Annotated in this window: 54 protein-coding genes (2 of these 54 running past the window's edge); 21 read left to right on the top strand and 33 right to left on the bottom strand. The window is 66.6% G+C overall.

Annotated features, from left to right (window positions below; genetic code table 11):
• A protein-coding gene (locus tag ACHQ4I_RS26490; RefSeq protein ID WP_420774554.1) for an MFS transporter crosses the window boundary here: on the bottom strand, window positions 1-983 show its 5' portion. It extends 448 nt beyond the left edge of the window; only the first 983 of its 1,431 coding nucleotides appear in the window; its start codon is at window positions 981-983; its stop codon lies beyond the left edge, outside the window.
• Between the two features lie 15 nt (window positions 984-998).
• Window positions 999-1,802, bottom strand: coding sequence for an acyl-CoA thioesterase (locus ACHQ4I_RS26485; protein ID WP_420774553.1), 804 nt, complete (start codon window positions 1,800-1,802; stop codon window positions 999-1,001).
• A 54-nt stretch (window positions 1,803-1,856) separates the two neighbouring features.
• Here ACHQ4I_RS26485 and ACHQ4I_RS26480 point away from each other — a divergent pair, with 54 nt between their 5' ends.
• From ACHQ4I_RS26480 to ACHQ4I_RS26470, 3 genes are read left to right on the top strand one after another with little or no spacing between them, the layout of a single operon-like run.
• The gene (locus ACHQ4I_RS26480) at window positions 1,857-2,345 is read left to right on the top strand and encodes a winged helix-turn-helix transcriptional regulator (protein WP_420774552.1); all 489 of its coding nucleotides are present in this window, start codon (window positions 1,857-1,859) and stop codon (window positions 2,343-2,345) included.
• A 24-nt stretch (window positions 2,346-2,369) separates the two neighbouring features.
• The gene (locus ACHQ4I_RS26475; RefSeq protein ID WP_420774551.1) at window positions 2,370-2,786 is read left to right on the top strand and encodes an NUDIX hydrolase; all 417 of its coding nucleotides are present in this window, start codon (window positions 2,370-2,372) and stop codon (window positions 2,784-2,786) included.
• A gap of 48 nt (window positions 2,787-2,834) precedes the next feature.
• The gene (locus ACHQ4I_RS26470; protein ID WP_420774550.1) at window positions 2,835-3,332 is read left to right on the top strand and encodes a hypothetical protein; all 498 of its coding nucleotides are present in this window, start codon (window positions 2,835-2,837) and stop codon (window positions 3,330-3,332) included.
• Window positions 3,333-3,376: 44 nt separating this feature from the next.
• Here ACHQ4I_RS26470 and ACHQ4I_RS26465 read toward each other — a convergent pair whose 3' ends face one another.
• The 5 genes from ACHQ4I_RS26465 to ACHQ4I_RS26445 all read right to left on the bottom strand — a co-directional run bounded on the left by ACHQ4I_RS26465 (window position 3,377) and on the right by ACHQ4I_RS26445 (window position 7,752).
• Window positions 3,377-3,985, bottom strand: coding sequence for a GTP-binding protein (locus tag ACHQ4I_RS26465; RefSeq protein ID WP_420774549.1), 609 nt, complete (start codon window positions 3,983-3,985; stop codon window positions 3,377-3,379).
• On the bottom strand, window positions 3,966-4,340 hold the full coding sequence (locus ACHQ4I_RS26460) for a DUF742 domain-containing protein (RefSeq protein WP_420774548.1): 375 nt from the start codon (window positions 4,338-4,340) through the stop codon (window positions 3,966-3,968). Before ACHQ4I_RS26460 ends, ACHQ4I_RS26465 begins: the two co-directional genes overlap by 20 nt.
• A complete protein-coding gene (locus ACHQ4I_RS26455; RefSeq protein WP_354960371.1) occupies window positions 4,337-4,732 on the bottom strand; it encodes a roadblock/LC7 domain-containing protein in 396 nt (131 codons plus the stop codon). The genes ACHQ4I_RS26460 and ACHQ4I_RS26455 overlap by 4 nt, the downstream gene beginning before the upstream one ends.
• Window positions 4,710-7,172, bottom strand: coding sequence for a sensor histidine kinase (locus ACHQ4I_RS26450; protein WP_420774547.1), 2,463 nt, complete (start codon window positions 7,170-7,172; stop codon window positions 4,710-4,712). Before ACHQ4I_RS26450 ends, ACHQ4I_RS26455 begins: the two co-directional genes overlap by 23 nt.
• 211 nt (window positions 7,173-7,383) lie before the next feature.
• Complete coding sequence (locus ACHQ4I_RS26445; RefSeq protein ID WP_420774546.1) at window positions 7,384-7,752, bottom strand: DoxX family protein; 369 nt, start codon at window positions 7,750-7,752, stop codon at window positions 7,384-7,386.
• Between the two features lie 181 nt (window positions 7,753-7,933).
• Here ACHQ4I_RS26445 and ACHQ4I_RS26440 point away from each other — a divergent pair, with 181 nt between their 5' ends.
• Window positions 7,934-9,487 (top strand): succinic semialdehyde dehydrogenase, encoded by a 1,554-nt coding sequence (locus ACHQ4I_RS26440; protein WP_420774545.1) that lies wholly within the window; start codon window positions 7,934-7,936, stop codon window positions 9,485-9,487.
• 158 nt (window positions 9,488-9,645) lie between these two features.
• Here ACHQ4I_RS26440 and ACHQ4I_RS26435 read toward each other — a convergent pair whose 3' ends face one another.
• The 3 genes from ACHQ4I_RS26435 to ACHQ4I_RS26425 form a co-directional block, all read right to left on the bottom strand.
• Window positions 9,646-10,050 (bottom strand): DUF779 domain-containing protein, encoded by a 405-nt coding sequence (locus tag ACHQ4I_RS26435; RefSeq protein WP_420774544.1) that lies wholly within the window; start codon window positions 10,048-10,050, stop codon window positions 9,646-9,648.
• Window positions 10,050-11,567: an acetaldehyde dehydrogenase ExaC gene (exaC, locus tag ACHQ4I_RS26430; protein WP_420774543.1), complete on the bottom strand. Its 1,518-nt coding sequence runs from the start codon at window positions 11,565-11,567 to the stop codon at window positions 10,050-10,052. Before exaC ends, ACHQ4I_RS26435 begins: the two co-directional genes overlap by 1 nt.
• Before the next feature lie 85 nt (window positions 11,568-11,652).
• Window positions 11,653-12,873, bottom strand: a complete 1,221-nt coding sequence (locus ACHQ4I_RS26425) for a transcriptional regulator (protein WP_420774542.1) — start codon at window positions 12,871-12,873, stop codon at window positions 11,653-11,655.
• 141 nt (window positions 12,874-13,014) lie between these two features.
• On the opposite strand from ACHQ4I_RS26425, the gene ACHQ4I_RS26420 reads away from it, so the two are divergent.
• Window positions 13,015-13,440, top strand: coding sequence for an MmcQ/YjbR family DNA-binding protein (locus ACHQ4I_RS26420; RefSeq protein ID WP_420774541.1), 426 nt, complete (start codon window positions 13,015-13,017; stop codon window positions 13,438-13,440).
• Between the two features lie 26 nt (window positions 13,441-13,466).
• On the opposite strand, the gene ACHQ4I_RS26415 is transcribed toward ACHQ4I_RS26420, so the two are convergent.
• The 4 genes from ACHQ4I_RS26415 to ACHQ4I_RS26400 form a co-directional block, all read right to left on the bottom strand.
• Complete coding sequence (locus ACHQ4I_RS26415) at window positions 13,467-13,835, bottom strand: hypothetical protein (protein WP_420774540.1); 369 nt, start codon at window positions 13,833-13,835, stop codon at window positions 13,467-13,469.
• Between the two features lie 70 nt (window positions 13,836-13,905).
• On the bottom strand, window positions 13,906-15,048 hold the full coding sequence (locus ACHQ4I_RS26410) for an alkaline phosphatase family protein (RefSeq protein WP_420774539.1): 1,143 nt from the start codon (window positions 15,046-15,048) through the stop codon (window positions 13,906-13,908).
• Between the two features lie 14 nt (window positions 15,049-15,062).
• Window positions 15,063-15,374 (bottom strand): nuclear transport factor 2 family protein, encoded by a 312-nt coding sequence (locus ACHQ4I_RS26405; RefSeq protein WP_420774538.1) that lies wholly within the window; start codon window positions 15,372-15,374, stop codon window positions 15,063-15,065.
• 88 nt (window positions 15,375-15,462) lie between these two features.
• Window positions 15,463-16,077 carry a TetR/AcrR family transcriptional regulator gene (locus ACHQ4I_RS26400; RefSeq protein WP_420774537.1) on the bottom strand — a complete coding sequence of 205 codons (615 nt, stop codon included), beginning with the start codon at window positions 16,075-16,077 and terminating at the stop codon, window positions 15,463-15,465.
• A 110-nt stretch (window positions 16,078-16,187) separates the two neighbouring features.
• Between ACHQ4I_RS26400 and ACHQ4I_RS26395 the strand changes: the two genes are divergently transcribed.
• The 3 genes from ACHQ4I_RS26395 to ACHQ4I_RS26385 are packed head-to-tail and all read left to right on the top strand — an operon-like array spanning window position 16,188 to window position 18,415.
• A complete protein-coding gene (locus tag ACHQ4I_RS26395) occupies window positions 16,188-17,252 on the top strand; it encodes an SDR family oxidoreductase (protein WP_420774536.1) in 1,065 nt (354 codons plus the stop codon).
• Window positions 17,253-17,263: 11 nt separating this feature from the next.
• On the top strand, window positions 17,264-17,518 hold the full coding sequence (locus ACHQ4I_RS26390) for a hypothetical protein (RefSeq protein WP_420774535.1): 255 nt from the start codon (window positions 17,264-17,266) through the stop codon (window positions 17,516-17,518).
• Window positions 17,519-17,527: 9 nt separating this feature from the next.
• Window positions 17,528-18,415 carry a TIGR03621 family F420-dependent LLM class oxidoreductase gene (locus ACHQ4I_RS26385; protein ID WP_476445408.1) on the top strand — a complete coding sequence of 296 codons (888 nt, stop codon included), beginning with the start codon at window positions 17,528-17,530 and terminating at the stop codon, window positions 18,413-18,415.
• A 78-nt stretch (window positions 18,416-18,493) separates the two neighbouring features.
• On the opposite strand, the gene ACHQ4I_RS26380 is transcribed toward ACHQ4I_RS26385, so the two are convergent.
• Both ACHQ4I_RS26380 and ACHQ4I_RS26375 read right to left on the bottom strand, forming a co-directional pair.
• The gene (locus ACHQ4I_RS26380; RefSeq protein ID WP_420774533.1) at window positions 18,494-18,832 is read right to left on the bottom strand and encodes a hypothetical protein; all 339 of its coding nucleotides are present in this window, start codon (window positions 18,830-18,832) and stop codon (window positions 18,494-18,496) included.
• Complete coding sequence (locus ACHQ4I_RS26375) at window positions 18,829-20,004, bottom strand: hypothetical protein (RefSeq protein ID WP_420774532.1); 1,176 nt, start codon at window positions 20,002-20,004, stop codon at window positions 18,829-18,831. The genes ACHQ4I_RS26380 and ACHQ4I_RS26375 overlap by 4 nt, the downstream gene beginning before the upstream one ends.
• Window positions 20,005-20,392: 388 nt before the next feature.
• Here ACHQ4I_RS26375 and ACHQ4I_RS26370 point away from each other — a divergent pair, with 388 nt between their 5' ends.
• Window positions 20,393-22,675, top strand: coding sequence for an ATP-binding cassette domain-containing protein (locus ACHQ4I_RS26370; RefSeq protein WP_420774531.1), 2,283 nt, complete (start codon window positions 20,393-20,395; stop codon window positions 22,673-22,675).
• 123 nt (window positions 22,676-22,798) lie between these two features.
• Here ACHQ4I_RS26370 and ACHQ4I_RS26365 read toward each other — a convergent pair whose 3' ends face one another.
• Entirely contained in the window at window positions 22,799-24,754 is a 1,956-nt protein-coding gene (locus ACHQ4I_RS26365; RefSeq protein ID WP_420774951.1) for a serine/threonine-protein kinase PknD, read from the bottom strand.
• Between the two features lie 367 nt (window positions 24,755-25,121).
• Here ACHQ4I_RS26365 and ACHQ4I_RS26360 point away from each other — a divergent pair, with 367 nt between their 5' ends.
• Window positions 25,122-25,250: a hypothetical protein gene (locus ACHQ4I_RS26360; RefSeq protein ID WP_420774530.1), complete on the top strand. Its 129-nt coding sequence runs from the start codon at window positions 25,122-25,124 to the stop codon at window positions 25,248-25,250.
• Between the two features lie 70 nt (window positions 25,251-25,320).
• Here the strand turns inward: ACHQ4I_RS26360 and ACHQ4I_RS26355 are convergent, their stop codons facing one another.
• The 3 genes from ACHQ4I_RS26355 to ACHQ4I_RS26345 all read right to left on the bottom strand — a co-directional run bounded on the left by ACHQ4I_RS26355 (window position 25,321) and on the right by ACHQ4I_RS26345 (window position 27,302).
• Complete coding sequence (locus ACHQ4I_RS26355) at window positions 25,321-25,614, bottom strand: hypothetical protein (protein WP_420774529.1); 294 nt, start codon at window positions 25,612-25,614, stop codon at window positions 25,321-25,323.
• 261 nt (window positions 25,615-25,875) lie between these two features.
• A complete protein-coding gene (locus tag ACHQ4I_RS26350; RefSeq protein ID WP_420774528.1) occupies window positions 25,876-26,304 on the bottom strand; it encodes an ester cyclase in 429 nt (142 codons plus the stop codon).
• Between the two features lie 89 nt (window positions 26,305-26,393).
• Complete coding sequence (locus tag ACHQ4I_RS26345; RefSeq protein WP_420774527.1) at window positions 26,394-27,302, bottom strand: NmrA family NAD(P)-binding protein; 909 nt, start codon at window positions 27,300-27,302, stop codon at window positions 26,394-26,396.
• A gap of 81 nt (window positions 27,303-27,383) precedes the next feature.
• On the opposite strand from ACHQ4I_RS26345, the gene ACHQ4I_RS26340 reads away from it, so the two are divergent.
• Entirely contained in the window at window positions 27,384-27,806 is a 423-nt protein-coding gene (locus ACHQ4I_RS26340) for a winged helix-turn-helix transcriptional regulator (RefSeq protein ID WP_420774526.1), read from the top strand.
• A 63-nt stretch (window positions 27,807-27,869) separates the two neighbouring features.
• Window positions 27,870-28,532, top strand: coding sequence for a hypothetical protein (locus ACHQ4I_RS26335; protein ID WP_420774525.1), 663 nt, complete (start codon window positions 27,870-27,872; stop codon window positions 28,530-28,532).
• On the opposite strand, the gene ACHQ4I_RS26330 is transcribed toward ACHQ4I_RS26335, so the two are convergent.
• The 3 genes from ACHQ4I_RS26330 to ACHQ4I_RS26320 form a co-directional block, all read right to left on the bottom strand.
• Window positions 28,529-29,377: a helix-turn-helix transcriptional regulator gene (locus ACHQ4I_RS26330; protein WP_420774524.1), complete on the bottom strand. Its 849-nt coding sequence runs from the start codon at window positions 29,375-29,377 to the stop codon at window positions 28,529-28,531. The two genes, ACHQ4I_RS26335 and ACHQ4I_RS26330, sit on opposite strands and share 4 nt — an antisense overlap.
• A gap of 111 nt (window positions 29,378-29,488) precedes the next feature.
• On the bottom strand, window positions 29,489-30,241 hold the full coding sequence (fabG, locus tag ACHQ4I_RS26325) for a 3-oxoacyl-ACP reductase FabG (protein ID WP_420774523.1): 753 nt from the start codon (window positions 30,239-30,241) through the stop codon (window positions 29,489-29,491).
• Window positions 30,242-30,275: 34 nt separating this feature from the next.
• Window positions 30,276-31,424, bottom strand: a complete 1,149-nt coding sequence (locus ACHQ4I_RS26320; RefSeq protein ID WP_420774522.1) for an acyl-CoA dehydrogenase family protein — start codon at window positions 31,422-31,424, stop codon at window positions 30,276-30,278.
• 130 nt (window positions 31,425-31,554) lie between these two features.
• Here ACHQ4I_RS26320 and ACHQ4I_RS26315 point away from each other — a divergent pair, with 130 nt between their 5' ends.
• Complete coding sequence (locus ACHQ4I_RS26315; RefSeq protein WP_420774521.1) at window positions 31,555-32,202, top strand: TetR/AcrR family transcriptional regulator; 648 nt, start codon at window positions 31,555-31,557, stop codon at window positions 32,200-32,202.
• Here the strand turns inward: ACHQ4I_RS26315 and ACHQ4I_RS26310 are convergent.
• The gene (locus tag ACHQ4I_RS26310; RefSeq protein WP_420774520.1) at window positions 32,199-32,798 is read right to left on the bottom strand and encodes an HAD family hydrolase; all 600 of its coding nucleotides are present in this window, start codon (window positions 32,796-32,798) and stop codon (window positions 32,199-32,201) included. The genes ACHQ4I_RS26315 and ACHQ4I_RS26310 overlap by 4 nt on opposite strands.
• Window positions 32,799-32,984: 186 nt before the next feature.
• On the opposite strand from ACHQ4I_RS26310, the gene ACHQ4I_RS26305 reads away from it, so the two are divergent.
• Window positions 32,985-35,078 carry a serine/threonine-protein kinase gene (locus ACHQ4I_RS26305; protein ID WP_420774519.1) on the top strand — a complete coding sequence of 698 codons (2,094 nt, stop codon included), beginning with the start codon at window positions 32,985-32,987 and terminating at the stop codon, window positions 35,076-35,078.
• Here the strand turns inward: ACHQ4I_RS26305 and ACHQ4I_RS26300 are convergent.
• Window positions 35,075-36,199 (bottom strand): BTAD domain-containing putative transcriptional regulator, encoded by a 1,125-nt coding sequence (locus tag ACHQ4I_RS26300; protein ID WP_420774518.1) that lies wholly within the window; start codon window positions 36,197-36,199, stop codon window positions 35,075-35,077. The genes ACHQ4I_RS26305 and ACHQ4I_RS26300 overlap by 4 nt on opposite strands.
• Window positions 36,200-36,261: 62 nt before the next feature.
• Window positions 36,262-37,836, bottom strand: a complete 1,575-nt coding sequence (locus tag ACHQ4I_RS26295; RefSeq protein ID WP_420774517.1) for an alpha/beta hydrolase — start codon at window positions 37,834-37,836, stop codon at window positions 36,262-36,264.
• A gap of 171 nt (window positions 37,837-38,007) precedes the next feature.
• On the opposite strand from ACHQ4I_RS26295, the gene ACHQ4I_RS26290 reads away from it, so the two are divergent.
• The gene (locus ACHQ4I_RS26290; protein WP_420774516.1) at window positions 38,008-39,396 is read left to right on the top strand and encodes a phenylacetate--CoA ligase family protein; all 1,389 of its coding nucleotides are present in this window, start codon (window positions 38,008-38,010) and stop codon (window positions 39,394-39,396) included.
• Window positions 39,397-39,400: 4 nt separating this feature from the next.
• On the opposite strand, the gene ACHQ4I_RS26285 is transcribed toward ACHQ4I_RS26290, so the two are convergent.
• The 3 genes from ACHQ4I_RS26285 to ACHQ4I_RS26275 form a co-directional block, all read right to left on the bottom strand.
• Complete coding sequence (locus tag ACHQ4I_RS26285; protein ID WP_420774515.1) at window positions 39,401-40,441, bottom strand: crotonase/enoyl-CoA hydratase family protein; 1,041 nt, start codon at window positions 40,439-40,441, stop codon at window positions 39,401-39,403.
• 105 nt (window positions 40,442-40,546) lie between these two features.
• A complete protein-coding gene (locus ACHQ4I_RS26280) occupies window positions 40,547-40,960 on the bottom strand; it encodes a YybH family protein (RefSeq protein WP_420774514.1) in 414 nt (137 codons plus the stop codon).
• Window positions 40,961-41,100: 140 nt separating this feature from the next.
• Complete coding sequence (locus ACHQ4I_RS26275) at window positions 41,101-42,525, bottom strand: APC family permease (protein WP_420774513.1); 1,425 nt, start codon at window positions 42,523-42,525, stop codon at window positions 41,101-41,103.
• Window positions 42,526-42,945: 420 nt separating this feature from the next.
• On the opposite strand from ACHQ4I_RS26275, the gene ACHQ4I_RS26270 reads away from it, so the two are divergent.
• Window positions 42,946-44,454, top strand: a complete 1,509-nt coding sequence (locus ACHQ4I_RS26270; RefSeq protein ID WP_420774512.1) for a flavin-containing monooxygenase — start codon at window positions 42,946-42,948, stop codon at window positions 44,452-44,454.
• 53 nt (window positions 44,455-44,507) lie between these two features.
• Here ACHQ4I_RS26270 and ACHQ4I_RS26265 read toward each other — a convergent pair whose 3' ends face one another.
• On the bottom strand, window positions 44,508-45,353 hold the full coding sequence (locus ACHQ4I_RS26265) for an SDR family NAD(P)-dependent oxidoreductase (RefSeq protein ID WP_420774511.1): 846 nt from the start codon (window positions 45,351-45,353) through the stop codon (window positions 44,508-44,510).
• A 102-nt stretch (window positions 45,354-45,455) separates the two neighbouring features.
• Here ACHQ4I_RS26265 and ACHQ4I_RS26260 point away from each other — a divergent pair, with 102 nt between their 5' ends.
• Entirely contained in the window at window positions 45,456-46,028 is a 573-nt protein-coding gene (locus ACHQ4I_RS26260) for a CGNR zinc finger domain-containing protein (protein ID WP_420774510.1), read from the top strand.
• Between the two features lie 150 nt (window positions 46,029-46,178).
• Here ACHQ4I_RS26260 and ACHQ4I_RS26255 read toward each other — a convergent pair whose 3' ends face one another.
• Complete coding sequence (locus ACHQ4I_RS26255; protein ID WP_420774509.1) at window positions 46,179-46,790, bottom strand: TetR/AcrR family transcriptional regulator; 612 nt, start codon at window positions 46,788-46,790, stop codon at window positions 46,179-46,181.
• Window positions 46,791-46,818: 28 nt separating this feature from the next.
• Here ACHQ4I_RS26255 and ACHQ4I_RS26250 point away from each other — a divergent pair, with 28 nt between their 5' ends.
• Window positions 46,819-50,187: an acetyl-CoA carboxylase family protein gene (locus tag ACHQ4I_RS26250; RefSeq protein WP_420774508.1), complete on the top strand. Its 3,369-nt coding sequence runs from the start codon at window positions 46,819-46,821 to the stop codon at window positions 50,185-50,187.
• 89 nt (window positions 50,188-50,276) lie between these two features.
• Here the strand turns inward: ACHQ4I_RS26250 and rox are convergent, their stop codons facing one another.
• Both rox and ACHQ4I_RS26240 read right to left on the bottom strand, forming a co-directional pair.
• Complete coding sequence (gene rox / locus ACHQ4I_RS26245; protein ID WP_420774507.1) at window positions 50,277-51,704, bottom strand: rifampin monooxygenase; 1,428 nt, start codon at window positions 51,702-51,704, stop codon at window positions 50,277-50,279.
• Window positions 51,705-51,902: 198 nt separating this feature from the next.
• On the bottom strand, window positions 51,903-53,153 hold the full coding sequence (locus tag ACHQ4I_RS26240) for a serine hydrolase domain-containing protein (protein WP_420774506.1): 1,251 nt from the start codon (window positions 53,151-53,153) through the stop codon (window positions 51,903-51,905).
• A gap of 373 nt (window positions 53,154-53,526) precedes the next feature.
• On the opposite strand from ACHQ4I_RS26240, the gene ACHQ4I_RS26235 reads away from it, so the two are divergent.
• The 3 genes in view from ACHQ4I_RS26235 to ACHQ4I_RS26225 are tightly spaced (at most 9 nt apart) and all read left to right on the top strand, a layout consistent with a single transcriptional unit that may run on beyond the window.
• On the top strand, window positions 53,527-53,940 hold the full coding sequence (locus ACHQ4I_RS26235; protein ID WP_420774505.1) for a YciI family protein: 414 nt from the start codon (window positions 53,527-53,529) through the stop codon (window positions 53,938-53,940).
• Window positions 53,941-53,949: 9 nt separating this feature from the next.
• Entirely contained in the window at window positions 53,950-55,209 is a 1,260-nt protein-coding gene (locus ACHQ4I_RS26230; RefSeq protein ID WP_420774504.1) for an RNA polymerase sigma factor, read from the top strand.
• On the top strand, window positions 55,209-55,573 hold the 5' portion of the coding sequence (locus tag ACHQ4I_RS26225; RefSeq protein ID WP_420774503.1) for a hypothetical protein. The gene runs 4 nt beyond the window's last position; 365 of the gene's 369 nt are visible here — the first part of the coding sequence; it begins with the start codon at window positions 55,209-55,211; its stop codon lies off the right edge, out of view. Before ACHQ4I_RS26230 ends, ACHQ4I_RS26225 begins: the two co-directional genes overlap by 1 nt.

Raw genomic sequence — 55,573 nt, 5'->3', positions numbered from 1 at the left:
AACCGGCCGGCGAGCACCGCGACAAACGGCACCACGAGTGGACCTGGCGCGATAGCCAATCCGGTCTTCAACGCCGACCAGCCCCACACATTCTGCGCCCACAGCACGACCGAGAGCAGCATCCCGGCGAACGCGATCTGGAAGAACAGTGAATTGCCTGCCATCAGCGCGAAATTCGACGCACGCAGCAGTGCCGGATCCACCACCGGACTGTGGTGGCGTGCCGACGACACCCCGAACGCGACCCCCAGTACCACCGCGACCGCGAATGCGACCAGCACACCCGCCGACGTCCATCCCCAGTCCTCGCCCTTGACCAACGCCAGGATGAGCGAGCCGATCGCACCGATGAGCATCACCGCACCGAACACATCGGGCAGCGCACCACCATCCCCGCGCACGGCGGGGAGCAACCGCGACCCGACGACCAGCGCGACCAACCCGATCGGCACATTCACCAGAAATACCCAGCGCCAATCGATTTCGACGAGCAAACCACCGATCACCGGACCCAGCGCGGCGCCGAGCCCACCGAAGGCCACCCACAGCCGCACGGCCATCGGACGCCGCTCGGCCGGCGTCGCGGCCAACACCAGACCCAGTGAGGATGGTGTCAGCATCGCCCCACCCACCGCCTGCAATACCCGAAAGGCGACCAGCGACTGCACATTCCAGGCCGCCGAGCACAGACCCGAACCCAGCACGAACACCGCGAGCCCGATCAGAAATGTGACCCGGTTGCTGCCCCGATCGCCGAGCCGCCCGGCGGGCACCAGCAGCGCGGCGAAGACGATCGCGTAGGCATTGAGCACCCACGACAGCCCCGAGAGCTGGGTGTCGCCGAAATCCCGGGCCATATCCGGCAGTGCGACATTGACGATGAACAGATCCAGGCTCGACAGCAGGATGCCGATCGAGACGATGGCCAGCACCACGCGAGGATCGACGGTGGGTCGATCCTGCGGTGCGACAAGGGAACTCACGATTATTTCTCCGATTCAGCCGAGTACTCGGCGGGTTTGGCGGGCCGAGGCGAGCAGTGTGCCGCCGCGGTCCCAGATATCGATGTCGTCCACCGACCAGCCGCCCGCGGTGCTGGCATTGGTCGCGCGGACGAGGACCGGCTGCTGGGTCGGCCGGGTCAGGTCGGTGTGCAGATGCATCGAGAACGCCACCGTCGGCGCGGCGACGGGCAGCGACAGGGTGGGGAAGAAGCCGGGCGGCAGCGCGTCGGCGAGTACGGCAAGAGCCGCGGCATCGGTGGACAGCTCCGGTACCAGCGAGATCCACGCGCACATCCACGCCTCGTCCGCGCCGGTGAGCGGCAGCGGCCCGGCGGCCGGGCGGACGTCGAAATGCGCTGCGGCGGGCACAATTTCGGGTGGAAGCCGGAACGGCAGGCAGTCATAGGGTGCGGGCACCCGCGGCGCGGTGGTCGGCGGGAGATCGGGCACCTGGGTGGGCGTGGTGCGGCCGAAGGTGATCGCGGCGGATGCGACGGATTTGCCCTCCTGTTCGGCCATCACCTCGACCACCGCGGTGCTGCGCCCCACCGGATGCGCACTCGCCTGGAAGGTCAGCACTCCGTCCGCCGGTCGACCGAGGAAGCGCAGATCCACCGCGCGCACCGGAAGACCGTCGCCGCCCGCGCGCCGCGCGACCTCGACCAGCAGTCCGGCGATCACACCACCGTGCGGACCGGTCCAGCCGCGCCAGGACTCGTCGATCTGGGCCCGCCAGATGCGGTGGTCGGTCTCGGCCAGGGCGAACTCGTCACCGAGCCGACTAGTGAGTTGCATCATGAAACGAACCATAGGCTAGTGAGTTCTTTGAAGCAACCGACTATGCTGAGGCTCATGCGCAGGACGAGCTTCGATGAGATGAACTGCTCGGTCGCCCAGTGTCTGGAGGTGGTGGGCGAGTGGTGGACGCTGCTGATCGTGCGCGACGCACTCTTCGGCGTGACCCGCTTCGACGACTTCCGCTCGCGCCTGGGCATCGCCCGCAATGTCCTCACCCAACGCTTGGAGCACCTGGTCGCGCACGACATCTTGGTCAAGGTGCCCTACCAGGACAATCCGGCGCGCTACGACTACCAGCTCACGCCCAAGGGGCGCTCACTGTGGCTCGTCGTCAACGCCATGCGGCAATGGGGTGACGAGTGGGCCGCCCCCGAGGGGCCGCCGGTGCAGGTGGTCCACGAATCCTGCGGGAAGACCACGGTGATCGAACCGGTCTGTGCCGAATGCGGTGAGCGGGTGCGCGGACGCGACCTGCGCCCGGTCGACGGCCCCGGCGCGGGCGCGCGCTCGATCCTGCCCGCCAACCTCCAGCACGCCCACTGAGCGTTACTCCATTAGGCTGCGGCGGTGGCGGATGGGCGAGTGCAGAAGCTGATCGACACGGTCGCGTGGGTGCGCATCGAGGGCGGCCGCATTCTGTGCGCGCGCCCGAAGGGCAAGGACATCTTCTATATTCCGGGCGGTAAACGCGAGGGGACGGAGTCGGATCTGCAGACGCTGCTGCGTGAGATCGAAGAGGAACTGACCGTCGCACTGCTCCCAGAGACGGTGGCCCACGTCGGCACCTACGAGGCCGCGCTGCACGGACCTGTCACCGATGTGGTCGTACGGATGAGCTGCTACACCGCCGACTATCGCGGCACCCTCGCGGCCAGCAGTGAAATCGAAGAGGTGGCCTGGTTCTCCTACGCCGACCGCGCGCTGGTGCCGCCGGTAGATCAGCTGCTGTTCGACGATCTCGTCGACGCGGGCCGATTGGCATGAGGTGCAAGCTCGCCCGCCGAAGACCGCGCGCGAGATACCGTCGATGTCATGACCACGGTTCGCTCACTGCTGCGCTGGGCCGCATACGCGTTGGTTGCGCCGATCATCGGCATCGGCCCCGTCGCGAGCCGGTTGCGTGTCCCGCGCCGGATGCTGGGCATCTTCATCGCGCCGCGAGATGCCTTGGCAGTGCGTGCGATTGTGCATTCGCTGCTGGCCGGTGCGGTCGGCCTGCTGACCTGGTTTCTGGCCTTTCTGGCGACCGTCGCCGCGGTGCGCGGAACCTTCTATCCGCTCATCGCGGCCGACGATCTGGAGCACTCATGGGGTGGTCCGACATTGGCCGGGGCGTGGGCCGTGCACGCCCTGCTCGGCATCGGCCTTTTGCCCGCGTGGGGGCTGCTGCTGGCCGGACTCGGTGCGGTGCAGGTGCGACTGACCCGCCGATTGCTCGGCCGATACGGCCCATGGTGGCCGATCCCGCTTTCGCTGCTGCTGGCCGCCGGCACCGTGCTGCTCTTCATTTCCTGGCTGCACCAGATCTGAGATCCGGATCGCGCGGAATGTGACGAAAACAGGCGCGAGCGTCGCTAGGAGGCAACCGGCGCGCGCCCGGCTCGTTCGATGAGGTGCTGCACCAGATTCAGCAGCACCTCCTTGCACGAGGCGCGATCGCGAGCATCGCACAGCAGCACCGGGATGTGGTCGTCGAGATCGAGGGCGTCGCGGACCTCGTCGACGGTGTAGACCGGCGCGCCGTCGAAACAGTTCACCGCGACCAGGAACGCGAGTCCGCGGCGTTCGAAGAAGTCCACGGCGGCAAAGGAATTGCCGAGTCGCCTGGTATCGGCCAGCACGACCGCGCCGAGTGCTCCGCGCGAGAGCTCATCCCACAGGAACCAGAACCGGTCCTGACCGGGCGTGCCGAATAGGTACAGCACCAGATCGCGGTCGATGGTGATGCGGCCGAAGTCCAGCGCGACCGTGGTCGTGGTCTTGTGCTCGACGCCGGACAGGTCGTCGATGCCGGTGCTGACCTCGGTGATCAATTCCTCGGTGCGCAGCGGCGCTACTTCGCTGATCGCCGACACCATGGTCGTCTTGCCGACGCCGAAGCCACCGGCGATGAGAATCTTGACCGAGGCGGCCAAATGCGGTGTCGCATCGGCTCGGGTCGGGTCAAAGCTTTCGGATGCCATCCAGTACCGCTCGCAATATGTTGAGATCGCCGGGACCCGCGTCCGGCTGCACCGGAGCCCGGAAGATCAAGTGGCCCTCGCCGATCAGGTCGCCGACGAGAATCTTGGTCACCGCCAAGGGAAGTTTCAAGTGGGCCGCCACCTCGGCGACCGACTGGGGCGCGCGGCACAGTCGAACGATGTCCGCGTATTCGGGTTCGGTCCGCCGCAGGGTGGGCGGCGGATCGGCCGTGACGACCACGGTGAGCATGTCCAGGTCGTGCCCGGCTCCCATGACCCGCCCGCGGGTGAGGGCGTAGGGCCGCACCAGCGGACCGGCCTCTTCGTCGAACCATTGCCCACCGCCGCGTGTCATGGCAGTCGCGCTGGGGTCGAGAGGTAGGTGCCGACACGCTGGACGGTGACGTTCATTTCGTAGGCAACCATGCCGAGATTGGCGGTTTCGGCGGCCTGTAGCGCGAGGCAGGCGTTGTCCCCGGCCGAGGTCACGAACAACACCGCGCGATCGAGTTCGATCACGGCCTGGCGGACGCCGCCGCCGTCGAAGCGGCTGCCCGCACTGCGGGCCAGACCGTAGAGCGTGGAGGACATGGCGGCGAAGTGTTCGGCGTCCTCGCGGGTCATCGCGGTGGAGCGCCCGAGCAGCAGGCCGTCGGTGGACAGCACCACCGCATAGCGCACGCCCGCGAGCCGATCGACCAGATCGTCGAGCAGCCAGTTGAGATCACCGGGGCTGGAAGAAGTCACCGTTGCCTTCCTGTTCGTCCGAGGGGTTGTGGGTCGGCGCGGGCGACGCGCCTAAATGCTCGGTGGCCACCACCTCGGGCACCGCGGCATCCGGCACCGCGCGGCGGCCCTGCCTGGTCCCGTTCTCGATGGCGGACATCAGATCTCGGGCCTGCTCGGCCGAGCGCTCCCGCTCCGGTGGCTGCTCGGTGGCGGGTTCGGCCGGGGTCTGCTGCGCCAATTGCGGTGCGATGCTGGCCTGCCGGTTGCGGCGCGGCAGGGCGGGCCTGGTGTCGGTCTCCGTGGGCTGCGGCGCCTCGAACGCGGGCCGTGGCGGATCCGCCGGTGGCTCGGGCTCCACTTCGGGCGCGGCCAACGGCGGCGCGGTGAGCACCGCGGAGTCGGTCTCGACGCCGCCATAGGGCGCGGAGTCGACGAAGGGGACCGGGTGCCGTCGCCTGCGCACCGATTCCAGGGGTTCCGAACCCGCGGTGAGCACAGGGATGTCATTGGCGAGCAGGGCCTTCGGGATGAGCACGATGGCGCGGATACCGCCGTAATCGGACTCGGTCAATCGGACCGAGACACCGTGGCGGGCGGCCAGTTGCGCGACCACGAACAGTCCGAGTCGCGAATCCGAGGACAGTGCCGCGACACCGAAATCCGGTGGCTGGCGCAGCATCTCGTTGACCCTGGCGATCTCGGCCTCGGACATGCCCATGCCCTGATCGCTGATCTCGGCGACCACACCCTTGCCGACCACATTGCCGGTCACCTCGACCCGCGACTGCGGCGGCGAGAACGAGGTCGCATTGTCCACCAGTTCGGCGAGCAGGTGGATGAGGTCGGCCACCACCGCGCCGAGCACATGGGTCTCGGGCAGCCGGGCGACCCGAACCCTTGCGTAGTCGAGGGTTTCGCCGACCGCGCTGCGCACCAGATCGATCAGCGGCACCGGATTGCGCCACTGACGGCCGGGCCGACCGCCGCCGAGAATGATCAGGTTCTCGGCATTGCGGCGTTCGCGGGTGGCGAGGTGGTCGAGCCGGAACAGCGTGTCCAGCAGGGTCGGATCCTCCTGGCGCTCTTCGGCCTTGTCCAGAATCTCCAGCTGACGGTGCACCACGATCTGGCTGCGGTGGGCGATATTGAGGAAGACGGCCTTCACACCCTCGCGGGTGCGCGCCTCGTTCACCGCGCCCGCGACGGCAGCGGCGTGCGCATGCTGGAATGCCTTGGCCACCTGGCCGATTTCGTCGGAACCGTAGTTCAGGTTCGCCGCTTCGGCCTCGGGATCGATGAGCTCGCCCTCGCCCAGCCGCCGCATCAGCTCGGGCAGCCGCTCATCGGCCAGCGCCAGTGTTTCGCCGCGAAGTCGCTTGAGCCTGCGGATGATCCGGTTGGCCAGCAAGATCGCGATGATGAATGCCAGCAGGCTGACCACCACGACGCCGCCGCCCGCCCACGCGGAGTTCGCGGTGGCGTCGGCGGCCTTGTCCTCGGCCAGTTTCTGCGAGTACTTGTTCTGGGCGATCCAGACATCGATCAGTCCGCGGTTCACCTCGGCGGCCGCGCTGTGCCACTCCTGAGGGCTCAACGGCAATGCCGGTGGCGTCGTCTGTTTGCCGGTGCTGCTGCTCGACGAGCTCGTGCCCGACGAGGTGGTACTCGTCGTGGTCGTATTGCGCTGGGCCAGTGCGTTTTCCATGGCGGTCAGCTGCTGCCAGGCCTGACTGGCCATAAGCGTGTGCAGGCTGTCCTGCTGCTTCGGGTCCAGTTCGCCCGCCAGATTGCCGACTTCGGTGTGGTAGAAGCCGGTCTGGCGCAGGAACTCCTCCATCGGAATGGGGGTCGGCCCGTTCGCGTTGACGATCATCGCCGCGAGCGCGTTGCTGCGCGACATCGCCTCGGCCGCCAGGAATATCCGCATACCGTCGGCGATATGCACGCCGATCTCGGCATCCGGCGCGGTCTGCTCGGCGATCTCGGTGCCGAAGGAGATGACGTCGAGCAGCCGGTTGTAGAAGTTGTACGCGTCGGGGGCGGGCAACGCGCCCGCATCGGTCGCGTTGCGCACCTGGGTCATCGACGTCGTGAGCGTCGTGAAGTTCGCGGCGTTATCGCCGATCTTGGAATCGTCCACGGCGCGCAGCCTGTCGCCAGCCTCTAGGAGGCCCTTCAGTGCGCTGTCGAGCCGGATTCGGGCCGCGCCGAGCGCGGGGCCCGCTGTGTCGTCGCCGGTGAGCGCGGCCAGCGTAAGGTGACGTTCGCCCTGGACGGCCTCGAGCAGTTCGCGGGTCGAGGGAATCGCCTGCTGATTCTGCGACGCCCAGTCCTTGGCCTTATTTCCCTCGGCAACCAGATATCCCGCCGTACCCACGCCGACCACGAGCAGAGTCAGGCTCGGGACGAGCGCGATCGCCAGAATCCGCGTTCGGACCCCGAGCCTCGCTCTGAACATCGACACAACCTAAACCAGGTTGTGACCATTTCGTTGCTCGTGTCCCGCTGAGCGGGACCAGATTTGACATTTCGAACGTTGCCGTTATCCGGTTCGCGGTGCACGCACGCTCGGCGCCGAAGGTGATATCGGCCTGCAGCTGGGAGCCGAACTCGAACGCGTCCGGGAAAGACGCAGCGTCGGAACCGAATTCGGTGCGCGCCACCGCAGGTCACAGGTCGGCGAAGCGGCCGATGGCGACCAGGACGGCGATGATCAGAATCGTCGTGGTGATCGCGATATTGCGCGGTTCGTGCAGGCGGATGTGCGAGGTGATCGCACCGATCATCACCACGGCGAAACCGACCGCGGCCAGCGGGGTGAGCACCGGCGCGATACCGGTCCACCACGGCACGATGATGCCGATGGCGCCGAGCAGTTCGCTGTAGGCGGTCAGTCGCAGGACCGTCTTGGGGAACACCGCGACACCGGTCTGGCCCATCTCGATCAGTTTCTCCTTGGACTGTGTGGATTTCGCTAAACCGGATGCGGTGAACACGACGGCCAGCAGGATCTGTCCGATCCATAAGGCGATGTTCATGATTCCTCCCTGAGTTCGTCTGAGACTGGGGTGTCCATGAGACAAATCAGGCCCACGCGACGTGACACTTCGGGCCGAAAAAGCATCGTTCTGCGTCAACAACGGGATAGCGGCTGCTGCGGGCACCTTGGGCGGCGTATGTTGTGTGTATCCAGGGGTTACTGACAAGTAGGAGGCACCGATGCCCGCGCCGAATGCCGAAGTCTTCGAACGTTTGAGTGCGCTCGCCGCGATCGATGATCCGGCCGCCCGTGCGCGCAAGTCAATCGCCGAGACCTTCACCGGCACGCCGCTGGGCAGCGTGCCGGTGGGCGCCGCCGAAGACGTGGCGGTCGCATTCGGCAAGGCCAGGGCGGCACAGGCCCGGTGGGCCGCGCGGTCGGCCAAGGACCGGGCCGCGGTGCTCGAGCGGTATCGCGAACTGGTCATCGAACATCGGGAATTCCTGATGGACGTGATCCAGGCCGAAACCGGCAAGGCGCGCTGGGCTGCCCAGGAAGAGATCCTGGGCCTGATGTTCGCGGCCCGCTACTTCGCCAGGGTCGCGCCCGGCCTGCTCGACGCGCACCGGGTTCCCGGCGCCTTCCCGGTGCTCAACCGGGCGACCGTGCGCCATCAGCCCAAGGGCGTCGTCGGTGTGGTCGCGCCGTGGAACTATCCGATGCTGCTGTCCATCGGCGATTCGATCCCCGCGCTGCTCGCCGGCAATGCGGTGGTCGTCAAACCCGACAGCCAGACGCCGTTCTCCGCACTGGCCAGCGCGGAGCTGCTGTATGAGGCCGGGCTGCCCCGCGACCTGCTCGCCGTCGTCCCCGGCCCGGGCACCGTGGTCGGCACCGCGATCGTCGACAGCTGCGACTACCTGATGTTCACCGGATCCTCCGCGACCGGGCGCACCCTGGCCGAACAGTGCGGGCGCAGGCTCATCGGCTTCTCCGCCGAACTCGGTGGCAAGAATCCGATGATCGTCACCCGCGGCGCGAAACTGGATAAGGCGGCAAAGGCCGCGGTGCGCGCCTGTTTCTCCAACGCCGGACAGCTGTGCATCTCGATCGAGCGTTTGTATGTGGAGAAGGCCGTCGCCGCGGAGTTCACCGAGAAGTTCGTCGCCGCTATCCAGGCCGCGAAACTCGGTGCCACCTACGACTATTCGGCGTCCATCGGCAGCCTGATCTCCGAGGCGCAGTTGGAGACCGTGTCCAAACACGTCGCCGACGCGACCTCCAAGGGCGCGAAGGTGCTCGCGGGCGGTAAGGCGCGCCCGGATCTGGGACCGCTGTTCTTCGAACCCACCGTGCTCGCCGACGTCACCGACGAAATGGAATGCGGCCGCAACGAAACCTTCGGCCCCTTGGTCTCGATCTACCCGGTCGAGAATGTCGAGCAGGCGATCGACCTGGCCAACGACACCGAGTACGGATTGAATGCGAGCGTCTGGGCGCAGAGCAAATCCGCGGGCGAGCGCATCGCCGAGCGGTTGCATGCGGGCACCGTCTGCGTCGACGAGGGGTACGCACCGGCCTGGGGCACCACCGCCGCGCCGATGGGCGGCATGGGCATCTCCGGCGTCGGACGCAGGCACGGCCCGGACGGTCTGTTGAAGTTCACCGAACCGCAGACCGTCGTCGTCACGCGCTTCATGAATCTCGATGCGCCAGCGGTGATTTCGCAGGACAAGTGGCAGCGGCTGCTGATGACCCTCGCGCGCAGCTTCCGATTCCTGCCCGGCCGCTGACCAACCCCCGAACCCCGCCGTCCCGGTCTGCGGCGGGACGGCGGGGCTCTGCGGTGTCGGCCCGGGCTGCGAAACCCCCTGGCCGAGCACCGGATTGCCGCCTGCGGAGACGCACCTACGCAGGCGTGAATCAGGCTCAGGCGACTGCTCGCGGCAAGTCAGTTCATGCGATCGGCGCCCTTCCGCGGCGGCGGCCCGGCCGCCAGCACCGTCGTCTCCTCATCGGTCAGCAGCCGCGATCGGATGATGAAACGCACGCCTTCGGGCGCCTCCAGCGAGAATCCACTGCCGCGCCCGCTCACCACGTCCACGGTGAGATGGGTGTGTTTCCAGCGCTCGTATTGATCGCCGCTGATCCAGAATTCGGTATGCCACGGCAGCCGACCCAGCAGCACATCGGCGCCGCCGATGCGGAACTCGCGCACCCCGAAGCACATCGGTGCACTCCCGTCGCAGCAGCCGCCGGACTGGTGGAACAGCACCGGGCCGTGATGTTCGATCAACTGGCGCAACACTTCTCGCGCCTGTTCGGTTATCGCGACGCGAGCTACTCTGCCCTGCATCAGAAGAATCCGAGTTTTGTCGGTGAGTAACTGACCAGCAGATTCTTGGTCTGCTGGTAGTGCTCGAGCATCATCTTGTGGTTTTCCCGGCCGATGCCGGACTTCTTGTACCCGCCGAAGGCGGCGTGTGCGGGGTATGCGTGGAAACAATTCGTCCATACTCGCCCTGCCTTGATTGCCCGGCCCATCCGGTAGGCCGTGGTGATATCCCTGGTCCAAACGCCCGCGCCGAGTCCGTAGAGGGTGTCGTTGGCGATCCTGACCGCCTCGTCCTCGGTGTCGAATCGGGTCACCGCGACCACGGGGCCGAAGATCTCCTCCTGGAAGATCCGCATGGTGTTGGTGCCTTCGAAAATCGTCGGCTGGATGTAGTAGCCACCCGGTAGTCCGTCCACCTTGCGTGCTTCCCCTCCGGTGAGCACGCGGGCGCCCTCCCGCCTACCGATGTCGATGTAGGACAAGATCTTTTCGTATTGGTCGTTACTGGCTTGGGCTCCGATCATGGTTGTGTCGTCGAGCGGGTTACCGCCCTTGATGGCCTTGGTCCGCTCGATGCAGCGGGCCAGGAATTCGTCATAGATCGATGAGTGGATCAGGGCGCGCGAGGGGCAGGTGCACACCTCGCCCTGGTTGAGTGCGAACATCACGAACCCCTCGACGGCCTTGTCCAGGAATTCGTCATCGGCGGCCATGACATCGGGCAGGAAGATGTTGGGGCTCTTACCGCCCAACTCCAGACTGACCGGAATGATGTTCTCGCTCGCGTACTGCATGATGAGCCTGCCGGTGGTGGTCTCACCGGTGAAGGCGACCTTGGCCACCCGCGGGCTGGCGGCCAGCGGCTTACCCGCCTCGACGCCGAAACCGTTGACCACGTTGAGAACTCCGGGCGGCAGTAGATCCGCGATCAGTTCGATCACGAGCAGAATCGAGGCCGGGGTCTGCTCGGCGGGCTTGAGCACCACGCAGTTGCCCGCCGCCAGGGCGGGGGCCAGCTTCCACGCGGCCATCAGGATCGGGAAGTTCCACGGGATGATCTGGCCGACCACGCCGAGCGGTTCGTGGAAGTGGTAAGCGATCGTATCGACATCGATTTCGGCGATGCTGCCCTCCTGGGCGCGGATGGCGCCCGCGAAGTAGCGGAAGTGGTCGACCGCCAAAGGTAGGTCGGCGGCAAGGGTTTCGCGGACGGGTTTGCCGTTGTCCCACGTTTCGGCGATGGCCAGGGGCTCCAGGCTGCGCTCGATCCGGTCGGCGATCTTGTTGAGGATATTCGCGCGGGTGGTGGGCGAGGTCGCGGCCCACTCGTCGGCGGCGCGATGCGCGGCCTCCAGAGCCATATCGATATCGGATGCGGTCGAGCGCGCGACCGCGCAGAAGATCTCACCGTCGACCGGCGACGGGTTGTCGAAATACCTGCCCTCGATGGGAGCCGCCCAGTCGCCGCCGATGAAGTTGTCGTAGCGAATGGCGTAGTTGACGATGCCGGTGGCCGACCCAGGTTTCGCGTAGATCATGTAAGCCCCCTCCTCGCGAATTCTCTACCGGGCCACTATGTCCCGAGAAGGTTGGTGCGAGGTTGGTGCCGTTGTGGCGCGGAACTCAGGCGCGCAGCGCGGTATGCAACCGGGCCGCGACCACGGCGCGGCGCACATCATTATCGGGCAGCAGCCGCAGCGCGTGCTCGTGCACCTCGATATCGCCGGGGGAGCGCTCGCCGAAGGCGACGGCATGGTCGGCGCGATCGCTGGCCAGCACGGCGGTGCGCACGCCTACGTCCAGATGGTCGCGCCACTGCAGGACACCGGGTGTGTCCGAGGCGGGCAGCAGCGGTCCGCGGTAGAGCCAGACCGCCGAGGTGGTGTCCCCGGCCTGGATCGCGGCCAGCAGGTCGACCGCATCGCAGGAGACCGGCCCGGTGAGCATGTAGCGGCGGTTGCTGATCTCACCGCCGGTGGTGCGGCGCAGATGCGAGACATCGGCCTTGAGGGTGCTGGCGGAGACCGGACGGTCGCCATAGACCGCGGCCTGCAGCTGTTCGGGGGTGAACCCGTCGGGTTCGAGAGCGAGCAGTGCCAGGATCTCCAGATGACGCGGCGGCAGCGGCACCGGCCTGCCGTCACGGACCAGCCTTGCGCCGCCGAGACATTCGAGCCGGACGCCGGGGGCGGGGTTGGGCGCGGCGGCACGCAACATCGTCTCGACCGCGGTGACCAGGGACCGGACCGAGGTCAGCACCATAGGATGCGAGCGCTCCCAGGAACTGGACAGATCCAGGGACCCGATCTGGCGGCCGTCGGGTGCGTGGATCGGCGCGGAGTAGCAGACCCAGCCGTGCAGTGCGGCGACCAGATGTTCGGCGCAGAAGACAGTGCTCGGACGGTCGGTGTGCAGGGCGAGCGTCAATCCGTTGGTGCCCATAATGCTTTCGTCCCAGCAGCCGCCGGGGGCGAAATTCACCGCCTCGGCCTGTCGGCGCACGGCGCGATCGCCACATGACCACAGCACGGTGCCCGTGGCATCGGTGACGACGGCCAGGTATCCGGAGTCCTCGGAGATGGCGCGCAGATCACCGGCGAGTTCGGTGATCGGCTGGCGCAGCGGGGATTCGGCCCAGCGATCGCGGAAATCGTCCAGGCCGGGCGCCTCGGTGCAACTCGGATCCACGGTCGTCAGTGAGCGTTGCCAGGATTGGACCACCTCATCGCGGAGCGAGGTCGTGCCAGCGGGGATGCTTGCTGCGCTGTTGGGATCGGTCGCCCACCGGGCCCATTCCTTTTCCAGTGCCGCACGTTGCCGGGCGAGGGTGCGGAATTGTGCCACCTCGTAAACCCCATCGTTAGTGTGAGCTCACATTCGCTCTCTCATGATGGCGTACGCACGGGGGGTTAGGGGAGCCTTTCATGACAAACCGAACAATCTCCAGTGAGGTTTCGATCCCGTTGTGCGGTCTAGGCTGCTGCTATGGCGACCGTTTCGCGGCGGGCCCGGCTCGCCGACGTACATGAACTGGCCATCGGCATGCCGTTCGTGAATCGAGTGGACGGACCGCGCGGCAATGCGGTGTACCAGGTCGGCGGCAAGTCCTTCGTATTCTTCCGCAACCCGCGCCCGGACGCGTTCGATCCGGTCACGGGCGAGCGCTATGCCGATGTGATCGTGATCTGGGTGCCCTCGGAGTCGGACAAACTCGCGCTCGTGCAGGATCCGGATTCACCGTTCTTCACCACGGCCCACTTCAACGGACATCTGTCGGTCCTGGTGCGCGGCAGCCGAATCGGCGAACTCACCGAACGGGAACTGGCCGAGGTGATCCAGGATGCCTGGCTGTCACGGGCCTCACGCAAGCGGGCAGCCGACTGGCTGGCCGCACACCACGTCGCGGACTGAGGTCAGCGGGATCGCTTGCCCGCGGACTATTTGTTGATGAAAATGCCTGCGATATCGGCCTTTTTGATCGGGGTGTCCTGATTGACCTGGATGCCGCACAGCAGGTCCACCTGAACCATCGTGGCGTCGACCGCCGTTCCCGCGGGCTCGTGATCGTCGTTGGTCTGCTGCTTGATGAATTTGGTGATCGTCATGCGCTTGCCGTCCTGGTCCTGCTTGACGTAGTCGCGGCAGGTGGTGTCGCCACCCTGGTTGAGCGCACGCTGGATATCGGTGCAACCGGCCAGCAATAACGCGACCGCCGCGACCCCGACTCCGGTGCGCAACAGCGCGGCATGCCCACCCGTCGCCCGACCACCACCCGTCATCGAATCGCTTCGCGGTGCTGCACTCATAGATCCTCCTGGCGGCTGGGCGGGCGGCAATGCCCGCGACATCGCGGTCCAGCCTAGGGCAGCGGCGCGATTACGGCCGGAACGTGCGCAGTGGCACATTCAGCTCCGCGGGTGTGAGCGAACCGTGATGGCCGATCAGGATCGATTCCAGCGGTTCGGCGCCGGTGCGCACGACACCGCGCAGGCCACGCGCCGCCACCACCAGATCACCGATCCGCTCGGCGACCCGCGGCGCCACGGTGGGTCCGAACCAGCCGCGCTCGATCGCCTCGGCGCGGGCGATGACCTCGAAGTCGGCGCCGAGGTATGCGCGCCAGGTCGCCGCGACATCGGCGGACGCACCGTCGCGGGTGTAGACGTGGCGGGCGCGCGGTTCGCCGCCGAGCTGGCGGACACCGTCGCGAAGCACCTCGGTGGTGTCGAAGTCGACGCGGTCGGTTAGTTCCACCATGCCGTGGTCCGCGGTGACGATGAGCGCGGCATCCGGCGGCAGATGCTCGGCGATGGTCGCGGCCAGCCTATCGACATGTGCGAGCTCCAAAAGCCAAGCGTACGAGGATGGTCCGCGCACATGGCCGGTGGTGTCGAGGTTGCCGTGATAGGCGTACACCAGTGATCGCGAGCCCGCGCGCAACGCGGTGGCGACGCCGTCGACGAAATCACCGAAGGAGACATAGGGGCGAAACTCGCAGCCGCGCAACACGGCTCGGGTGAGACCGGATCCCGCTTGCAGATTCGGCGCGACGTGCGCCACCGCGATGCCGTCGGCCGCGGCGCGCTCGAATACCGTTGGAGCGGGCTGGAATTGCTCCGGTACCAGCTCGCGCAGCAGGTCGATCTTCGGTCCGGCGCCGTGCAGCCGCCAGGTCAGCGCGTTCATCAGCCGGTCGTAGCCGGGGACGTGCATCAGATATCCGATGATCCCGTGTTCACCGGGCGGCGCGCCCGCGCCGAGGGAACTCAGGCTGACCGTGGTCGTGCTCGGGAATCCCGCCGTCAGCGTCCGCTGCGCCAGCATCGACAGAAACGGCGCCACTTCGGAATTCGCGGTCAGCGCATCCGCGCCGAGGCCGTCGACCAGCAGCACGCAGATCCGGTCGGCGCTCAGGGCGAGTCCGAGTCGGTCGACCTCGCCGGGCACGCCGAGCCCGGCGAGGAGGGAGGGAAACAGATCCGCCAGGGAGCCCGTGCCGTACTGGGGCGTAAGCAACACGAACTCGAGGGTACCTAGGCCTGGCCGGTCTCGAATCGGCTGATTTTGCCGTCGCGCACGGTGAATCGCCATGCGGTGCGCATCGATCCCCAGCGCGAATTGGTGTAGTCGGCGACCAGCGCGGTGCCGCCGTCATCGATGGATTCGACCTGCATGCGTGCGTTGCTGCTGAAGATCTCGGAGTCGGTCCACTGGGCGAGATTGCGTTCCACCCCGTCATCGGACATGGTCGCGTCCTCGGTGAGGACGGCGAATAGTCGATCCTGATCGTTGTCGTTGACTGCGTCGACGAATTCCTGGACCGTGCGATCGAGCTGCTGTGTCATCGGAACATCCCTCTCGAAGAGTGCGGGTGCATCGGACAGCAAACGTTTGGCATTCACTCTAGGTCAAGGATCTGCGCGCGGTTCGATGTCACGCGCCGGGGACGACCAGTGCGGTGAAGGTGCGCATGATGTCGTCGACAAGTGTCGGCGCGGTGGTGCCGAGTTGGACGCTGCGTTTTTCGAGCTGACCGTCCAGCCACAGCGAGGCCATGCCATGGGCGAGGCTCCACCACATGACGGCCAGGGTGTCGGCCTTGTCGGCGGGCAGCATTCCGGCGGCGACGCATTCGGCGATGGTGTGGGCCAGCACGTCGAAGGCGGCGTCGCCCGCGGCCATCGCGTCGGGATGCTTATCGGGTTCGGAGAGTTCCGGACGGAACATGAGCCGGAAGTAGCCGGGATGTTCCTGGGAGAACTGAACGTAGGCCTCGGCCAGTGCGGTCAATGCCGTCAATGGCGTATCGGCGGCCGCGCGGGCGACGGCGAGTTCGCTGGCGAGCCGTTGGAAACCCTGCGTGGACAGGGCGGCGAGCAGGGCCGAGCGATCGGCGAAGTGGTGGTAGGGCGCGCCGGTGCTCACGCCCGCCTCGCGGGCCACCCGGCGCAGGCTCACCGCGCCGATGCCCTCGGTTTCGATCAAGCGCAGGCAGGCGGCGAGGAGCGTATCGCGCAGTGCGCCGTGGTGGTAGCTCGTCCTCGTCACCAGCAGAGCGTATTCGACGCCTGTGGACAACCGAACTATGCAGTGCTTAGATTATCTGAGCGGCGCTCAGATCAATCGGCCGCGATTCCTCCTTCGAAGCGGGTAAGCATATGAGCTCACGGGTACTCGTCACCGGCGCAACAGGATTCGTCGCCGGACACGTCATCGCCGAGCTACTGGAGCACGGGTACGCCGTGCGCGGCACGGTTCGCGATCTCGGACATGCGGATAGACGCGCGCATCTGGTGGAGCTGGCCGATCGAGTCGGCGGTGAACTGGAGTTCGTCGCCGCGGATCTGAATGACGATTCGGGGTGGGCGGCAGCGGTTTCGGGGTGTGCGTATGTCATGCACGTGGCGTCGCCGTTTCCGGCGACGCCGCCGAGCGATGAACGGGAACTGATCGATACCGCGGTCGATGGCACGCTGCGGGTGCTGCGGGCCGGTGCCGATGCCGGGGTGCGCCGGGTGGTGCTCACCTCCTCGATAGCGGCAGTGACGTTTGGCCACGAAACGGATGCGGTGCGCACCGAGACCGATTGGTCGGTGGTCGAACGCAGTGCCGCCTACCAGAAGAGCAAGACGCTGGCCGAGCGGGCGGCGTGGGATTTCGCGGCGAAGTCGAGCCTGGAACTGGTGGTGGTGAATCCCGGAATGGTGTTGGGGCCGTTGCAATCCGCTGCCACCAGCACCTCGCACGAACCGGTGCGCCGATTGCTGGCCCGGGATGCGCCCGGCTCGCCCCGGGTGGGGTGGGCGGTGGTCGACGTGCGGGATCTGGCGGTGGCGCATCGGTTGGCGCTCGAGGCGCCCGATGCGGTCGGGAATCGGTATATCTGTGCGGGCGAGCACATTTGGATGGCGGAGATGGGGCGGCAGCTGGCCGAGGAGTTCGGGCCGCGCGGGTTCCGGGTGCCGACCCGGGTGATCCCGGATGTGGTGGTGCGGGCGATCGCACTGTTCGACAAGGGGATTCGACTGACCTTGCCGATGTTGGGGCGCAGGGAACTGCTCAGCTCCGAGAAGGCGCGACGCGAACTCGGGTGGTCGATGCGCCCGGTCCGGGAGACCGTGCTGGATACGGCGGAGAGTCTGATCCAGTACGACATCGTGCGGGCGCCACGGGGCGGTAGTACGTCGCGGCGGCTCCCAGCGACGAATCCGGTGGGCGCGTAGGGGAGTGGTTCATGCTGATCGCGACACTCATCGTGACCACCATCGGATTGGTGCGGCGCTGGTTGGGTAGGCGGAAGGCTGTGACGGAATCGGGTCCGTCGCGATGGCGCAGCTCGGTTGGGCCGATCATCGCGTGGTCGAAGTTGCGCCGCCCGGGTCCGGTGCTGGCGGCGGGGGTGACCTTGGCCGGGATGGTCTGGGCGGGTTTGGTGCTCGCCCCCGTGCTGATCGCGGTTTCGGGTGCGCACGGTCGGTGCGGTTGGTAGACAGGAATGGTGACGGCCTCGCGACGCAAGTTCCGGTTCGGTGTCACCCTGCTGGCTCCCGCCACGCGGGCCGAGTGGGTCGAAAAGTGTCGCAGAGCCGAGGAACTCGGCTATGACGTGGTCGGTGTGGCCGATCATCTGGGGCTGCCCGCGCCATTTCCGGCAATGATTCTGGCGGCCGAGGCGACCGAACGGGTTCGGCTGACCACCTTCGTATTGAATGTGCCCTTCTACAACCCGGTGCTGTTGGCTCGGGACGTGGCAACGGCGGATCGGTTCACCGACGGGCGGGTGGAATTGGGGCTCGGGGCCGGATACGTGCGGGCGGAGTTCGAGTCGGCCGGAATCGCATTCGAGAGCGGTGGCAAGCGCGTCGAGCAGCTGGCCACGACCGCCGAAACGTTGCGGCGGTTGTTCGCCGATCCCGAGTATCAGCCGCGGCCCGCCCAACCCGCAGGGCCGCCGCTGGCCATCGCGGGATGGGGTGATCGGCTGTTGCGGGTCGCGGCCGAATACGCCGATATCGTCGCGCTGCCCGGCGCCGCTCCGGCGTACAACGGTGGACCATTGCAGTTCGTCGGGCTCGACGCGACCGATGCGCGGGTTGCGTACCTACGGGGGTTGCTCGGAGCACGGGCCGAGGAGGTCGAGCTGAATATCCTGCTGCAGCGGGTAGTTCCACCGGAGGAACGCTCGGCCGCACTGGAACAGTACGGGCCGCATCTGCCCGCCGACGTCGCCGACCGGCCGGAGGAGTTGCCCGCATTGCTGATCGGGACGCCGAAGGAAATGGCGCGGCAGTTGGAAGAGCGCCGGGAACGGTTCGGATTCAGCTATGTCTCGGTGCTCGAGAGCAGCATGGAGCCGATGGGCGCGGTAATCGAACAGCTGCGCTGAGCGCACGACGCGCCACCGCAGCTCACGCAGGCGCTTTCGCCCCTCGCTGCCACGTCCGTCGGGTCCGACGGTGTTCGGTCATGAATTCGAAGCGGCTCGCTCGCGGACATTCGATTCGGCCACGTCACTGGGCAGGGGCGGCGCACCGGCCCGGCGCAGGATGCGCATAGCCAGGTACACCACGACGCGGTAGGCGAGAACAGCCGGCACGACGACCAGCAGCACCACGCGCAGTGCCACCAGCACGACGGCGACGGCCAGGTAGCTCGGGCCCAGGCCGTCGGGCGAACCGAACCCGTGTCGCTGCGACAACGCTGCCAAGACCGGGCACAGGGCGAGGTACAACACGGCCGGGATCAGCGGCATGCGGACGAGTCGCCACCCGGCGAGTAACCACGACGTGCTGGGAAGTCTCATTCGGCCAGCTCCGGTCCGGAGGTGAGGAATGCGAGCAGTAGAGCGTTGCCGATCACCCCACCGGTCGCGAAGCGCAAGCGGGTCCCGCTCCGCAGTGGCACACCGAGCAGGTCGGCGGTGCGAAACAGGCGGGTGAACATGCCGCGGTCACCGAAGGAACGGGCCGGGGCGAGCGCGAAGCCGGTCGCCGAGACCGAAATCCCGAGTATCACGGGACCGCTGTCCATGTCCCCGGCACCGTGATAGCCGCTGCCGTACTCATGGATCGCGGCGAAACCGAGGAAGCTGCGCTCCTGGCGGAACAACGCGGTCGCCAACTCTCGGGCGAGCGCCCGGTCCGCGAATCCAGCGAAGTAGGCTGCCAATCCGGTTCCCGAGGCGCGTGGGGCGTCGTGCGCATGCCCGTCGACACCCATGCGCTGCAGCACGAGGCCGGTGCCTCGATCGATCTGTACCGCGCGCACCTGCTGCGCCCAATGAGCCAGCACCGCAGCGTGGTTGACGCCGGTCGCGCGGCCGTGCACCGCGATCGCGGCGGCGACGGCTGCCACGTCGGTGGGGTAGGCCTCGCCGGGAAAGGTGTCCAGCAGCCCGGTCGGGGAGGCGAGCAGTCGCCGTTCGTAGGAGGCGATCAGCGCGTCGTCTTCGGCTGCGAGGCCGGGCGGGAAGGCCGGATCGACCAGGCGCGCCATCCCGAGCGCGAGGGCAGGATAGGCGAGGTAGGCGTGCCCGTGCGGACTATCCGGATTCGCCAGCCCGTCCTCGCCGTGCCAGGCATCGGTGAACGGGGCGCGCATCTCGGGCAGCAGACTCTTGGCCGCCGCGCGAGTCACGATCGGAGCGTAGCGTTCCCGCCACTCAGGGTGCGCCAGACACACTTGGGCCAGTCCCAGCGCTGTCATCTGGTGCGCGAGCAGCCCCCACATGCCGTCGAGTTCCCCTCCCGAGCGCGTGGCACTGCGCTGATCGTCTTCGACTTCGAAGGCCACCAGCTCCTCGGCGAGCCCACGCACCCGCGCCGGATCCCCGGAGAACCACCCGTCGGCAGCACGACCGCACCACCAGCTCGGCAACAAACCCGCCACCGACACCGCCACCACGACGCCGGCCACGATCGCGATCAGACGGCCAAACCTGTGTGATCGATGCACCGGGCCGGTCGGAGTCCCCATGCCCCGAACGTACATCTCACCCGGCTCAGCACGAGAACCGCTCCCGCCGTGGGTCGGCGCCGATTGCACACGTCAGATGCTTTGCGCAGATGGAGGTTTCACGTCGACCAGGACGAGCCCGTCCCGGAGCAACGGTGATGGGTGCCGACCGCCGCGTTGGCGTTGATCACTAGCGTTTTTCGCCGTTCCTCGGCTCATGAGATGAGACCCGAGGATGGCGAAATTCAAGAGCGCCAACGGAATCCGTCGAGCCGTTCGACTTTCCGACAGCAGTCGAAGAATGCGCTGGTCATGGCGTAATCGCCGCTTCATGCGCATATCGAATTAATGTGATCTGCATCACATCTCCGCGGGCATTTTGTCGGTAGTGCATGGCATGGTTGGCGGCATGCCTTTTGCCGATTCCGTCGTCGCTACAGATGTCATCCGCGTGCTCGGTGCCAGTGAGCACAATCTGCGCAATGTGTCGTTGGAGATCCCCAAGAACAAGATCACCGTCTTTACCGGCGTCTCCGGGTCCGGCAAATCGTCTATCGTCTTCGACACGATTGCCGTGGAATCCCAACGCCAGCTCTATGCGACGTTCCCCGCGTTCATTCTCAACTTCCTGCCGCGCTACGAGCGCCCGCACGCCGAGGCGATGGAGAATCTGACCGCCCCGGTCATCATCGACCAGCAGCCCGTCGGCGGCGGACCGCGCTCGACCGTGGGCACGATGACCGATATCTACTCGATGGTGCGGGCGATGTTCGCTCGATTCGGTTCGCCCTCAGCCGGATTCGTCTACAACTACTCGTTCAACGTGCCGCAGGGCATGTGCCCGGATTGCGACGGACTCGGGGTGACGGTGCGAGCCGATCCGGATCGGCTGCTCGACCGGAGCAAATCGCTCAACGAGGGTGCGATCCTGCTGCCCGGCTATACCGTCGGCGGCGGTGAGTGGCAGATGTACGGCAAATCCGGCCGATTCGATCCCGACAAGAAGCTGGCCGATTACACCGACGAAGAGTTCACCGATCTGCTCTACGGCACCGGCGGCAAGGTGGAGCTGACCTTCAGCAAGGGCACCTGGAAGGCGAATTACGAAGGGCTGGCGGCCAAATTCACCCGTACTCGGTTGCAGCGCGACACCTCCACGCTCAGTGAGAAGACGCGCGAACAGATGCAGAAGTTCCTCACCGAGGGCGTATGCCCGACCTGCGACGGCGCCCGGCTCAATGCCGACGCGCTGGCCACCAAGATCGGCGGTCGCAATATCGCCGATTGGTCCGGACTGCAGATCACCGATCTGATGGCGGTGCTCGACGAGATCACCGATCCGGCCGCGCTCGGACTGACCGCCGCCATCCGGACCGCGCTGGGGCGCGTGACCGATATCGGGCTCGGATATCTGAGCCTCGATCGGCCGACCGCCACGCTGTCCGGCGGTGAGGGGCAGCGGCTGAAGATGATCAAGCACTTGTCCAGCACGTTGATCGGGATGACCTACATCTTCGACGAGCCGAGCGTCGGGCTGCATCCGCGCGATGTCGGGCGGTTGAACAATTTGCTGAAGGCGTTGCGGGACAAGGGCAATACCGTGCTCGTGGTCGAGCACGATCCCGATGTCATCCAGATCGCCGACCATATTGTCGATGTAGGGCCGCGGGCCGGACTGCACGGCGGGCAGGTGGTGTTCGAGGGCAGCTTCGCGCAACTGCGGGCCGCGGATACGCCGACCGGCGCCGGATTGCGCAGGCCGTTCACCGTGAAGGAGACATTCCGGAAGTCCAACGGCGAGTTGCTGATCGAACATGCGAATGTGCACAACCTGAAAGATGTGACGGTCGCGATCCCGACCGGCATCCTGACCTCGATCACCGGAGTCGCCGGATCGGGCAAGAGCAGTCTCATCCGCGATGTGTTCGTGCGCGAGCATCCCGAAGCGATCTTCGTCGACCAGTCGGCGATCGCCGCGTCGTCCCGCTCCACTCCCGCAACCTATCTGGGATTGATGGATCCGATCAGGAAGCTGTTCGCGAAGGCGACGGGCGAGTCCCCCGGTCTGTTCAGTTTCAACTCGACCGGCGCCTGTAAGCAGTGTGAGGGCCGCGGCGTGATCATCACCGAGATCGCCTACATGGACCCGGTGACCACCCACTGCGATGCGTGCGACGGACGACGGTTCTCCGACGAGGTGCTGGCATTGACGTTGCGCGGCAGGTCGATTGCCGACGTGCTGGAGATGTCGGCGGAGCAGGCGCTGAGCTTCTTCACCGAAAAGGCGCTCGCCGCGAAATTGCGCACGATGAACGAAGTAGGTCTGGACTACCTGAGCCTCGGCCAGGCCATGAGCACACTCTCCGGCGGCGAGCGCCAACGCATCAAACTGGCCACCCAACTCCAGAACACCGGCACCACCTACGTCCTCGACGAACCGACCACCGGCCTACACATGTCGGACGTAGACACCCTGCTCGCACTGATGGACGGATTGGTCGACCGCGGCAACACGGTGGTGGTCATCGAACACAACCTCGACGTGGTAGCCCATTCCGACTGGGTCATCGACCTCGGCCCCGACGGCGGCAAGGACGGCGGCGAGGTCGTATTCACCGGCACCCCCGCCGAGCTGCTGACGCACCCGGCGTCACTGACAGGTGAATACCTGCGAAAGTACAAGGCCGCCTAGCCATCCCACGGCGGCATCGCTCAGCCCATGCCGAGCAGCAGGCTGGTAATCAGGGTGATGACCGTTAATGCACAACTCATCGTCGGGTGGCCGGATGGCGTTCTTTTGCCGACATCGGCAAACTCAGTGACCGTCAACAGGTCCGACGGGCAACTTCAACACTCTGTTGTTGTTGGTGTCGGTGATGAAGAGGTTGCCGGCGGTGTCCACTGCGACGCCGGTGGGCACCTCGAGTCCGGTGAAGGGCAGCACAACTTGAGCCTGTGATCCCGCAGGCAGTTTCAGCACCCTGTTGTTGCCTGGATCGGCGATGAAGAGGTTGCCGGCGGTGTCCACTGCCACGCCATTAGGGTGGTTGAGCCCGGTGAAGGGCAGCACGACTTGGGTCTGTGATCCCGCGGGCAGCTTCAACACCCTGTTGTTCTCGTAGTCGGTGATGAAGAGGTTGCCGGCGGTGTCCACTGCCACGCTGGCAGGGTGGTGCAGGTCGGTGAAGGGCAGCACGACTTGGGTCTGGGAGCCCGCGGGCAACTCCAACACCCTGTTGTTGTTGGTGTCGGTGATGAAGAGGTTGCCGGCGGTGTCCACTGCTATGCCGTCAGGGAACTGGAGGCCGGTGAAGGGCAGCTCGACTTGGGTCTGTGACCCCACTGGCAGCTTCAACACCCTGGCGTTCGAAATATCCGCGACGTAGAGATTGTCGGCGGTGTCCACCGCCACGGGCTCAGGGCTAATGAGCCCAGCGAAAGGCAGCACGCCCTGGATCTGTGATACAGCAGGCAGCCCCAAGACCCTGGCGTTCGAAAGGTCGGTGACGAAGAGGTTGCCGGCGGTGTCCACTGCCACGCCATACGGGTGGCTGAGCCCGGTGAACGGCAGTGTCATCTGGCCAGGGCGCGGTTGCGTCCTGTGCGCCTGGTACGCGACCATCGCCGCTGCGGTCAGTGCCAGTACCGACAGAATCGCCACTACCCACCTGGTCGAGGTTCGGCGCCACCAGGGGAGCTTTGCCTGCCGGTCCACTGATCGGGGTCCGGGATGAATTCGTAAGGCTTCCTCCGGTGGGCGCGCGGACAGCGCCGTGGTATCCGCCAGCTGAATGCGTTCCTGCCAGGTCGGTGGCGGCAATACAGGTTCCGGCGCTGGTTGCTCCGCAACCGGCGTCGGTGCGTGGTGGCGGATCGTCTGGGGTTGGCCGCCGATGATTGTGGTGGCGCCATTGTCGGACATGGTCGCCAGTGCCGCCTCGGCGGCGGCCGCCAACGCCCCGCAACTGAGGTAGCGGTCCTCCTTGTTCTTGGCCATCGCCGACGTGATCACTGCATCGAACGCTGGAGACAGTCCGGGCCGCACCTCGCTGGGACGGGGAATCGGCATGCTCAGATGCCCGTGCATCAGCTGCGGCAGCGACGTTCCCGGGTATGGCGGCCGCCCGGTGAGCAGGTGAAACAGGGTGCACCCCAGCGAGTAGACATCGGCGCGGTGATCGAGGTCGGTGGCCTCGAACTGCTCGGGTGCGGCGTACCGCAGGCTCGCGACCAGCATCCCGGACCTGGTCAGGTGTTGGGTTTCGTCGAGGGCCTTGGCGATGCCGAAATCGGCGAGTAAGACCCGCCCTGGCCGATCCGGCCGGTCATGCTCGAGCAGGATGTTGCCGGGTTTCACGTCACGGTGCAACACGCCGGCGCTGTGTGCGTAGTCGAGGGCCTTGGCGGTCTCGGTGACGATGTGCACCGCTCGGGCCGGATCGAGAGCGCCGCCGGCAACCGCCTGTCCGGCATCGGAGCCGAGTACGTACTGCATCGCGATCCACAGCTGATCGCCCTCGCGTCCCCGGTCGTGGACCGTGACGATGTTGGGATGTTCGAGCCGCACGGCATGATCGGCTTCGGACTCGAATCGAGACCGGACATAGTCATCGCGAGTCAGGTTCGGGTGCAACACCTTCAGGGCGACCCGCCGCGGCAGGCGCGGATGGGCCGCCACATACACCGTTCCCATCCCGCCGCGGCCGAGTACCGCTTCGATGGTGAAGCCGGCGAACACCTCGCCGACGGCCAATGTGCTGTGCTCATCCACGTCGGTCACCCACCTCAGCGGCATGCTTGCCGGAGCCTGCATCCCTGCTGAGATACAGTGCCGAAGCCGCGCTGCGGCCCAGCAGCAGCGCCTGCACGACCAAGAGTGGCCAGTATCGTCTGACTACCAATCGGGACTCCACGTCGGTGTACCCATATCGGTCACGCCCGACCCTCTTCGTGGTAACGGAACCAACGGGTCGGTAAGGCCCACACTAGCGCTGGAAGTTGTGAAGTCGTCCTGCCAGAGCAGCACCACGCTCGAATACCCGCCGACGCGGAACGCGAACGGTGTGCGGGCAGTAGCCTGCGCCGAAAGTGGACCGTTTCGAGCCGATCGCGGCCGAGTGCGCCGAAGAGTGGCCTAGATGGGGCGCCGCAAGATTGCGGCGCTGATGCGCGCCGACGGGGTGTCGACCTCCACGGTGGAGCGGGCGTTGCGCCGCCGCGGCCCGATGCTGCCGCGGCCGACGACCTTCACCTCGCTGTTCAGTTGACCGCCACAGTGCTTCACGAAGCTCCCGCCGCGGAGGCCGTTCGCAGCCCTATGCTCGGCGAGGCGATTTTTCAGCGCACGATGTGAACTGGCTGGGGACCGGTTGTCGCAATGACGGTCTGGTCTTGGGTGAGGGTGACCGTGACCGTGCCACCGGATTCGTTGGGCAGTGCGCGACCAGGCGCAATGAGATTGCCTGACCAGGCGTGCGCTGCGCCATCGCAGTCGACGAGGACCGGTCCGTCGAGTTGAAGGGCGATCGGGCCACCCACACCACCTTGGAACATTTGTTCCAGCGAGCCGTCCACCACATCGACCCCGGCGGTTCCACCGCCATTACAGGTAGCCGATCCGTTGATAGTCAACGCGCTGACGTTGTAGCCGAGTTCGGACTGGACAGTGATCGATGACGCTGGCTGGGCGGCTGCGGTTGCAGCGAGGACTCCTCCGCAGCAGCCGACTATCCCAGTGATAACGGCTAGATTCGAGCGAAGCGAACTGTTGAACATGGTTGTTCTCCCGTCGATGCTCGTTCGAAGGATCTCAACCCACCCATCATCCCAGCATCCGTCGGCCTCTACTCCAGTTTGATAGAAGCGAGTGCCCGCCCGTGGTCGCGAACCTGGTCACGGTCCTTCCATGGGCGGGAGCACTCCCAACTGCTGCAACAGCCCGAGCACGTCCTTATCGGACCATTTCTCGGCGATCTTGCCGTCTTCGATCCGGTGGATCGTGGTGCCGGTCATCTTCAACTCGTGACCGGTCGCCGGGATCCCCGGCAGGTCACCGAGGTGGCGACCGTACGCGGTGATCCGGGTGACGACCCGGTCGCCCTCGGCGATCTGATCCTCGATTTCGTGCCGCCCCGGGGTGGCATCCCAGAACATGCGAAACGCATCCTTGAGACCCTCGCGGCCCGGACCGATGCCGGGGAAGGGAGGCGGCGAATGGTCCAGGTAGTCCTCGGCGACGAGTTCGTCCATGGCATCGATATTTCCCGCGTCGATCTCGTGATAGAACCGGCGGATCAGGGCCTTGTTGGCTTCAATCGACATGATCAACCTTCCTCCTCGATCGCCCGGCTTGCGGCGGTGACGGTTTACTCGAGTGCCTCTAACCTTGCAGCGGGCTCCGCGAATGCCCTTCAGCGGGTCGAGTCGACCGACACGGACTGATACCCGCCGGTCCGCACCGCGTCGGTAATGAGCGATCGAACGTCACGGGGTGCGGTCGGTAGCAGCTCGAGCAGATCCGTGCTCGATGCTTGCAGCAGACCCGCGCCGAGGTTGGCGAACAAGGACAGCGTGTGCGTGATCTGGTACGGCTCTAATCCACTGCCCTGCAGCATATTCCGCATTTCACCGAGGGATATGGGCGCATAGCTCACCGGGCGGCCGAAGGATTCGCTCAGTATCTCGGCGATATCCGAACCGCCGATCGCGGTGACGCCCTCGAGTTCATACACCTTGCCCGCATGTCTGCTGCGCCGCCCCGCGGCGAGGTCGCGCTCGGTTTCGGCGGCCACCCGCACGGCCACCTCGGCGAGATCCTCGCGCGCCACCACCGAGATCCGGCCGGTGCCGAATGGTGCGGCGAACACCCCGGATTCGGCGGATGCGGCGGCTCCCGCCACGGCGAGGCCAACGGGCACTTCGGCGTAGAGGCCGTTGCGCAGGATGGTCACCTCGAATGGTGCTGCGGCCAGCCGTTTTTCGGTCCAGCGATGAGGTAGGGCGATGGTGATCAGATCGCCGGAACCCGCGAGACTGGTGTAGATCACATGCCGGACCCCGGCCGCCGCGGCGGCATCGACCACCGCGCCGTGGCGAGCCAGCACCACATCGTCCTCGGCATATCCGGCGGAGATCAGTACGAGTACGTCGACACCCTGCAAGCCTGCGGACAGCGTTGCCGGGTCGTCGAAATCGATGCGGCGCGTTGCGGTGTCGTCGCCGGAGCGGCTGCCCGCCGCTACTGTCAGGTCGTCGAGGGTGGACAGGCGACGGTAGACGAGGCCACCCAGGGATCCGGAGATGCCGGTTACCAGGATCATCGGAACGCTCCCGATTGTTGTAGTTGCTCGAACTCGTCCCAGCATCGGCGGTCGCGGATCGCGGCATAAGGAGGCACTTTCATGTCGGTCACGAACACGGCGGTCACCGCGCAGGTGGCGGGCACTATTCCCGAAGGCCCCTGTGGCGATGACGACTGCGGCATCCGTGATGTGCTCGACCGGCTGGGGGATCGGTGGACGGTGCTGGTGATCGTGGAGTTGAACAAGGGGGTGCGGCGGTTCCGTGAATTGGAGCGGGCGATTCCGGGGATCTCGCAGCGGATGCTGACACTGACCACCAAGCGGCTGTGCCGGGACGGCATGGTGGAGCGGATCGCGTACCCGACGATTCCACCGCAGGTGGAGTATCGGCTCACCGATGTGGGACGCAGCCTGGCCACGGCCATCGCCGCGCTCGCCGACTGGTCGCGAAATCACAAAGAAGCCATCGCCGCCGCACGGCAGAGCTGGGATATCGAACACGGCGACGACGGAACCGAATGAACGCGATAATGGTCGTCGGACGCTCGAATGGACAGCGGTAGCTGTCCGGATAGGGAGGTTCCGATGACTCTTTCCGCCCGTGAACTGCTCGACGGGATCCAGGCGGAACTGGCCCCGCACGATGACGACAACCGCTTGGTCCCGCTGATCTCGGTGGGCAAGGCGCCGCAGGCGGTCTTCGCGGCGATCGCGGCGGAGGAGCAGCGCATCACCAGCAGCGACTGGCGCAGCTTCCACGCTATGGCGGCGCGGGCGGACGAGCCGAACGCCAGGGTGTTCTTCGGCGGGCTCGCACCGGGCGAGCGGCAGGCGCTCGCCATGTTGGACGCGCTGGTGGAGGCGGCGGGACCCGACCAGGGCATGGAGTTGCCCAGGGCGGGCTGCCAGGTGTATCCGGCCTATGTCGCCTGGTTGGCGTTGCACGCCGAACCCTCCGCTGCCGCAGCGGCGCTCTACGCGAATCTCGACGCATTCGGCGGCTACTGCGAGGCCGTCGCCGCGGCGATGCGCGCGCACTACCACTTCGGCGACTCCGCGTGCGCGTTCTTCGACTTCTTCGCCGCCGATGTCCCCGAGATCGAAGAGCAGGCCTTGGCCACCATCCAGGCCGGGCTCGACAGCGGGCGGCTGTTGCCGGGCGAGGCGCACTTATATGCCAGGCTCTTCCAGGACTACGAACTCCTGTTCTGGAACACCCTCGCCGACGAGTTCTCGGTCTACCCCTAGCGCCGCTCGGTGAGCTGCTGAGTCCCGGTGATCCGCAGCAGTTCCAGTGCCGAAGCGGCCGGGGTGCCGGGTGCCGCCGAGTACACGACGACGGCCTGGTCGGTGTCGGGTACGAATAGCGCGTCGCAATCCAGAACCATCCGCCCCACCTCGGGATGATCGATGGTCTTGGTGGCACTGCGCCGGTTCCCGGTGCGCCCCTCACGCCACAATCGATCGAATCGCTCACTGCGCGAACGCAATTCGGCGATCAAACGGGCCAGGTCCGGATCGTCGGGATATGCGGCCTTCGCACCGCGCAGCGAGGCGACCCACGACTCCGCCGCCAACTCGGCCTCCGCGGGGGTGAAGACCACCCGCGAGCGCTCGGTGCCCAGAAAAGACTGCCAGATGATGTTGCGCCTAGCGGGTGACCACGCGGAGAAGTCGCCGAGCAATGCCGCGGCCATCGAATTCCAAGCCAGCACATCGGCTTTCGCGGAGATCACCAGTGCGGGCAGATCTGCCATCCGATCCAGCAGCCGCAGCACACTCGGCCGCACCACCATGGCGATTCGGCCCTGCTGCGGCGGCGCCGAACCGGCCAACCGGAACAGCAGATCGCGTTCGATGTCCTCGAGCCGCAACGCGCGGGCCAGCGCGCCGAGCACCGCGGCCGATGGGCGCGGTCCGCGTCGCTGTTCGAGCCGGACCACATAGTCGACGCTGACACCGGCGAGCTGGGCGACCTCCTCGCGCCGCAACCCGGGCACCTGACGGCGCGAACCGCTCGGCAGCCCGACATCGCCCGGCCGCACCCGCGCCCGGGCCTTCCGCAGCAGGGCGGCGAGTTCCGTGCGATCCATATCTCGATGATGCCGCAGCGGCCCGGTGTCGGGGTGGTACTGCCGGTCCCAGTGGAGTGAACGCTCGCTGCCAGTCGCGCTCGGTTGGCCCTCGAGAAAAGCGGCTATTGGTCAGCGAGCCCCGCCATTGACATACAACGTCTGACCGCTGACATAGGACGCCTCATCACTGGCCAGGAAGGCGATCACCGCCGCGACCTCCTCGGGCCGACCCACCCGGCCCAGCGGAGTCCGTTCGGCCACGGCCTGTTGATGCGCCTCGGCGCTGAGTCCCACCCGGTTCGCCGTCGCGGCCGTCATCGCGGTGGCGATGTAGCCGGGCGCGACCGCATTGACATTGATGTTGTACGGTCCGAGCTCGATGGCGAGGGTCGCGGTTAGGCCCTGGATGCCCGCCTTCGCCGCGGCGTAATTCGCCTGACCGCGATTGCCGAGCGCGGAGCGGCTCGACAGCGAGACGATCTTGCCGTAGCGCTGGGCGACCATGTACTCCTGAGCGGCCTGGGTGCAGTGGAATACGCCGGTCAGGTTGACCGAGAGCACCGCGTTCCAGTCGTCCTCGGAAAGCCGGAAGAACAGGTCGTCGCGGGTGATGCCCGCATTGTTGACCAGAATGTGCGGACCGCCGAGATCGGTTGCGATTTCGGCGAATACCGATTCCACCGAGGCGCGGTCGGTGACATCGCAGACATAACTGCGGGCCGCGCCGCCCGCCGCGACGATCTGTTTCGCGGTGTCGTCGGGGGCCTGGCGGTCGAGCACCGCGACCTGCGCGCCCTGTGCGGCCAGCAGCTGCGCGGTGGCCGCGCCGATGCCCTGTGCCGCGCCGGTGACAACGGCGACCCGGTCGGTGAATCTGGTCATCTAATGTCCTCCTGGGGAGTTGGAAACGGCGGGATCAGAATGCGCTCACGCCGGTGAGCGCACGCCCGATCAACAGCTTCTGGATCTGGCTGGTGCCCTCGTAGAGGGTCATCACCTTCGCATCGCGCAGATATTTGCCGACCGGGAATTCGTCGATGTACCCGTAGCCGCCGAACACCTGCAGCGCCCGGTCGGCCGCGCGCACCGCGGCCTCACTCGCGAACAGCTTGGCCTTGGATGATTCCATCGCGAATTCGGCCCCCCGGTCGATGAGATCGGCGACCCGCCACACCAGTAGCCGAGCCGCGTCCACATCGAGGGCGATATCGGCGAGCAGTTCCTGGACCAGTTGATGGCCCGCGATCGGCTTGCCGAACTGTTCCCGCTCGGTGGCATATCCGACGGCGGCGTCCAGACAGGCCTGCGCGATGCCGACACAGCCGGCGGCCACCGACATTCGGCCCTTGGCCAGCGCCGCCATCGCGACGGTGAAACCCTTGCCCTCGTCGTGCAAGCGGGCGCTATCGGGGACGCGAACGCCGTCGAGCACGAGTTCGGCGGTGGCCTGTCCGCGCAGTCCGAGCTTGCCGTGGATGGTGCGGGCAGTGAAGCCGGGGGAGTCGGTCGGGACCAGGAATGCGGTGATGCCGCGATGCCCCTCCTCGCCGGTGCGGGCGAAGACGAGTGCGATATCGGCCCAGGTGCCGTTGGTGATGAACATCTTGGTCCCGGACAGCACCCAGTCGTCGCCGTCGCGGACGGCGCGGGTGCGCAACTGGGCCGCGTCGGAACCGGTTCCGGGTTCGGTGAGCCCGAAGCAGCCCAGTGCCTCGCCCGCGGTGAGCCGCGGCAGCCAGGTGCGCTTTTGCTCCTCGGTGCCATAGTGGTTGATCGACTTGGTGACCAAACCCAAAGAGACGGAGACGATTCCGCGCACGGCGGAGTCACCGCGGCCGAGTTCTTCCAGTACCAGACAGTAGGTGAGATGGTCACCTCCGCTGCCGCCGTACTCCTCGGGAATGGTCAGGCCGAGAAAGCCCAGTTCGCCCAGTTTGGGCACGATCTTGGGATCGACGGACTCGGCCCGGTCCCATTCGGTGGCGTGCGGCGCGATCTCGCGGTCGACGAAATCCGCCGCAAGACGCTGGGCGGCGGCCTGCTCGTCGCTGAGTTCCAGGTTCATCACGACTCCCGGCTGATAAAACTAACGGTGAAAGTTTCTTGTATGCTAACCCTCGATAAACTAACGATGCAAGTTTTTCGCTGTGGGTATTCGCCATGCGACACTGAACGGATCGACCAGGAGGTTTTCGGTGGGGAGACCGCGACGGCCCTTGCTCAGCCGCGACCGCATCGTGTCGGCCGCGCTGGATCTGGTGGATGCCGAAGGCCTCGAGGCGGTATCGATCCGCAGACTAGCCACCGAACTCGGCGTGCAGGGCCCCTCGCTCTACAACCACGTGGCCACCAAGGACGATCTGCTGGACGCGATGGTCGACGCCGTACTCGGCCGGATCGACCTGACCATGTTCACCGATATCTCGGATTGGCAAGTGGCGCTGCGTGATTGGGCGAGATCGTATCGCGCGGCGCTGGCGGCGCATCCGAAATTGGTGCCCGCCTTGAATCAGGGCATGGGCCGACGGCCGAACGCGTTGCGACAGGCCGATGCGGTATTCGGGGGATTGGTGGCGGCGGGGTGGCCGCGGCGGGAGGCGACGCAGGTGGGCGCGCTGATGCGGTTCTTCGTCACCGGGTCGACGCTGGGGTCGTTCGCGGGCGGGTTCCCGGAGGATGCCGCCGTGTATCGCGGGAACTACCCGCATCTGGACGAAGCCCATCTGCTGTCGGGGCGGCAGCGCGATATCGATGACGCCGCCTTCGAGACCGGGCTGCGCGCGCTGCTGGATGGGTTGGCGTTGCGGTTCGAGGCGTTGGAGAGCGCGGCCAGGGGCCGTTAGCGCGCGGCGAGCCAGTCCGGGAACTCGGTGAGCTCATTCAAAACGAATTCCGCTCCCGCAGTGCGCAATTCATCGGCATCGCACGGGCCGGTCGTGACTCCGAGGGCATAGACCTCGGCCGCCCGCGCGCCACGCATATCGCCCTCGTGATCGCCGACGAACAACTCGGCACCGTGCGCGCGGAGCGCGGCCGCTTTGCCGTCCGACCAGAGGTCCCCGACCACCGCGTCGATCCGCCAACCGAGTTCTGCCACGTGCAGTCGCGCCAGCGGCTCGTGCTTACCGGTCACGATGAGCACCCGCCCGCCGCGCGCCCGCACCGCGGCCAGTGCGGCATCGGCACCCGGCATGGCCGGAATGTAGGGCACGATCGATGGATAGATCTCGCGGTAGCGGGAGACGAGCGCCGGAATCGACTCCTCGGGCGCACCGGCGTCGGCCAGCAGCATCCCCAGCGGCGGCCCCAGCCGGTCGGCGAACGCGGCCCCGCGCAACGGCAGCCCGAATTCCGCACCCAACTGGTCGATCGCCTTGCTCACACCCGGCCGGGAGTCGATCAGCGTCATATCGAGGTCGAAGCCAACGGTCCAGGTCACTCCTGGACCCTATCGTCGCGCTGGATCGGCGGCGCGACGGCACCAACGGTTAACCATCCGAGCCGCCGCGAAGATCAATCAGGGGGAACATTGCGGTAGTCGGTGCGAAACCACTCATGGAACAGCCCGGCGAACTTACAGTTGACCGACGAGCGAACGGCTTCGGTCTGCATCGCGGAGGACGAGATGACGAGCCAGCGCGGGCCACTCACCGTGGGCGCGATGTTCGGCCACTACCGATTGGATCGGCTGATCGGTCGCGGTGGCATGGGCGAGGTCTACCAGGCCTACGACGTGCGCAAGCGCCGCACTGTCGCGATCAAGGTGCTGTTGGAAAAGCTCGCACAGGACCAGGAGTACCGCGAACGGTTCCAGCGCGAGGCCGATGCGGCCGCGCGACTGCGGGAACCGCATGTCATCCCGATTCACGATTACGGCGAGATCGACGGCCGCCTGTATATCGACATGCGATTGGTGGACGGTGCCAGCTTGCCGTCGGTGTTGCGTGACAAGGGACCGCTGGCGCCGGAGGAAGCGGTGTCGGTGATCCGTCAGATCGCCGCCGCATTGGATGCCGCGCACGCCGAGGGCTTGATCCATCGCGACGTCAAACCGGACAATATCCTGCTCACACCGGACGGCTTCGCCTATCTGGTCGATTTCGGTATCGCCCATTCCAGCACCGATCAACGGCTGACAACTCACGGTGCGGTGATCGGTTCGTTCAGCTATATGGCACCGGAGCGGTTCCGAGCCGAGCACACCACACCCGCGGTCGATGTCTATTCCTTGGCGTGTGTGCTGTACGAATGCCTCACGGGCACAAGGCCTTATCCGGGCAGTACCGACGCCCAGATCATCAGCGCGCATCTGTTCGAGCCGGTGCCGCGAGCGAGCATGATCCGGTCCAACGTGACGCCCGCGCTCGACACCGTCATCGCCAAGGGCATGGCCAAGAGTGTGCGCGAACGTTTCAGCGCCGCAGGCGAACTCGCGACCGCCGCGCAGGCGGCGCTGACGGGCGCCGGTGTGGTCACCGAGGGGCGCGCACCGACAGCGGCAACGCCGCAAGCGACGGCGGCACCGGATGCCATCACTGCGCAAACATCGAATGCCGCAGGGGTAATGGGTGATTCGCCCCTCGATACACAGCAGACTCGGCCTCCCGAAGCCCGGACATCTGATTCCCGGACTACCGGCGACCAAAAGACCGGCACCCCGAAGCCCGCGTCACGCCGCCGTGTACTGCTCGCGCTGATCCTGGTGGCCGCCGCACTCATCGCCGCTGGGGCCGGTTTCGGTGCTTGGACATTGCTCAATGACCGCAAAGGCACCGCGCTCGCCGACGCCACCGCATTGCGCGGCGCGGATATCGACCTGCTGAAGATCGTCGCCCAGGCCGGCCGCAAGCGTTCCACCTGCGTGCACGAGCAGCCCGACGCCTCCACCACTGTCGCCGCCATCTTCTGCCAGAACTACCCCGCGGCCAGTGAATCCGCGGCCAGATTCATGCGCTTCCGCAGCCTCGACGCCTTGCACGACTACTACAACCTCCTGTCGCGCACCTTCCAGACCATGAACTGCCCCGGTGACCCCGCCGGTACGGATGGCCCTTCGATCTTGGACGGCAAGGAGATCGGCCGTAAGGCGTGCTTCGCCAACCGTGCGGACACACCGGCCACGCCCGGACCGTCCCTGCTGATGACCGACGAGGCCCAGCTGGCGCTGGCGATGTACATGTGGCCGAAGCCGAGCGACGAGCCGCAGCGCGACTATATGACCAAGTTCACCGGAACGCAGTTCCTGACCAACGAAACCGCCCGTGACCCGGACTATTTCACGCCCGAGGACCGCGCGATCTTCAGTCGGCTCGCCAAAGACTTCGGTCCAGGGAACTGTCTGCATAGTCCACCCGAGCGCACGGTGAACGCCGTCGTAGTGTGCAGTACTCAGGCCGATTATCCGTCCGCCATCTTCTACGGATTCCCGGACACACAGTCGGCCGAGTCGTTGTACCGAGCCGACGTCGGCGTGCTCGGCGGACACGTCTGCGGTAGTGGCGGCACCGACGACGTATGGCGCAAGGCCAACACCGAGGTCGGCCGGTTCTTCTGCTATCTGGACAAAGATCCGGATACCGGCGACCGTTCCTGTCTGCTCGCCGTACACAACGACGCGCACTTGCTCGCCCTGTTCTGCACGCTGCCGCCGGCAAACCCGCTACCCGGTCCGAAAACCGAAGCCCAACTGCTGAACTGGTTCGACAAGCACTTCCGTTAATTCTGCGGCACGATACCGAAGGTGAATTCGGTATCGCCGATGCGGATTACCGCGCCGTCGGTGAGCGCGATCCCGTCGATGACCCGAACCCCGCCGACGTAAACACCGTTGGAGGACAACAGATCCTTCAGCAGGCATGACAGCCCATTGCTGACGATCACGGCGTGATGGCGGCTGACCTTGCCGTCATCGAGCACGATATCGTTATCGGGCAGCCGTCCGATGCGAGTGAACGGGCCGGTGATCGGGAAGGTCTGTCCGGTCGAATCCCGCAGGTACGCTTGGGATCCGGGGGCTATCAGATCGACGACCGTGGTCGCGCGCAGTGCGGATGCGACGGCGTCCGTGGGCGGGGTGAGCGGTTCCTGACGCAGCATCCGCGTCTCGAGTTCGCGAATCGAAGCGACCGGATCGATGCCGAGCTCATCGGCCAGCGTCGCACGCAACCGGCGCAGCATCTCGAGTGCGTCGCTCTGCCGCCCGCTCACATACAGCGCGGTGATCAGCTGCTCCCACAGCGGTTCTCGCAACGGGTACTTATCCGCCAGTTCGGCCAATTCGGAGATGACATTGTCGGCTCGGCCCTGCGCGATCTCGGCCTGGGCGCGGGCCTCGATGACGCCGACGCGCTCGTCGTCGAGGGCGGTCGCGAAGGCATCGGCGAACCCGAGCCCCTGCAGATCGGCCAGTGCGGTGCCGCGCCATTGCGCGAGCGCACTGGAAAGCACCTCACTTGCCACCGAGAACCGGCCCGCGGCCATGGCTCGCAATCCGGATTCCTTGCGGGCGCGGAACCGCTGGACATCACAGCCGTCCCCGGCCACCGTGATCCGGTATCCGGTTCCGGCGCGGGAGAGAATCGTGCGCGCGTCGAGACCGGCATCCCGCAGGGGTTTTCGCAGATTCGACACCATGGTGTGCAGACTGATCCGGATATCGGGCGGCGGGTTTTCCTCCCACACCGCCTGCGCCAGCGCCTCCGTCGACACCGGCCGGTTGGCGTTGAGCACCAGATACGCCAGTACCGCACGCTGTTTGACGCCGCCGAGCGGTTGGGCCACCGCATCGATCGTCAACTGAACCGGTCCGAGCACCCCGAACCCAGCCCGCATATCCGACATCCCCGTTTGTCCTCCCGTACTCGAAATGACTATCGAGCGCCGCGATCCCACCGTTTCCGGTTTCAGTCGTGGCAGCGGGTGCCGCGCTCGGGGACCACGCCGTCGAAGAAGTATCCGACGACGGCGGCGTCGACGCAGGCGGAGCCGTTGTCGAAGGCGATATGGCCCTCGTGTTCACTGACGACCAGCACCGCGTCGGCGAGCTCCTTGGCGACGTGCTCGGCATCGTCCAATGGCGTGGCCGGATCGCCGGTGTTGTTGAGCAGCACGATGGTCGGTGCGCCGGCCGCGTGCACGGTCTTCGACGCGCTCGTCGGCGGTACCGGCCAGAACAGGCACAGCGGCGTGCTGAAGGCCCGGTTCCGACCGAACAGCGGAGAGGTGACCTCGGCTAGGTCGGCCTCGCGCTGTAGTTCCGCCAGGATCTGCTCCTGCGACTTCGACCTATAGCTCTTGGGATCGTCGTTGGCGCACTGCACCGCCCAGAAGGCGGGATCAGAGGAGGAGTAGCGGCCCGTGTCGCTGCGGCCGACATACCGATCGGCGAGCTGGGCGAGTCCGGTGCCGTCGCCGTGCAGCGCATCCGCGAATGCCCGCTCGAATCGGGGCCACTTGGCTTCGTCGTAGGTGGCCTCGAAAATGCCGAGCACCGCCAGATTCGAGCCGAGCATCCGGCCGTCCTTGGTCGGAATCGGATCTCTGTCCACGCGATCGATGAGCTCGCGCAGCTTGCGCATGGCGATATCGGGATCGTGGTCCAGTGGGCAATCCGAACGCGCGGCGCAGGCGGTGAGCATGTCGCGCACGACCTGGTCGCGCGCCGAGATCCGCGTCGGATCCGGTGGTTGAGGATCGGGGGTGAAATCCCAGCGGCCCGTCGTCCAGCTCGGGTCGTCGATCGAATCGAGCACCATGCGGCCGACGTGCGCCGGGAACTGATCGGCGTAGTACTGGCCGAGCCGGGTGCCGTAGGAGAAGCCGAAATAGTTGAGCTTCTCCTCACCGAGGGCCGAGCGCATGATGTCCATATCCCTGGCCACGAATTCGGTGCCGACGAAGCCGAGCAGTTTGCCGGTCTTGCGCAGGCAGGCGGTCGCATAGCGCGTGTGCGCGTCGGCGACGCGGCGCAGGCCCGCCGCATCGGTCGGGGTGAAGTCGGTGGCCAGGTAGTCGTCCATCTCCTTATCGCTGAGGCAGTTGACCGCGGCGGTGCGGCCGACGCCGCGCGGATCGAAACCGACCAGGTCGTAGCGGATGCGGAATTTGCGCAGGCCCGTATCCTTCGGATCCAGCGCATAACGCACCTGCTCATAACCGGATTCGCCGGGCCCGCCCGGGTTCGCGGTCAGGACACCGAGGCGGGCGGCCGGGTTGGTGGCCCGCAGCCGGATCAGCGGCATGGTGATGGCCATGGCGCCCGGATCGGCATAGTCGACCGGGACTCGGATCGAACCGCAGTCGGCCTCGCCGTTCTCGCACGGCCGCCAACCGATGTGCTGGGCCATATAAGCCTCGAGCGTCGGCAGCGGTTGCGGGGCGGGTACCGGCGTCCCGGGGACGGTCCACGGACCCGCGCAGCCCGTCGTCATGAGTAGCAGCGCCACCAGTGCAGGGAGAATCAGATACCGATGCTGCATGGTGCGGGCCCCCTGGTTACTCCGAGATTGCCCCGACGCCACATCCATCCTCCAGCGAGGTGTACGCCGAAGGCGGTGACAACATCTTCTCACTACCGATCGCGACAGTAGAGCATGTCGTGCACGCGGCACCGGTAGCGTGGATGCCGCGAACGGGGAGAAAGGTCGGACATGACAGCCGATCCGAATCAGCGAATTCTCGAACTGGTGGCGCAGGCCGCGGCCACGGTGCCCGCGTACCGGGCATTTCTCGATGCGCACGGTATCGATCCGGAGAAGATCACCGATACCGCCACATTCCAGCAGCTGCCGTTGACGACCAAGGCCAACTATCACCAGCGCTATCCGCTACCCGAACGGTGCCGCGGCGGCGATCTGACCAATTGCGATCTGATCGCGGTGTCCTCGGGATCGACTGGTACCCCGACCTTCTGGCCGCGCACCGCCGCGGACGAGGCCGCATCGGTGCGCCGGTTCGCGCAGGTGCTCGTCGACGGATTCGGGGCCGCGACGACGCGGACGCTCGCGGTGGTGTGCTTTCCGCTCGGGACCTGGGTCGGCGGGCTGTACACGCTGTCGTGTCTGCAGGCATTGGCCGCGGAGTTGCCGTTGACGATCGTCGCGCCCGGTAACAACAAGGCGGAGATCCTGCGGGTGATCCCGGAGTTGGGCGGGCACGTCGATCAGGTTGTGCTGCTGGGATATCCGCCGTTCCTGAAGGACGTTATCGATACCGGACTGCGCGCGGGTGTCGAATGGTCGCGCTACGCGGTCAAACTCGTTCTGGCCGGTGAGGTGATCAGCGAACAGTGGCGCGATCTGATGGCCCAGCGGGCGGAGCTGGATCCGCTGCGGGACGTGGCCGCGCTGTACGGGACCGCCGACGGCGGAGTGCTCGGCAACGAGACGCCGTTGAGTGTGCGGATCCGCAGATTTCTCGGCGACCATCCCGCCGGTGTGGAACTGTTCGGGAGTCGGCGACTGCCCACGCTGCTGCAATACGATCCGTCGGATCGGTACTTCGAATCCATTGACGGCACACTCGCATTCACCGCCGATTCCGGAGTTCCACTGATCCGGTATCACATCGCCGATGACGGCGGTGTGATATCGCACGCGGACATGCTCGCGTTCTGCGCCGCGCACGGCCTCGATCTCGGTGCGGATACCGGGCCCGAGCTGCCGTTCGTCTACGTATTCGGGCGGACGCTGCACGCGGTATCGATATTCGGCGCGAATGTCTTTCCGGAGACGGTGACGATCGGACTGGAACAGCCGGAAATCAGCGAATGGGTAACCGGGAAGTTCGTACTCGAGGTGTGGGAGAACGCCGACCACGACCGGATGCTGCGCGTCACCGTGGAACTGGTTCCCGATGCGGCGAACACCCCCGAACGCACCCGCCGCGTCGCCGAATCCATTCGCGCCGAATTGGTCGGCCGCAATAGCGAATACGCGCACTACGTTCCGTCCGAACGCCAACTACCGCACGTCGAGCTGCGCCCCGCCGGCGATCCGGACTACTTCCCGGTCGGCGTCAAACACCGCTACACCCGCTGAACCGCTACTCCTCGGTGCGGAACTGGGCGCGCTTGTAGTCGCCGAACGGTTCGTCGCGCTCGCGGACGGCCTCGCGGAAACCCACGGTGGCCGAACGCAGTTGGAAGGCGTAGCCCTCGCGCGTATGCCGGGAGATTCCGTCGAACACGGTGCTGATCATCGCCGAGTTCGTCACGCCCTGGGAGTGCAGCGCCGAGTTCAGTGCCAGCTTGGCCATCATCAGCTGGTTGACCGGCATGCGCGCGATCCGTGCCACCAAGGCCTCGGTGCGCTCGTCGAGTTCGTCGGCCGGACACGATTCGACCGCCAGACCCCACTCCTCGGCCTGCTTTCCGCTGATGCAGTCGCCGGTGAACAACAGGCGCTTGGCGCGCTGATCGCCGAGGCGATGGGCCCACATGCCCGCCGCCGGGATGCCCCAGACGCGGGTGGGCGGGTAGCCGATTTTGGTGTCGTCGGCGCAGATGATCTGGTCGGAGTAGAGCGCGATATCGGTGCCGCCCGCGATGGCGAAGCCGTGCAGTTTGGCGACGGTCGGTTTGTTCGCGTGCATGAGGCTGGCGAAACCGCGGTTGAACCGGCTCATCATGGCGTAGTCGATCATCGGATCCCATGTGCCCCAGGGATTGTGATTGACCGCCTGCACCACCGGATCGGCCACGGTGCCGGTGGTATCGGTCGAACCGTCGACACCGTGGCTGCCCTGTTCGGCGAACATGTCCAGGTCATAGCCGCCGCAGAAACCCTTGCCCCGCCCGGATACCAGGATCACGTGTACCCGCGGATCCAGGTCGGCGCGCTCGACCGCGTGCGCGAGATCGACTGGGGTGTCCGGGGTGATCGTATTGCCCTTGTCCGGGCGGTTGAAGGTGATCCGCGCGATGCGTCCGTCGCGTTCGTAGGTGAGTGTGCGGTACTCGCGTTCGCCGCCGGGCTCGGGTCGGTCCCGCCAGGGCGAATCGGGGACCTGCGTCCAGTTCTCGTACCAAGCCGCGGGACGGGTGCCCGCATGGTTGGAAAAGGCGTCGTTATCAGGCTGATTCACGTGGAACTCCCGGTGCACTCGATGCCGTGTTCTCGGCAACGGTGCGGCCGCTGGGCGGCGGGTGCATCGTTGCGCTCGATGCCACCGTAGCGAACCGGGGTGGGCTCAGGCCTCGAGTGCGGGGCTGTCGTCGGGGAAGGAGTGGTGTTCGTGCACCACGCTCCAGCGCTCGTATTGCTTGCGCAGGCCGAAGGTGATGCGCAGCCGCTTGGCCGGATCGCGGGCGAAATCCTCGGCGGTGCCGCACAGCAGCAGTGCATGCGCGAAGGCCACATCCGCGCCCGCCACGACCTCGAGTGAGACGATGTCGAAAGTTGCACCCGATGCCTGCCATTCGAAGAAGCCGGGCCAGGTATCCCGATACGCCTCGATACCGCGCACACCTTCGTTCGGCGGGGGCACGTCGAACATGACGATATCGTCGGCGTGATCGGTGAGCACTCCGGCCAGATCGCCGGTATGCACCGCCGACGCCCATCGCTCGATCAGGATTCGGATCTGCTTTTCGTCATCGGACATCTCGGGTCGTCGTCCTTTCCGGCACGGCCGCGAGCGGTATGCGCCGTGGCTCTTACCCAGAGAGCGTGCCGAATTCGCCAGTGCTGCGCAATGATTCGGAATGCATTAGTGCAAGGTCCCAATGGCGAAATTCGCGCCGGTTACCGGTCGGCAGAAACCGTTGAGGCGGTTACGGTCGGGCCGGCCAAGGTGGAGCGTTTGCGGCCGTATCCCAGGTAGACCGCGATACCGACGATTACCCAGACCGCGAACCGCACCCAGGTCAGCCCGTCCAAGGTGGTTGCCAGCAGTACGCAGCCGATGAGCGCGAGAATCGGGACCAGCGGCACCAGCGGGGTGCGGAACGGACGTTCGCGATTCGGTTCCAGTTTGCGCAGCACCAGAACACCGACGCAGACGACGGCGAAGGCCGAGAGCGCGCCGATATTCACCAACTCCACCACGATATCGATCGGCAGCAGACCGGCGATGGTCGCGCACACGGCGCCGAGCAGCAGTGTCAGCCGGACCGGGGTCGCGCGCTTGCCGGTTTCAGCGAGACCGCGCGGCAGCAGCCGGTCGCGGCACATCGCGAACATCAGCCGGACCTGTGCGTAGACGATCAGCAGCAGACCCTTGGTGAGCGCGATGATCGAGGCGATCACGATGACATTGCCGATCCAGCCGACGTGCAGATTCCCGAATGCGGTCGCGATCGGCGACGCGTTGTTCAGGCTCGCGAATGGGGCGATACCGGTGAGCACGGCGCTGACCAGTGCGTAGAGCAGCGTCGCGATGAGCACGGTGCCGATGATCGCGAACGGGATATCGCGGCGCGGATTGCGTGCCTCCTCGGCGGAGGCGGCGACCACGTCGAAGCCGAGGAAGGCGAAGAACGCGATGGCGGCACCGCCGACAACGCCGCCGAATCCGAAGGGCGCGAACGGGGTCCAGTTGCCGATATCGATATGCGGTGCGCCGATCGCGACGACCAGGACCAGCACACCGATAGTCACGGCGACCAGCACCTTGGTGATCCGGGCGGTCAGGGTCACCTCGCCGACGAGCACCGCGACGATGACGGCGATGACGAGCACGGCGGGCAGGTTCAGGATGCCGCCCTCGGACGGACCCGCCGTGATGGCGGTGGGCAGGGTGATGCCGAACATGGAGTCCAGCGCCGATACGACGCTGCCGGACCAGCCGATCGCCACGGCCGCGCCCGCGATGACGAATTCGAGCAGCAGATTCCAGCCGACCAGAAACGCCGGCCCCTCGCCGAGGGTGGCATAGGTGTAGGTGTAGGCACTGCCCGACACCGGAACCATGGCCGCGAGTTCGCTGTAGCAGAGCGCGACCAGCACGCAGACCGTGCCGGCCAGCAGAAACGACAGCACGATCGACGGCCCAGCCTTCTCGGCGGCGGCGACACCGGTGATGACGAAGATGCCGGCGCCGACAATGGTGCCCACACCCATGGCCGTCAGGTCGACGCGCCCCAGGCTGCGCTTCAGGGTCGGCGACCCGGCCTCCTGGCTCGTCGCGGAGTCGGGCAGGCGGCGGCGCCACCGGGTTGCGCTGGTCATGAACTCCCTTACTGCGTGCTCTGGCTCCGGCTATCGGGCGGAGTCGGCCATCCATTCTCGTCGGGGGAGTTCGCGCGGTGGACGGCGGGGGACCTGCGCTCGCCGTTGTGGGCGATCGATGAGCAATTCGATGCGCGCATGCGCGGCGTGCAGTTGAGCACCCGACGCGTTGTTGCATGATGCGTAATCCGGCGTCGGGCAATTGTTGGGCAAGCGCTGACATTGTGCTGATCGCCATGTCGACGGGCAGATTTGCCCGCTAACTACCTGACGCAGCGGCATGGACCGAACCCTTCATTGTGGCGCTGCTTCGCCCCCGTGCGCCGAGGGTGGACTAGACGTTACCGTTAATCACACGTAATCTCGTGGGGACGCTCGGACAAGGGTGCCCGGGTGAGACCAGACGAAACGGATACCTCAATGACGCGGCATGTCGACGTACTGATCATCGGCGCGGGCCTGTCCGGCATCGGGATGGCCTGCCATCTCACCCGCGAAAAGACCGGACGCAGCTATGCCATCCTGGAACGCCGCCGCGCCATCGGCGGGACCTGGGATCTGTTCCGGTACCCGGGCATCCGCTCGGACTCCGACATGTACACCTTCGGCTTCGGATTCCGACCATGGATCGGCACCAAGGTGCTCGCCGACGGGCCGCATATCCGCCAGTACATCGAGGACACCGCCGCCGAGTACGGCGTCACCGAGCACATCCGCTTCGGGCGCAAGATGACCAAGGCCAGCTGGTCGAGCGAGGCCGGTCTGTGGACCGTCGAGGCGCTCGACGAGCAGACCGGCGAGACCGAGATCTTCACCAGTAACTTCCTGGTCGGCTGCACCGGCTACTACGACTACGACAACGGGTACCGCCCGGAGTTCCCCGGCGAGGCCGACTTCCGCGGGCAGATCGTGCATCCGCAGCACTGGCCGGAGGGGCTGGACTACCGTGGCAAGCGCGTCGTGGTGATCGGCAGCGGCGCCACCGCGATCACGCTGATCCCGGCGATGGCCGACGACACCGCGCACATCACCATGCTGCAGCGCTCGCCCACCTACATCACCGCACTGCCCGCCGACGATCCGGTCGCGGTCGGCATGAAGCTCGCGCGGGTGCCGGAGAAGATCGCCTACCGGGCGGGCCGGGCGCGCAATATCGCCTTGCAGCGGGCAAGTTTCCAGCTCTCGCGCACCAACCCCGAACTGGCGAAGAAGCTGTTCCTCGGCGCGGTGCGGATGCAGGTCGGCAAGCAGATCGACATGCGGCACTTCACCCCGTCCTACAACCCGTGGGATCAGCGGCTCTGCGTCGTGCCCAACGGTGACCTGTTCAAGGTGCTGCGCAGCGGTAAGGCCTCGATCGTCACCGACCGCATCGAGACCTTCACCGAGACCGGCATCCGCCTCGCGTCCGGCGAAGAGCTACCCGCCGACATCGTGATCAGCGCGACCGGCCTCACCGTGCAGATCCTCGGCGGCGCGACGCTCGAGGTGGACGGTGAACCGGTGGTGACCCGCGAGCGCGTGGTCTACAAGGGCACCCTGCTCGAGGGCATCCCCAATGCGATGCTGGTGCTCGGCTACACGAACGCGTCCTGGACCCTCAAGGCAGATCTGGCCGCCGAATACTTCTGCCGAGTCCTCAACCACATGAAGGCGCACGGCTTCACGAAGGTGGTCGCGGTCGCCGAAGATGCCGACCGCTCCGATCAGTCGGTAATGGGCGGCGCCCTGACCTCCGGCTACATCCAGCGCGGCGACGGCGTGATGCCGCGTCAGGGCGCCCGCGGCCCGTGGCAGGTCATCAACAACTACTTCCGCGACCGTGCGCTGCTGCGTAAAGCGCCGCTCGAGGACGGCGTGCTCACCTTCGACGGCGCGGCCGCCGCTGCCCGTAATCAGACTGGTCGGGCCCGCAAGCTCATCGCCTAGGACGCGGCGATCCTCGCCGCGCGCAATCCCGCGCGGCCCCGCTGCGAAGTTGTCTATCCCATGTGGGCATCGACCAGGTTGGTGACGGTGGCCCATTCGTCGAGGTCGTCGAGGCGTGCGGTGAGCGCGGTGCGCATGTTGTCGGATCCGGCGATGCCGAGGGCGAGACGGCGGGGCGGATTGTCACTGGCAACGGCGGTTCGGATGCCTGCGGCTACGCGATCGACAGCGGAGAAAGCCGTGGCGGGCAGTGCTCGGATCGCCTGCTGCACGGTGCGTACCGTCTGGTCGTAGTCGGCGTGGGTTGCGCTAGCCGCGGCGAGGTTCGACAGGAAAGGTGTCGCGGTCAGGCCGGGCTGCACGAGAGTGACGTGGATACCGAGTGGCGCTAGTTCGGCGGCGAGCGCGTCGGAGAGCCCCTCGACGGCGTACTTGGTCGCGGCGAGCAGCCCGACGCCGGGGTCGGCGGTCTGGCCGTAGTAGGACGAGCCTTGCAGAATGTGCCCGGATCGCCGGCTCCGCAGCACCGGCAGGGTCGCGCGCAGGACGTTGAGTACGCCGAAGACGTTGGTGTCGAAGATCGCCCGTGCTTGCGTGTCGGAGGCTTCCTCGACCGCCCCGAAGAGCCCGTAGCCGGCGAGGTTGGCGACGACATCGATGCGGCCGAAGCGAGCCACGCTCTGCTCGACCGCCTGCGCGACGGCTGTCTCGTCGCGCACGTCTGCCTCGATCGTGAGCAGCTGGTCGGGTTGTGCCAGGCCGGTGAGGGTTTCGGTGTGTCGAGCTACCGCGATAACGGATTCACCGGATGCCAGCGCCTGAATTGCGAGCTCGCGTCCGATGCCCGAGGAGGCTCCGGTGATGAACCAGACCCGGGGAGTATGTCCTTCATTCGTCATGTTGCGACCGTAACGGATTAGCACGCAACATTTCAAGCTGTTCTCGTGCGAGAGTTGTGACCGAATGGGCTAGCCCGAACGTGGCGTTGGTATCGTGAAGGAGTGGAGGTACCGCAGTGGAGCGATGATGCGGCTGCTCTGGTGTTGTGGTTCGTCAACACCAGAGCCGACGGCACGGGGCGCGTCGAGATCTTCGGCACGGCTGCGGGATTCGCGGATTGGGCGATCCAGCGAGGTCTGCTGGACGCGGCCACTGTGGTGACCGACTCCGACGCGGTGGCCGCGCGCGAGCTTCGCGACGCGTTGGTCACGACGTTGCTGACACACGCGGGCGATCCGGATATCGGTGATGCCCAGGTCGTCGAGGCGGAACGCTACCTGCGGCAGGCCGGTATTCGTTATCCACTGACGACGGTCGTCACCGCGCAGACGGCACAACTTTTCCCCGGATCGACCGGTGTCCCCGGTGTTCTGGGGAGCGTTCTCGCGGCGGTGACCGAGACGGCGCAGCGCGGGGACTGGATGCGGATCAAGGCATGCTGCAATCCGCCGTGTCACTTCGGCTTCATCGATCGCACCCGCAACCGAGCAGCGCGCTATTGCAGTCCCGGATGCGGATCGCAGGTGTCGATGCGCGCGCTTCGGCAGCGACGCAAGCAGGCCGATTCCTCCTGATCAACTCCGTTCCGAGCCGCCGAACGCACACGGGTATGGGAACTGCTGGCCGCCGATAGCCGGCGCGCAGCCGTATTCAGGCCAGGCGGAACCGTAGCGCCGGATTCCGTTCAGATGCACGACTACCCCCGATTTCTCACCCTCGGTGAATCAGGTTGGGGACACCAGGGTTTCGGCGACGGTGCGGATGTGGGCGAGGTAGGTGGCGCGGGCGCGGGGAGTGGCGTCAATGCGGGTCAGGGTGCCGCGGGTGAGGGCGTAGCCGATGGTTTCGGCGACGATTCGGGATGGGACGGCAGGGGAGATGCGGCCTGCGGCGTGCAGGCGTTCGAGGTAGCGGGTGAAGCGGCGGACGGGGCGTTCGGCGATTTCCCGTGCGAGGGTGGCGACTCGGTCGTCCACGGCGCCGCGTTCGTCGATGAGGCGCAGCATGGATCCGGCGTTGCGGACCGCGGCCGCGAAGGCATCGATGGTGGCGGCCAGCACTTCTCGCGGGTTGTCGGTGTCGATATCGGGTTCCTGGGCGGCGAGGAACTCGTCGCGGACCCGGGCGGCAAGGGCGAGGAAGATTTCGTCCTTGGAGGCGAAGTAGACGTACATCGTGGCCCGGGAAACGCCTGCGGCAGAGGTGATATCGGCGACGGTGGTCTGGTCGTAGCCGCGCTCGGCGAAGACGCGGGCGGCGGCATCGAGCAGGGCGCGGTGGCGGTCGGTATGCGATCTTTCCCGCGCCGCGCGGACCGACCAGCCTGCCTGTGTCATATGCCCATCGTCGTTGACATTGACGTCAATGTCAAAGCAGACTGTCGGCATGCATGTGGTGGTGGCGAACAGGGGTGAGGTGGCGGTCCGGGTGCTCCGGACGGCCCGCGAGCGGAATTACTCCACGCTCGCGCTGTATACCCGCGAGGAGGTGGCGACACTGCCGGTGCGACTGGCCGACGACGCGGTCCAACTGCCCGGCGTCGGGGCCGCCGCATACCTCGACATCACCGCCGTGGTCGCCGCGGCCAAGGTGGCGGGTGCGGGTGCGCTGGTGCACCCGGGCTACGGATTCCTCAGCGAGAGCGCCGATTTCGCGGCGGCGTGTGCGGCGGCCGGTCTGGTTTTCGTCGGTCCTTCGCCCGAAGTGCTGCGTATCTTCGGCAACAAACTCTCGGCTCGCGATGCCGCACGGCAGGCCGGGGTTCCGGTACTGCCCGCGACTGCACTCGGCGCGGATCTGGCCGAGGTATCCGCATTCCTCACCGGCCACCCGGCCGGTGTGATGCTGAAGGCCGCGGCCGGTGGCGGCGGACGCGGTATGCGCGTGGTGCGCTCGGCCGACGCGCTCGCCGAATCATTCGACCGCTGCCGAGCCGAAGCCCGCGCCGGTTTCGGCGACGACACCGTCTATGCCGAGGCGCTGGCTACCGACTCACGGCACATCGAAGTACAGGTGATCGCCGACGGAGTGCGAGCCACCACGCTGGGCGATCGCGACTGCAGCGTCCAACGCCGCCACCAGAAACTGATCGAAATCGCCCCGGCCCCGAATCTGCCTGCCGCACTTCGGAAACGACTGCACCGCGATGCGATTCGGATCGCCGAATCAGTCTCCTGCCGCGGGGTGATCACCGTGGAATTCCTGGTCACCGGCGACGACGCCTGGTTCCTCGAAGTCAACCCGCGCCTGCAGGTCGAACACACGGTCACCGAGGCAGTGACCGGTGTAGACCTGGTAGCAGTGCAGCTCGACCTCGCACGTGGCGCCGGACTCGATGATCTCGCCCTGTCGGCTGGCCCCGAGGTTGCGGACGACACTTGGCGGTCCGGTCCTGTGCGGGGCGATGGGGCAGGGGGATTCGGGGGAACGGCTGGGCGCAGTGACGGTGCGCGACGCGATGGTCTGGCAGCTGGGGCCGGGTCGAATGGTGTTGGGATTGCTGCGATGCGAGGGTTCGCGGTGCAGGCCCGGGTCAATGCCGAGATGGTGACAGTGGGTGGGGAGGTGTTGCCGAGTACCGGGGTGCTGACGGAGTTCGCCGCGCCGACCGGGGTGGGTGTTCGGGTGGATACCGCCGCGCACACCGGGATGCGGCAGGGTGCGCAGTTCGACTCGCTGCTGGCGAAGGTCGTTGCGCATGGGCCGACGTATTCGGCTGCGGTGCGGCGTTGTTCGGACGCGTTGGCGGAAACGGTGATCACCGGTGTCGATACGAACGCGGGTCTGTTGCGTGCGGTGCTGGATCGGATCGCCGAGGGCGCGGTGGTGTCGACCTCGTGGTTCGAGGAGCACATCGGCGAACTCCTCGGTCAGGCAGCCTATTACGCACCTGTCGTGGTCGGTCCGGACCAGGGTGCCGAGGCGGCGGATTCTGCCAGCGGCGATGGCGCTGGCGACGTTGCGCTGGACGGCGATGAGCAGGGGATGCGGTCCCCGATGGGTGGGACGGTGGTGAGTCTCGTAGAGCAGGGGAGTGTTGTTCCGGCGGGGGCGGAAGTCGTTGTGCTCGAGGCGATGAAGATGCAGCATGTGCTGCGGGCGGAACAGCCGCTGCGGGTGTTGCGCCATTTTGTCGCACCGGGTGCCACGGTTGATCCGCATGCGTTGTTGTTGAGCTGGGTCGAGGCCGATCATGATGGGCCGGCCGCGGATATCGAGGCGATCGATCTGGATGCGGTGCGCGCCGATCTGGCGGAGGTGCGGGAGCGGCATCGGATCGGACTCGATGCGGGTCGTCCGGCGGCCGTTGCGAAAAGGCATCGGCTGGGACGCCGGACGGCCCGGGAGAACATCACCGACCTCGTCGATGACGACAGCTTTCTCGAATACGGCGCGCTCGCTGTTGCCGCACAGCGACTTCGCCGCAGCCCTGAGGATCTGATCGCGAATACACCCGCCGACGGGCTGATCGGCGGCATCGCCACCATCAATGCCGACCAGTTCGGCGCGCAAGTCGCTCGGGCGCTGGTGATGTCGTACGACTACACCGTGCTGGCAGGCACCCAGGGCATGCGCAATCACGCCAAGACCGACCGGATGCTGGAACTCGCGCACGAACAGCGGCTGCCCGTGGTGTTCTTCACCGAGGGCGGCGGTGGGCGACCGGGGGATACCGACTATTCGGGCATCTCCGGCCTCGATGTGACCACCTTCCGCGCCATGGGCGCGCTATCGGGTCGAGTTCCGTTGATAGGCATAGTGTCCGGGCGCTGCTTCGCGGGTAACGCCGCTCTGCTGGGTATGTGCGATGTGGTCATCGCGACCCCCGATGCCAATATCGGCATGGGTGGCCCCGCGATGATCGAGGGCGGTGGACTCGGTGTGTACGCACCCGAGGACATCGGTCCCGTCGACGTCCAACGCCGCAACGGTGTCGTGCACATCGTCGCCGCGGACGAGGTCGAGGCGGTTGCCATGGCTCGGCGCTATCTGTCGTATTTCCAAGGGCCGCTGAAGGATTGGGCGGCACCGGATCCGCGGGTCGCCCGCCATGTGGTGCCGGAGAACCGTCTGCGCGCCTTCGATATCCGCGAGGTCATCGCATCGGTCGCCGACGTCGACTCGGTGCTGGAACTGCGCCGCGACTGGGGCGTCGGTGTCGTCACCGCGCTCATCCGCGTCGAAGGCCGCCCCTTCGGTCTCATTGCCAACGACTGCCACCATCTCGGCGGCGCGATCGACGCCCCCGCCGCCGACAAACTCAGCGCCTTCCTGCAACTGTGCGACGCCCACGGCCTGCCGATCGTATCGCTCTGCGACACACCGGGTTTCATGGTCGGACCGGAAGCGGAGAAGGAAGCCACCGTCACCAAGTTCAGCAAACTGTTCATCGACTCCGCCGCACTGACCGTCCCGCTCGGCACAGTCATCATCCGAAAGGGCTATGGCCTCGGCGCACAAGCCATGGCAGCGGGCTCCTTCCGCGCCCCACGTTTCGTAATCGCCTGGCCCACCGGCGAAATCGGCGGCATGGGCCTGGAGGGCGCGGTCCGCCTCGGCTTCGCCAAGGAACTCGCCGCCATCGAAGACCCCGCTCAACGCCAGGAAGCCTTCGACAACCTGGTCCAACTCGCCTACGCGAACGGAAAGGCCCTCACCGCCGCCACAGTCCTGGAACTAGACGACGTCATCGACCCCGCCGACACTCGTCGCTGGATCAACAGCCTGCGCTGATCCGCGAGTCCACTACTCGCCCAGCGCGATTCGCCGACACGGGCGCCGCACGCGAGCTGCTCGACCTGATCGCCGAACCCTACGACCTGTCAGCTGGCGGCAGCGCCGAACCACTTCGGGAGCTGGTCGATCAGATCCCGCTGGTCTGCACCGGCCCACGCCACGTGGCCGTCCGGTCGTAGCAGCACCGCGGGCACGTCCAGTTCCTCGCTGACGTCGACTACGTGGTCGACCCGGTCCGCCCAGCCCGCCACCGAGAGCAGGCCGGTCTGGTCGAGCAGCAGTCCGCGGCCGCCGCGCATCAGCTCGTAGAGGCGTCCCCGCTTCAATTGCACGTCCCGCAGATGCCGTCCGAGCAGTTCATGGCCCTCGCCGAAGTCGTAGCGGACCCCGATCGCGGTGATCTTCTCGATCAGGTACCGGTTCACATCTTCGAAGTCCATCAGTTCCGACACCAGGCGGCGCACTGCCTGGGGACCGGGCTCGAGGGACATCAGTTCCATCTGCGCGCGGCTGTTGTCCAGCACGTCGACGGCCACCGGGCGCCGTTCGGTCTCGTAACTGTCCAGCAGCCCCTCCGGCGCCCAGCCGTCGACCTCGGCGGCCAGTTTCCAGCCGAGATTGAACGCGTCCTGGATGCCGAGGTTGAGTCCCTGTCCGCCGACTGGTGGGTGGATGTGCGCGGCGTCGCCTGCCAGCAGCACCCGGCCGGTCCGGTAGCGCTCGGCCAGCCGGGTGGCGTCGCCGAAGCGAGAGAGCCAGCGCGGTGAGTGCACGCCGAAGTCGGTGCCCGCGGTCGCCCGCAGTTGTTGTTTCAGCTCGTCCAGGGTCGGCGGGATCGTGCGGTCCTCGGCCACCCCGTCGGCGGGAGCGACGACGCGGTACACACCATCCGCCAGGGGCGCGGCGCCGAACCGCGGTTGGGTCTTGCGGACTTCGGCCACCACGGCGGCCAGCTCCTCCTGCGGCGCGGTCAGCTCCACCTCGCCCAGCAGCGTATCGACCCTGGTGGGCTCGCCGGGGAAGCCGACGCCGACCAGCTTGCGCACCGAGCTGCGGCCGCCGTCGCATCCGACGAGGTAGCGCGAGCGCAACTGCGTGCCGTCGGCCAGCTCGACGTTCACTCCGTCGTCGTCCTGGCTCAGCCCGACCAGTTCGCGGCCGCGCCGGATCTCGACGCCGAGTTCGGTGGCGTGCTCGGTCAGCAGGCGCTCGGTGACGGTTTGCGGAATGCCGAGGACGTACGGATGCGCGGTGTCCAGCCGGTCCGGCCACGGCGTGGGGATGCCGGCGACGAACCCACCGACCTGGTACTTCTGACCGAGCGCGAGGAACCGCTCCAGCAGACCGCGCTGGTCCATCACCTCGATGCTGCGCGCGTGCAGGCCGAGCGCGCGGACAACCCTGGTCGGCTCCGCTTCCTTCTCCAGCACGAGCGCGTGCACACCGTGCAGCCGCAATTCGCTGGCCAGCATTACGCCGGTCGGTCCGCCGCCGACAACGATCACGTCAATCATGAAAACCGCCCCATTCGACAAGGTTGCATTTCGGCCAGTTGCTCCGCGCGGTCCGACGGCACGCACACCCACACTCCGCTGAGTGCTCGCAACCGCACCGCCAGTCCCACCGGCGGTTCGACCTCCCGCGAGCCCGTACGTAAATGACCTCCTTGCCGTTCCCCTTGTCGCGCAGGCATGTTCCGCCGACGGCAGCCGCTACTCGAGCGCCTTGTGCACGGCGTCGACGAGGTTGCGGGCGCGCAGGTCCGGTGCGCCTTCGATGATGTAGTTGGTGACGTAGGCGAAGGCGATGCCGGTGTCCGGGTCGGCGAACGCGAGCGAGCCGCCGCGGCCCGCATGGCCGAAGGAGTTGGGGCCGCCGAAGGCGAAACCTGCGGTGGGAAGCATGTATCCGGTGGCGTAGCGGTTCGGGAGCATCACGACGCGGTCGATGCCGCTGGCCTGCTCACGCGTTGCGGCGGAAAGGGTTTCGGGGCTCAGCAGGCGGGCGCCGTCGACCTCGCCGATCGTCGCCGCGTAGAGGCGGGCCAGGCCGCGCGCGGTGCCGATGCCGTTGCTGGAGGGGATCTCGGTGGCGTGCACGGCGGGATCGTTGAAATCGATATCGGCCGGGTCGGTGACCTGGAAGGCGCGGTTCACCAGTGCCTCCGGATCGCGCATCGCGGCGACCATCGGCCGGAATTCCGCGGGGATGAAGTCCTCCGGTACCGACGCCAGATCGATCTCGGGGGCGAACACAAGTCGGCTGACGCGGTGGCGTTCGGCCGCGGGCAAGCCGATGAAGAAGTCGATATCGAACGGCCCGGCGATGTCCTCGGCCAGGATCCGCCCGACAGTGCGGCCCGTCGCGCGCCGGATCACCTCACCGACGAGCCACGCGAACGTGCGACCGTGATATCCGTGCGCGGTGCCGGGCACCCAGTTCGGCGTCTGCGCGGCGAGTGCGTCCACCATCGGCCCCCAGGCCAGCGCATCCGCCAGCGGCACCGGCTTATCCAGCGCCGCCAACCCCGCCTGATGGGTCAACAACCATCGCACCGGAATATCGCCCTTACCCGCCGATGCGAACTCCGGCCAGTACCGCGCGACCGGCACGTCCAACTCGAGCTCGCCACGCTGGGCGAGCAGATGCGCGACGGTCGACGTGACACCCTTGGTCGCCGAATACACCAGCTGCACAGTGTCGCGCTCCCACGGCCGTTCACCCTCCGGATCGGCCAGCCCACCCCACAGATCGACCACCGGCTGCCCGTCCCGATAGACGGTCACCGCCGCCCCCACATCCCCTTGTTCGGCGAAATTCGCCGCGAACACATCCCGCACCGCCTCGAACCCGGACGCAACAAAACCATCGATCACCATGTGCCCCAGCATGTCACGGGTACCACCCGCCGTGCGTGCACCGGCTCGCCCCACCCGATCCCTGGCGCGCACCGATGTCCGCAAGTCCACCTCCTTCGATATCCGCTGATGAGTCGCTCACACCACAGGGAGAACCCCTGTCGGACAAAGACAGCGAGTGGACCAAGGGCACCACTTTGCCCGCGGGGTCTGGTCGGCCCGCTGGTGGTGCTGCCGCAGGCGGCACACGCACCGGGTTCGATCTCCTCCGCCACCCGATCAGTCTGTCGGCTCGCTGGGCCGGATCCAGATCGCGAACCGCGTCATCGCGCTCGCCACCGCCGTCGAATTCGGCGCGGTCGCCGGGCGCGTCCCGCAACTGCTGCGCTCAGCAGTGGCGATGTCCGAGAATGGTCAGCGGCTGCGACGTATCTGACGAGCGGCGCCACACGGGCGCCGTCACAGCGGAGGAGTTGTCATGAAGTACATGATCCTGAGCTACGGCTCGCAGCAGGACTACGACGGCATGGTCGGCAAGGACACCGGCAAACCGGCATGGAGTGCCGAGGATTTCGCGGCGATGACCGAGTTCATGGGGAACCTCAACAAGAAGTTGGAGGAGTCCGGTGAACTCGTCGAAACGCGCGGTCTGGCCCAGCCGGTGCACACCCGGCGGATCACCACCAAGAACGGCGCGCCGTTCGTGACCGACGGACCCTACGCCGAAACCCAGGAGGTGCTCGCCGGATACTGGATCGTCGAATGCGAGAGCTTCGACCGCGCCACCGAGATCGCCGCCGAACTCAGTAAATGTCCGGCACCGGCGCATATCGCCGAGACGGCCTACGCCGACGTCCGGCCGATCGAAGAGTACGCACCCGAATTCGGCTGATCCGCTTCGATGTCGAATACCCGGGTGGAGGACCTGCTGCGCATATCCGCGCCGCAGGTCCTCGCCGCGCTGGTACGGCGCTACGGGCATTTCGACACCGCAGAGGACGCGGTGCAGGAGGCACTGCTCGCCGCCGCCACCCAATGGCCGAGCGAGGGCATTCCGGACAACCCACGCGCCTGGCTGATCACTGTCGCCTCCCGCCGCCTGACCGATCTGCTGCGCAATGAGCAGGCTCGCCGCCGCCGCGAGGACGCCGTGGCCCGCCGCGCGCTGCCCGAGGACTGGCTGACCCCGCCCGCCGACCGCGACCCGACCGACTCCGATGACACCCTGGTCCTGCTGTTCCTGTGCTGCCACCCGTCGCTCTCACCCGCCTCCCAGGTGGCATTGACGCTGCGTGCGGTCGGCGGCCTGACGACGGCCGAAATCGCCCGCGCCTTCCTGGTGCCCGAGCCGACCATGACCAAACGCATCGGCCGCGCCAAGAAGACGATCAAGGACAGCGGCGTAGGTTTCGCCCCACCCCCCAGCGCCCAGCGCGACGCGCGCTTGGCCGCGGTGCTGCACGTGCTGTATCTGATCTTCACCGAGGGCTATGCCAGCACCTCGGGACCGAGCCTGCACCGCGTCGAGCTCTGCGCCGAGGCGATCCGCCTGACGCGGCTGGTGCACCGACTGCTACCCGACGCCGCCGAGATCACCGGCCTGCTCGCGCTCATGCTGCTCACCGACGCCCGCCGACCCGCCCGTACCGGCCCCACCGGCGAACTCGTCCCGATGGAAGACCAGAACCGCGCCCTCTGGAACACCGATGCCATCACCGAGGGCATCGCACTGATCACCGACGCCCTGCCCCGTGGCCTGCCGGGCCCGTATCAACTCCAAGCGGCCATCGCCGCATTACACGATGAGGCACCGACCTACGCGGCCACCGATTGGCCCCAGATCATGCTGCTCTACGAACGCCTGCTCGCCCTCGTCGACAACCCGGTTATCGCCCTCAACCACGCGGTCGCCGTCGCCATGGCCCACGGCCCGCATGCCGGGATGAAACTCGTCGACGATCTGGCCGCCGACGGCAAGCTTGCCGGGGATCACCGACTGCCCGCGGTGCGCGCGCATCTCCTGGAATCAATGGGGGACCGGACGGCCGCGCGCGAGGCGTATCTGCTTGCCGCACAACAGACGATGAGCCTCCCACAGCAGCGCTACCTGCACACGCGCGCCGCACGCCTCACCGCCGACGGGGAGGGCACGATGGAGTGATGTTGATCGTGGTGGACGCCGCGAATGTCGTCGGCTCGCGACCCGATGGTTGGTGGCGCGATCGCGCCGGTGCGGCGCGGCGATTGCTCGCACGACTGCAATCGCTGGAGCATCCGGCCGACGTGGTCGTCGTGCTCGAAGGCGCGGCGAAGGCCGCGGCGTCGGAGGAGTTCGAAGGCCTGCGTGTAGTGCTGGCGGAAGGTTCGGGTGACGATGCGATCGTCGACTTTGTCGCAGCAGCGGTCGAGGAGGACGGCACCCGGCCGATCACCGTTGTGACCGCCGACCGCGGACTACGCGCTCGACTCGAACCCCTCGGCGCCGAATCCGTCGGCCCGCGCTGGCTGCTGGAGCGCATCGAACC

The organism is Nocardia nepalensis, assembly GCF_048910785.1.
GTDB lineage: Bacteria > Actinomycetota > Actinomycetes > Mycobacteriales > Mycobacteriaceae > Nocardia > Nocardia nepalensis.
This window is presented reverse-complemented; position numbering and strand designations above follow the sequence as displayed.

Excerpts from the sequence above, each read along its gene's own strand:
- ACHQ4I_RS26485 (WP_420774553.1), bottom strand. The coding sequence starts at position 1,802 with ATGATGCAACTCACTAGTCGGCTCGGTGACGAGTTCGCCCTGGCCGAG.
- ACHQ4I_RS26480 (WP_420774552.1), top strand. The coding sequence starts at position 1,857 with ATGCGCAGGACGAGCTTCGATGAGATGAACTGCTCGGTCGCCCAGTGT.
- ACHQ4I_RS26470 (WP_420774550.1), top strand. The coding sequence starts at position 2,835 with ATGACCACGGTTCGCTCACTGCTGCGCTGGGCCGCATACGCGTTGGTT.
- ACHQ4I_RS26465 (WP_420774549.1), bottom strand. The coding sequence starts at position 3,985 with ATGGCATCCGAAAGCTTTGACCCGACCCGAGCCGATGCGACACCGCAT.
- ACHQ4I_RS26460 (WP_420774548.1), bottom strand. The coding sequence starts at position 4,340 with ATGACACGCGGCGGTGGGCAATGGTTCGACGAAGAGGCCGGTCCGCTG.
- ACHQ4I_RS26450 (WP_420774547.1), bottom strand. The coding sequence starts at position 7,172 with ATGTTCAGAGCGAGGCTCGGGGTCCGAACGCGGATTCTGGCGATCGCG.
- ACHQ4I_RS26445 (WP_420774546.1), bottom strand. The coding sequence starts at position 7,752 with ATGAACATCGCCTTATGGATCGGACAGATCCTGCTGGCCGTCGTGTTC.
- ACHQ4I_RS26440 (WP_420774545.1), top strand. The coding sequence starts at position 7,934 with ATGCCCGCGCCGAATGCCGAAGTCTTCGAACGTTTGAGTGCGCTCGCC.
- ACHQ4I_RS26435 (WP_420774544.1), bottom strand. The coding sequence starts at position 10,050 with ATGCAGGGCAGAGTAGCTCGCGTCGCGATAACCGAACAGGCGCGAGAA.
- exaC (WP_420774543.1), bottom strand. The coding sequence starts at position 11,567 with ATGATCTACGCGAAACCTGGGTCGGCCACCGGCATCGTCAACTACGCC.
- ACHQ4I_RS26420 (WP_420774541.1), top strand. The coding sequence starts at position 13,015 with ATGGCGACCGTTTCGCGGCGGGCCCGGCTCGCCGACGTACATGAACTG.
- ACHQ4I_RS26415 (WP_420774540.1), bottom strand. The coding sequence starts at position 13,835 with ATGAGTGCAGCACCGCGAAGCGATTCGATGACGGGTGGTGGTCGGGCG.
- ACHQ4I_RS26405 (WP_420774538.1), bottom strand. The coding sequence starts at position 15,374 with ATGACACAGCAGCTCGATCGCACGGTCCAGGAATTCGTCGACGCAGTC.
- ACHQ4I_RS26395 (WP_420774536.1), top strand. The coding sequence starts at position 16,188 with ATGAGCTCACGGGTACTCGTCACCGGCGCAACAGGATTCGTCGCCGGA.
- ACHQ4I_RS26390 (WP_420774535.1), top strand. The coding sequence starts at position 17,264 with ATGCTGATCGCGACACTCATCGTGACCACCATCGGATTGGTGCGGCGC.
- ACHQ4I_RS26380 (WP_420774533.1), bottom strand. The coding sequence starts at position 18,832 with ATGAGACTTCCCAGCACGTCGTGGTTACTCGCCGGGTGGCGACTCGTC.
- ACHQ4I_RS26375 (WP_420774532.1), bottom strand. The coding sequence starts at position 20,004 with ATGGGGACTCCGACCGGCCCGGTGCATCGATCACACAGGTTTGGCCGT.
- ACHQ4I_RS26370 (WP_420774531.1), top strand. The coding sequence starts at position 20,393 with ATGCCTTTTGCCGATTCCGTCGTCGCTACAGATGTCATCCGCGTGCTC.
- ACHQ4I_RS26360 (WP_420774530.1), top strand. The coding sequence starts at position 25,122 with ATGGGGCGCCGCAAGATTGCGGCGCTGATGCGCGCCGACGGGGTGTCG.
- ACHQ4I_RS26350 (WP_420774528.1), bottom strand. The coding sequence starts at position 26,304 with ATGTCGATTGAAGCCAACAAGGCCCTGATCCGCCGGTTCTATCACGAG.
- ACHQ4I_RS26345 (WP_420774527.1), bottom strand. The coding sequence starts at position 27,302 with ATGATCCTGGTAACCGGCATCTCCGGATCCCTGGGTGGCCTCGTCTAC.
- ACHQ4I_RS26340 (WP_420774526.1), top strand. The coding sequence starts at position 27,384 with ATGTCGGTCACGAACACGGCGGTCACCGCGCAGGTGGCGGGCACTATT.
- ACHQ4I_RS26335 (WP_420774525.1), top strand. The coding sequence starts at position 27,870 with ATGACTCTTTCCGCCCGTGAACTGCTCGACGGGATCCAGGCGGAACTG.
- ACHQ4I_RS26330 (WP_420774524.1), bottom strand. The coding sequence starts at position 29,377 with ATGGATCGCACGGAACTCGCCGCCCTGCTGCGGAAGGCCCGGGCGCGG.
- fabG (WP_420774523.1), bottom strand. The coding sequence starts at position 30,241 with ATGACCAGATTCACCGACCGGGTCGCCGTTGTCACCGGCGCGGCACAG.
- ACHQ4I_RS26320 (WP_420774522.1), bottom strand. The coding sequence starts at position 31,424 with ATGAACCTGGAACTCAGCGACGAGCAGGCCGCCGCCCAGCGTCTTGCG.
- ACHQ4I_RS26305 (WP_420774519.1), top strand. The coding sequence starts at position 32,985 with ATGACGAGCCAGCGCGGGCCACTCACCGTGGGCGCGATGTTCGGCCAC.
- ACHQ4I_RS26300 (WP_420774518.1), bottom strand. The coding sequence starts at position 36,199 with ATGTCGGATATGCGGGCTGGGTTCGGGGTGCTCGGACCGGTTCAGTTG.
- ACHQ4I_RS26295 (WP_420774517.1), bottom strand. The coding sequence starts at position 37,836 with ATGCAGCATCGGTATCTGATTCTCCCTGCACTGGTGGCGCTGCTACTC.
- ACHQ4I_RS26290 (WP_420774516.1), top strand. The coding sequence starts at position 38,008 with ATGACAGCCGATCCGAATCAGCGAATTCTCGAACTGGTGGCGCAGGCC.
- ACHQ4I_RS26280 (WP_420774514.1), bottom strand. The coding sequence starts at position 40,960 with ATGTCCGATGACGAAAAGCAGATCCGAATCCTGATCGAGCGATGGGCG.
- ACHQ4I_RS26275 (WP_420774513.1), bottom strand. The coding sequence starts at position 42,525 with ATGACCAGCGCAACCCGGTGGCGCCGCCGCCTGCCCGACTCCGCGACG.
- ACHQ4I_RS26270 (WP_420774512.1), top strand. The coding sequence starts at position 42,946 with ATGACGCGGCATGTCGACGTACTGATCATCGGCGCGGGCCTGTCCGGC.
- ACHQ4I_RS26265 (WP_420774511.1), bottom strand. The coding sequence starts at position 45,353 with ATGACGAATGAAGGACATACTCCCCGGGTCTGGTTCATCACCGGAGCC.
- ACHQ4I_RS26255 (WP_420774509.1), bottom strand. The coding sequence starts at position 46,790 with ATGACACAGGCAGGCTGGTCGGTCCGCGCGGCGCGGGAAAGATCGCAT.
- ACHQ4I_RS26250 (WP_420774508.1), top strand. The coding sequence starts at position 46,819 with ATGTCAAAGCAGACTGTCGGCATGCATGTGGTGGTGGCGAACAGGGGT.
- rox (WP_420774507.1), bottom strand. The coding sequence starts at position 51,704 with ATGATTGACGTGATCGTTGTCGGCGGCGGACCGACCGGCGTAATGCTG.
- ACHQ4I_RS26235 (WP_420774505.1), top strand. The coding sequence starts at position 53,527 with ATGAAGTACATGATCCTGAGCTACGGCTCGCAGCAGGACTACGACGGC.
- ACHQ4I_RS26230 (WP_420774504.1), top strand. The coding sequence starts at position 53,950 with ATGTCGAATACCCGGGTGGAGGACCTGCTGCGCATATCCGCGCCGCAG.